The sequence below is a fragment of the Legionella qingyii genome, from assembly GCF_003990155.1.
Lineage (GTDB): Bacteria > Pseudomonadota > Gammaproteobacteria > Legionellales > Legionellaceae > Legionella > Legionella qingyii.
The window spans coordinates 1-57671 of sequence record NZ_RZGX01000012.1; the positions used below are offsets into that span (position 1 = coordinate 1).

Here is a 57671-nt window from a genome sequence, read left to right on the forward strand (position 1 = left end):
ATATCCCGGTAAATTTAGGATACAATCTTTCTTGGGCATTTTAATCTTCCTTTTGACCGTCAAATCAATGGGTTAGTCTAGACTAACTTGATTAAAATGCCCCCTTTTTTGGGGTAGAGCCCTTTTGCTCCGGATGTGTCATTCAAGCCAAATTTGCGTATTCTACTTAATAATTTCTTAAGTTTTCTACAATAAATTACCCGCCTCTTGAAGTCGCATACATAAATAAGATTTGTTTCTTATTTGATAGAATAACATTTAATCGGGAACCAGGTATGAAATCCAAATTTGAACGTTCAGAAATACTTAATGATCTAATCAGTTTTATCAATGCACCAAATTATATTACTCATTACAAATTATTCACTTCTCTAAGAAGTGATAGCGCTAATATTGAAGTCAATAAAAAAAACATTGCTTATTATCTTGGGACACATGAAGTCTCGCCTGAAATACAGCTTACCATTCAATTAATGTACTGCAAAATAAGCCTTTGTCAGCGAAATAACTTAATTCATAATATTGAAAAAATTATGAGTTTAGTTAATGAAATAAACCCTGATAGTGCAAAACATCTAGACCTGCTATTTGAAGATTTAAGCTTCGCCATCATGTCTGCTCCTAATGATTATCAAGTTCAACTTCCGGCTCAATGGCAATCTCTCATTCCTAATTATGAGAGAAAGTCAAATTTACAAAGAGCAATATACTGTATTGGTCATGCTTTACGTGCACAGCAGAACAACACCACTGCCTGGCTAGTTTTAGGGCAGTTATTTATCCAAAAAAATGCTAATTGTTTCGATTTGCCATATTTCATAAATATCTTCGAAAAGAGTAATATAAGTTTCAAACCATACGCTTATGCGAATTTCTGTTTTCAGCAAGTATTAGAAGGTAAATCGGCTGAGTCTCATAAACAGCTTGCACAATCTTTTATGCAATTAATTAAAATTACTTCAGATAATGCCGCAGCTAATCAACATCAATTTTTTACAGTGAATCCTGCTCCTCAAGGGATTCCAACTGAACTATCAGCAACGCCAGTTGAGCAAATTGAAGAGCAACATAAGATAATAAAGAAATTTGAAGATCGCTTGGCACTGGCATATTTACAGCGTTCTAGCTTTAAAAAAAATCAAAATCAGCTAATTAATTTTCTCTTTGCTAAAGACTCTAATCTAACAATTAAAGAGTTAAAGTCGGCAATTACTAATGCTGATTGCCTGATTGAACTTATTAATAAACTCTTACCCAAAATATTGCGTCTACCATTCATTTACGCGTTGTTTAATCATCCTGAAATTCAGATGAGCCGAAATTCCTCTACTAGGCCTAGTGATGAAGTATTTTTAAAGAAAATCATTAAAAGCGTAGATGATTTCGAAGCTATTATTAAAACCTTACCAGAGGATAAAAGTTCTTATAAAACACAGGAACGACTGAGGAAATATATAAAGATATCAAAGCATATAAAAAATCTTTATGATCTTGCGCGTGAAACTCCTGACAATCCAGTTTCCCTGAAAAACCAACGTTCTTTATTAACAACCAGAGGTTCATCTCCCCCCCAAGTTAATCGATATCCAGGTACTTTGTTTCATAGAAGATCATCCATATGTGAGGCTATAGTTATTGAAACAGATACAAATCAGGAGAGTTTAAAAAGATCATTTGCACCTAGTGATGAGCCGGAGGTAAATGAACCTGCTAACAAAAGACAAAAATTTTAGGGAGCCTGTTTCTGAACAATAAGCTCAGTAATGCAAATAGAGAATTTCATTACTGGCTTAATGGAGCAAAACGAATTACAACTCTTTAACTAGCCCATAGTCCAACGGAACGAATATTTTCGTACAGGACTTGATGAGATCAAAATGAATAAATCGCGTTATACCGAAACACAAATTGTCAAAAATCTAAAAGAAGTTGAAACGAGTCGATTGGCTAATCAAATATATGGTGAATGAATAATAACAGACGTGCTCAACTGATTATCTGTGCAAATCGCTTTAACTTGTATTATATTTAGAATAAGTCTATTTAGGTCGAATTGTTGGTGGAATCATGAAAGTAATCGCCCCTGCTTTAGCTCTATCCTTATCTTGTATTGTATGCACAGTCAATTCTGAACCGAACAATACTCAAACGAATAACGCCCAACCTAAAATTGAAGATTATAAATTAATGGTGAATGGACAGCCTTTTATAATCAAAGGGATGGCCTATGCACCTGAACCCAAGGGCTTTCCTGGTAATAAAATTTCTGGAAAATCCGAGTATGGTTGGGAATATAAAAATGGAGCCTGGCTATGTATGCCAGCGAATCAATATGACCCCAATGATTGGAAATCACCTTGTGATGATGATGATTTTTTTGGAACACTGAAGATTGAGAGTGCTGCGAATGCAACCTATAACAGAGAATTACAGAGTAAGTGGGCCCGTGAACTAGATCAGATGCAAAACATAGGAGTCAATACTCTAAGATTGTATAATATCAATTCGGTAGGAAAAGATCATATTACATTTTTAGACGAAGTTTCAAAAAGGAACATGTATGTCATTTATCCCATTTTAACCGATCACCTTTCAAAGCAAGCAAATTATGACAAAACCAAAATTGTCAATTCGATTAAAGAAGTTTGTGGTAATAAAGCAATTCTAGCATTTACTGCAGGAAATGAATTGCCTGTATTTGAAGATAAAGCAACTCTGGCTCGGGTTAATGAAGTAGTGGATTTAATACACCAAAATTGTCCGGGAAGTTTAGTGACCTATGCAATGGCCGATGATCCTTCAAAATGGGCTGTGTCTAAGGAAGGTGGAACCAGTGAATTAGTAGAAAAAATTCCGAATGTAGATTTTATTACAGTAAATGCTGGTTACCGAGGCGACCCTTCAACAAATGCGTCTCATGGATACAATGAGCTATTTTTTAATCAAATAAAATTAACCACCGAAAAGTACAATAAGCCATTTTTGATAGGAGAAGTAGGTAAGCATTTGAATGATAAATATGGCCCCACATGGTTTAATGCAGTTTTGAAAATCATTTTGAACCGCTCTGCCGAAGCACATAATTTAGGTGCCGTCTTTTTTGAATACAATGATGAACCCATTAAAAAGTCTGCAGCAGGAACTTCAAATGATATTACTATGGGCATAACTAAAGCAGGAGTATTACAGCCTGGTACTGAGTCAACTGTACAAGATCCTACCAATGAGCTGAAAACTGACTTTCAAATGTTTACTGGATCGGATTGCAACTTCCTTAAATGCAATAGTCAATAACTCATCGCTAAAGTGAGGGGAGCTAAAAAAATTATGCTTTTATATGATTTTCATTTGTCCATCTCATTTCAAAAGGCAGCCATGCTAAAAACAAGAATTTCAAAAAAATAATGTACAATTGGCTGCCTTGAACCAGAAATTTTACAAAACAGACAATTTATCTAAAAGTTCGCTCATTCATTCACTTTAAGAATTAATAAAACACCTTTTTACATTATTTTATTCAATCATTTTATTGATCAAATAATAACCACAAGTTCTATACTTTAAGAATATACTGAAATCAAGAATGGAGTTCTGTCATGTATTCCAAATATGATAAACTCATTTACATCAATTTGACCCAAGATCAAATAACGGCAAATATTGACACACTCATAATTCATGAAACACCCGCTATTCTTGTGAAAATTCCAAATGGAAGTGATCTTAAAATTTTGCAAGGTCCTGAGTTCTTTCCCGGACCGATTACAAACCAAACTAAAATATATTTTTCGGCTCATGGAAGAGAAGAGTTACAAGATCTTGTTCTTGATAGACAAAAAGGCGATCCGAATCTTTACAATCTAGATGATGTTGCTACTTATTTTGGAAAACTCCTAACAAATCCAAATTTTAAAAATCCTGATATAACACCTCGATTGACACTGGTGATGTGTGTATGTGAAGGATTGGGTTTTGCCAAAAACTTACAAAAAAAATTACTTGCCGACTATGATTTATATATTGATGTGATTGCTAATAAAAATGTATTACACGAGCAATTTATAAAGCCTTCCCATGAACGCATGGTGTATCTTAACCATAGAGAAACATCCGTCAAAGGTGTGGGTAGAGAATATAAACGACCACATAGTAAGGTGTTATTGACCATTGATAGAGGAGGTTCACAACAGGAAATTGATGCTTATGAATTGAAATGGATAGAAAATGTCCTCAATGGGATTCATCAACAAGTAGCAACATTTAATAAATGGGCTAATTTTGAAAATCCAGAAAATTTTAGCATTTTAGAAGGGCTTATTACCTTTTGCAAGGATGTTGATGCCCTTGTTTCGTTATCCATAGGTAAAGATATTCATTTGACTGCTAATAACCTCTTGGCATTGTTACAAAGTTGTCAGAAAACTTCTGCCGATCCGCTGTATGTACAAGCAATGAAATTTGAAATGTTTCAGTTCGTGACAAAAAATCTTATTAATGAAGGAGTAAGATATATTAATCCAAATATGGAGATGCAAGAATATTTAAATGCTCTTGCGGAACTTGAATCACAGCAGAATAAAATGATTCGAGATGAAGCAGCTCCTAATCTATTTCAAGCACAAAAAGCTATTTATTCTGGATTACTAGCAGAAGCTTCGGAATATGGTATAGAGTCGGTATTAGATAAACTTGAACAAGCAATGCAAAGTGAAACGCTCGGAATGCGCCCTTCCTAACATCGAGAAAGTAAGCCATTCTTGGTGAAGTATAATGCAATGAATGTGATTTATTTTAAATTAGAAGATAACTCAATGGTTAAAATTCATAAGTTCGTTCTAATGAAAAACTACTTTCAATTTTGATATCCAGTGTATGAATTTGCTATGGAACGTAAAATCAACATGACCATGAATATAGAATAAATTTGAAAATTAATTAGGGTCGTGGCAAACAATGAAATAAGATACTCTCAGGCTATATTGATAAAAAATATTCAAAATGATTTACACGATACAGAACGAACGAAATATAGATTTTACTTATAATTACAAACAACCTGACGAATATCATTTCAGTCTTGATTCAATTCATCTTGCAAAATTTGTAGCAACACAATTGCAATACCATACCGATCTTGGTTCATTAAGAGTATTAGACCTCTGCGCAGGATGCGGGGTCATTGGGTTTGAATTATCATGGCATCTTCAAGAAATCCGGCAGATTGATTTTATTGAGATTCAAGATATTTACACTGAATATTTTTATCATAACTTGGCTCACATCAATCGGCCTGAATTGAAATTTCGTTGGTATCTTTTAAATTATGATGAACTACATCACAAAAAATGGGAAGGGAAATTTGATTTGATTATTAGTAATCCACCCTATTTCCAACCAGGCCATGGAATGCTTTCCCCTTCCACATTTAAAAATCGTTGTAGATTTTATTTAGATAGCTCTTTTCAGAGTTATATTCGAGCGCTAGAAAATTCGCTTGCTAACAAAGGTAACGCTTATTTTTTATTGCGCTCATTAAAACATCATGGGCTTGATTTATTTTCTGATACAGAAAAAATCCTACAGGAAACCTCAGTAACAGCAAAAAAAATATCGCATTTCCGTGGTTCAGATATTATTTTATTAGAAAAACTAAAATAAAGTTTAGTCAGTCTAAGTTGGGCCGTGCCCACTAGGCTGGTTTCTAAGTTAACTGGCTAAATCGATTAATGTTTCGGTTTATTCTCTTCTACAGCAGGGTTTGTCGCCTCATATGCTTCTCTATTCGTTTGCGATAGATGCAATCCATCGGTAAAATCCAAATAACCCGCAATGTGCAGGGCCAAATCTTTGGGTAGCGCATATTGCTTAAACAATCCCATAAGAGCATTTGGCGTTAAATTATTTACTTTTTCTTCTTCCTTAGTTAGAAAATCTTTTATTTCCTGACTTAGCGCTATATCAATCGGTTTCGCGGTATAGCCTTGACTAAAATCTCGATAAACAGAATTTAGGTGAATGTAAAAGGGAAGTTTTAATAGTGCCCTTTTTTGTATCTTAAACAAGGATCCAAAAAGTTGCTTAATTTGATCTAAATTACCTGCTTCAATCGACTCAACATAGCCTTCAACGGTAGTTTTATTAAGTTTAAAGAGTTCAGTAAATATTGGTAAGCTTATAAGTTCACCTTTGGAATAACTATAAGTAACTTCATCCACAAAATATTTACCTGCATTTAACGTAATAATTTCGGCAAGAGATTTTGGAATTTCAATTACTGGCCTGCTGCCCAATAAATATGGAAGTGGTTTTTCGCAAAAACCACTTTTTTTAATATAAATACCAAAATCAAGATTAGTTGACTTAGTGATTTTGACAGTCATAATCCAAGGATATTGGCCATTTTCTTTACCAAGTGAAAAAATGAACGTTCCAACGTCTTTATCTTTTAAAGCAGTTTTGATTTGCTCTTCATTAAGGTCTAACTGTTTCCATGTCAGCGATAATAAAGAATATCCTGGTAGTTTAGCTTTTTCTTTTACGGCCTCAATTTGATTAAATGGAATCCAATAGCACAACGTAAGACGATTAACCATCGTGTGCAAATCTTTAAAGGTACCCTGGTGATTTTGCAATATAAGACTACTGCCATCGGCAGGATTTTTAGTTACTAAAAGATGGGAGACCTTTATTTGATTATCTTTCCCTCTAACAACGAAGCTCAATGCAGCAATTGCATCTTTTTGACTAGAGGGACGCAATATAAAAGTTCTAAAAGGCATATTTCTGAGTCGCTTTTCAGCTTCAGTTCGATCAATGTCATAATAACATGAGGGATAGACCAAGTCAGATTTCTCGCGCATAAAAAATATCAGATGTATTTGTTTTATGTAGTATATTATTCGATTTATTGCAAATCAAATTGAGTCATTGGTGATCAAATTACAGGGTGATTTAAAGTTTCCAAGAAATACAATATGAAAAAATAACACGTGATGGATTTTATCGATAATTTGCAAGGTGTTCCGATTCAAGAGGAATAAGGCATTTGGGATCAATTAAATCAGTGTCTTTCAATGAAGGTTACTTCGAAAATAACTGATTTATTTGAAGTTTTAAAAGCCCCATCAGAACGAACTGACAGAGCTTTTTAAAAGTTACTAGAGTCTGTTGACATTGCATTTAATTCCGCCTACCTATTTTTATTGCGCCTTTAGTGGATTCCGCGCATAAAGCACGGAACGTAGGCTAATGAAAAAATTGTCAACAAACCCTAACGGTCTTACGCCATCGCTGCGGCTTTCTTTTCTTTCTCTTTGGCAATAACTGCTTCAGCTACATTGTTTGGACAAGGAGCATAGTGAGAGAATTCCATTGAGAATTGACCACGACCAGAGGTAAGAGTACGCAATGTACTGATGTAACCAAACATTTCTGAAAGAGGAACATCGGCCTTAATGCGGACACCAGCAGCACTGGGCTCTTGGCCTGAGATCATACCACGACGACGGTTCAAGTCACCAATCACATTACCAACATCCTCTTCTGTGCTATAAACGTCAACCTTCATGATGGGTTCAAGCAATTGTGGACCAGCTTTTGGTATCGATTGACGAAAAGCACCTTTCGCTGCGATTTCGAATGCGATGGCTGAAGAGTCAACGGCATGGTAAGCACCATCGGTGAGGTTAACTACAACATCCAATACAGGGAAACCAGCTAAAGTACCTGAATCCATCATTGAACGGAACCCTTTCTCGATTGCAGGGAAGAATTCTTTGGGAACGTTTCCACCCACAACGGATGTGATGAAAGTGAATCCAGTATTTGGCTCGCCTGGTGAGATAGTATAATCAATTTTACCATATTGACCAGCACCACCTGACTGCTTCTTGTGAGTATAGCTGTCTTGAATCGATTTGGTTATCGTTTCACGGTAAGCAACCTGTGGTTGGCCTACTATCAACTCAACATCGTAGGTACGCTTCAGAATATCCACTTTAATATCAAGGTGTAATTCCCCCATACCACGGAGAATGGTTTCACCTGAGTCTTGATCAGTTTCCACTCTAAACGTTGGATCTTCTGCAACCATCTTACCAATAGCAATAGCCATTTTTTCGGTAGCGCCTTTATCTTTTGGTGTGACCGCAATAGAGATAACTGGCTCAGGGAAAACCATCGCTTCGAGTGTGCACTCATGATTCGGATCGCAAAGAGTATGGCCAGTTCGAACGTTTTTCATGCCTACAATCGCGATAATGTCACCTGCTTCAGCACTTTGTAATTCATGACGCTCATTCGCCTGCATCTCAACCATACGACCAACCCGTTCAGTTTTACCGGTAAAGGAGTTGAGAATCGTATCCCCTTTATTTAGTCTTCCTGAATAGATACGTACGAACGTTAGAGCACCAAAACGGTCATCCATAATTTTAAATGCCAAGGCGCGGAATGGCTCATCAGGAGAAACGATAGCGTATTGGCCATTTGGCTCACCTTCAGCATTGGTCAAAGGTTGTGGATTAACTTCATGTGGAGCAGGCAAATAGTCAACAACTGCATCCAATAATAGCTGCATCCCTTTGTTTTTAAAGGCCGAACCGCAATAAGTTGGGAAGAAGGCTAATTCAAGCGTACCTTTACGGATACAACGCTTAATTTCTTCTATTGAAGGTTCCTCACCTTCTAAATAAGCCATCAACAACTCATCATCCATTTCAAGTGCCGATTCAATTAATTGCGCACGATACGTTTCAACATCGTCCTTCATATCGGCTGGTACGTCTGTAACTTTGTAATTTTCTGGCTGGCCAGACTCATCCCAAACATAGGCTTGACGAGTTAATAAATCGACCACACCTACGAAGCTGTCTTCAAAGCCAATTGGCAAAGTCATGATTAAAGGATGTGCACCTAATACTTTTTTAATTTGCTCAGTTACTCTCAAGAAGTTCGCGCCGATACGGTCAAGTTTGTTTACGAAAATCAAACGAGATACTTTTGAGTTGTTCGCATAGCGCCAGTTAGTTTCTGACTGAGGTTCAACGCCGCCAGAACCACAGAATACGCCGATACCGCCATCGAGTACTTTCAGTGAACGATATACTTCTACAGTGAAGTCAACGTGTCCTGGGGTATCGATTACGTTGAAGCGATGACCTTTCCAGAAGCAGCTGACTGCTGCTGACTGGATGGTAATACCGCGCTCGGCTTCTTGTTCCATGAAATCGGTTGTTGATTCACCATCGTGAACCTCACCTATTTTGTGTATTCTACCAGTGAGCTTAAGAATACGCTCGGTAGTGGTGGTTTTTCCGGCATCTACGTGGGCGAAGATACCAATATTTCTATAAAGGTTTAAATCAGTCATAGCGCTCTTATAAAGTTAATGGATAAAAATTTGTCACATATTGTACAGTATTTTAACCGGATTTGCAGCAAAAACTTGTTCCATTAATCATTTTTTTATGATTATTTCGCGCTAATTCTGTTGATGTATCTCTGTATTTAGATGATTTGAGTGTATTTTATGCGCTATAGTATAAACAATACATAATTGAAGAGAGTACCATGGTAGACGTCATTAATCTTAATAAAAAGAGAAAGGCTAAAATTCGTTTGGAAAAAGAAAAAAGAGCTTCTCAAAATCGCATTAAATTTGGAGGGACAAAAAAGGAAAAGCAGATAGAGAAACAGGAAAATGAACGTAATGAACGACTTCTGGATGGTCACAAGTTGGAAAAAGAGGAGAAACAATAAAATTGTTTGCCTATCTAAGATTGTTCACACCGAAACCAGGAACTCTCTGCTTTACTCCATTCTAAATAGTGCCCTTTTACTTCCTGAAATTGAATTAAAGCCCCTTTAAAAATGGCTGCCTCCTCAGCACTCAGGCGTGATAGGAGTTCTTCTGTATCAACATTGGGTGTTACCATTTCATCACTTGAAATATAGTGTGGAAATTCCAAGATTTTCTCCATTTCTTTTTCTGCTCGTAAATACTCATCTATTAGCTCTTTTACGGAGTAACCTGGAATTATGTTTGAATTAAGAATTAAAACAGGTAAAAAATTTTCACGCATTAATAAAAATTGGGATAAAAGCATGGAATATGTACGGCCTACCCCGTCTTGAAAAGGATGGTGTAATACCGTATGTTTTAAATATGTAAATATTGCGGTCAACTTATCTTGTTTTGTTTTCGCATGTTCTAATGCGTCTTCTAATTGTTGAATATGCTCGGAACAAACTGCATGTAAAAATTTACTGGAATCACTCTCATTTTTTTCTTCAGAAATATAGGAAATAACAGCGCCTTCTTTTAAATTGTCCCATATTTTATTCGCAACTAAATGAGTATCCTCAGTCAGAAAATTTGAAATGTATTCTTTACTCTCCTTATTTTGTATCAAAAAAACCAAACCAGACTCCCCCATTTTTTCCTCTACTGATTTTAGGTATTCAATCGTTTCGATTAATCCCTCGAGTGAATCAGTGTTAATATTCATTTGCCATGAGGCACCAATACTGCGAAATTCACCTGGAGTTTGAGCTAACATGTTCTTTACCCCCGAAGTGCAGGTTTTATGTAGCTCTTTAATAAAATCCAGTGTAAAGAGTCGATCTGATAATATATTTTCTACAACGAGGCTAAATCCTTTGGCAACATTTAATAAATAGCCAGGTTCATTATCTTCAAATCCTAACCAGCCTTGATGCTTATTAAAAAGTGAAGTAACACGCTCACTTTTTCTATCTTGGGCATGAAATATATTGTTTAGTACAGTTAAAGCTTCGTGGTCACCCAATTGTTCTGCAAGCTGGTATACTTGTCCTATAGTGACATCTTTTACAAGTTTTTCAATTTCAGAAACCGGGATATTTTGGGCTTGCTCCTCGGATGCCCCATTCATTTTTGCATATAATACTCGATATAACCCCTGTCTAAAATCATATCGCGCTCGTTCCACAAAAAACCGCCAAAATTCATTTTCTGGAAAATGTTTAAAAAAATGTTCTAGAGCGCTTTCTTTAAAAGTCTTGGAGTCTTTTTTCCTAAAAAACTTATGGAGCATGATGGCCAATCATTTAAATGAAATTAAGGTAATTATAGAGCATTTTGGTGTCATTTAGCGTAATGTATGACCTTCCTATAATAAAGATGACTCTAACACTGAAATTCAATCTGCTCAATAACAGATCACTTACTATTAGTAAACTATAATTATTGAAAAGATATTTATCACTCCAGCCATGATATAAATTGGTATAGGAAATATTATGAGTTTTAGCAATGATACCGAGTTAGGCTCACAATCTGAGCAGTTAATAGCTCAGATTGGCTTTTATACACCCATATCCTCAAGCAATTCTGATACAAATCAAAAAGAGATAGATAGTCATTTTGTAGTCGATCGTCTTTCAGGAGAAAGTGTAGCAAAACTTTATGAAGGAATTATCGAATATAAGTTAAAATATGCACAAGAAGTTGAGAAATATAAGAGAGACCATGGAATCACCAGTGATGAGGATAAAGAAGAAACCAATGATCGTACGTTCTTTAGAAAACAATTTATAAAATTGGTTGCAGAACAAAATGCTTCAAAAGATGGTAAATATCGCGGAGATCCTACAGTTCGGGAAACAAATCCTGAAAAGGCAACTATTTCAATGCATAGTTTTCTCGGTAAAGAAGGTACTGAGTTGTATAAACTGGCCTTGGAAGAGGAAATGAATAGCAATGAATACATGAATGCAGTTTTTCGATCCTCTACCACCCATTTTGAAGGAGAGAAATGGAAGCAACGCCCAGTTGTTATTGTTGCAGGACCTTCAGGTAGTGGTAAATCATTTGCTGCTAAAGCAGCTGTGGAGAAATCAACAGAACTTCTTCCTAAACAAGAGGGTGATAAATCTGGAAATGATGTGGTATCTGTTGACGGTGGTGTCATTCGCGAAGTCTCTCAAATGAGAAAATTAGTAATTCAGGCTGCAAATAATAAAGGGTATACGGGTATTTCAGATTTACACTCAAAAAGCAGTATCTTGGAGGATGTAAAAGATAGAATGCGAGAGGCTGTTTTCGTAACAGTATCACCTGATAGTGGTCTACCATTACTTGGTGTAGTCATTCCTGAAACGTTCTCATCTAATCTTAATCCAGCAAGAGGTCCAAAATTACTTAGCGACATTGAAAAATTACCCAATTCAAAACCAATATTTTGTCGAGTAGACGGTGAAGATTCTACTTTATTTCCAAAAGTTGTTACTTATATGGGAACAAGAAGAGCCTTGAAAACATCTGATTTTCCCCAAACTGATGATCCAAAGCAGCCACCATCTCTTGATTTGAATAATACGAAAATTCCTGAATCGAAAGCCTATGGTAAAAAAGGATTTGGTTTCGGACAATTTGGATCAAAATCAGCGGAAAAATGGTTTAAAAAACATAGCCGAGACAATTTAACGATGATTATTACTAATGATCTAGTTCTTAAAAAAGAAAATCCTGAAGGTTCTCATAATTGGATTGATGCAAATCCCAATGATAAAGGGACCGTTTTAGTTTCAAAGCGGGTGTTCGATTCATGGAAAAAAGGACACGAAATCTTTAATCCTGGGGATCCAAAAGCCGTGCCATTACATGATTTTATTGAACATTTTAAGTTTGGCTCCCTAATAAAAACTTCTGCAGAGATCGATTTAGCCATAGCAAAAAAAGAAATTGAAATACGAAGATCGATAGTTGCTTATGATCTGGAAAAAGCCGTAGTTAAATATGGAGCTCAGCATTATGCAGTAGCAAAATTAAAAGAAAAACTAGACCATCTAGATATTATTTTGAAGAATATTGAGATTGTTGGTACAAAGGATAAAGAAAGTGTAGATCAGTTGCAACAACAAATAATTAGTGCAATTGATGAAATGAAAGAAAATCAGGAGTTTGCATATTTTAGCAAAACGAAAAAGGCATTAAAACATGCAGTTAAAGCATTAGGTAAATTATCTGATGAATTAAATGATGCTGAGAAAACTAGCCAACTTCAACAAGGTTACAGAGATAAATTGCAGGAGCTTAGATCGACATCTCCTAATGCGGAAAAGGAGCTTACCATTACCGAGCCAAGTATTCGTAAAAATGCAAATCCTTAATCAGTACATCTCATAGAAGAGTATTCATTTAACTGGCCACCAGGCAATTCTCGTTTAAAGAAATTTAAAAATATCGCCGATACAGCTTTAAATAAGTCCCATCATTTTCTAATTCAATAAGATATTTGTTAACTGTACCAATGAGATCCTCATGATTTGTATTGGCCATAATCCCATATCCTGTTCCCATTGGAGCACCAACTGCTCTAAGTTGATCACTGCTATTAGCAACCCAATATTCAACTATGTCACTATCGAACAAGGCTACATCGACGTCACCGTTATTGAGTGCCTGTAACACGTCATCTACAGTATTATATTCCTGTACCTGAGCTGTATCACCAAATTGCGATGCGACCCAAGCCTTGAAAATAGTTCCCTTTTCTATTCCAACAGTTTTACCCTGAATATCATTAATTGCTTTAACTGAACTCGATACCTTGGTTACATATTGCCCACCACCGATAAGGTAAGGCATACTAAAAAGAACGCTTTTCTCTCTATCCGGGGTAATCGCTATTGCGCCTATGGCTAAGTCAATTTGGCCATTTTCTACTTCATTAAATAAGTCCTTGAAAGTAATATTAGTGAAGTGACAGTCCAATTGCGCACGTTGACATATTTCCTTCATGAGATCGATTTCAAAACCATAAAATTGGGTTTTATCTTTTAATGGGATTTTAAAAGGTGGGCCAGAATCTGATGTACCAATGAGAACTGGCTGCGCAAACAAATGCAAAGAGCATAAGAAGCAAGCTAGAAATAATTTTAGGCGCATAAGACTTCCTTATCCATTTACTTTTTATTTTAGACCAATTTTAACTCATCTAAATTTTGAACAAGAACGGTATTTTCTTCTGAGTCCATATAACTCATCGTTTTATTTAAATTTTGATCTCCAACGCTATTAAGGGTTCATATAATTTGAGTACAATTGTCATAGAGTACTCCAGTTATTTGAAGTAAAAACTAATTTTCATGGGCTATAATTTGATCAAATAGTAGAGATATTGCCATGACTCAGTTTTCTAAAATGAAAATGCATACAGGTTGGTTAGCTAATGCATATCATCCTTTTTTCGATGAATCTCCAATTTATAGTTGGGGTTACATGTATTATGATTTAAATGGAAACTATTTCCAAATCATGTCTGAGCAACATTTATTAACAGATTTTTTTCATAATGAGCTCTACGCAACACAAATACTAAGAGATATTGAAATATTAGATTATGAATATTATGTCTCAAACGTTTCCGGCGATAATTTCCTAGATGATGAACTGAAAGGAGTTGTGACCGCGCGAGGATATACTTTTTTTTATGATTTTATAAAAAGAAATAATACTCCTACTCAATTTTCTACAGAAATCATTACTCTTGCCTCTACTTCAGATCCAATTAAATCAAACAATTTCATATTAAATAATTTAGGTATTTTAGATAAAGTTTGTGAAGATATCGCGAATAAATGTCGTAAGCTATTAAGTAAAGAAAATTTATTAATCTTGCCAAAAGACTTCACGATGAAAGTGAATGAAACATTTGCAAATAAAAAGGACCCTCCTCTAAATTTACACAATAAAATCTTAAATTATGCAAATAAATCACAAACGATATCTGAATTTTTTGATAAGACCTTTGATTTCACGCAGTTGCCATTTAGTTTTTTAGCATGTAAGAACCTTACTCATAAAGAGAAAGAAATTATTTATTTATATTATTATGGTTTCAGCTTACCTCGTATAGCAAGCATACTGGAAATTTCAAAACGTACGGTTGACAAGAATTTGGAACATATCAGAAATAAACTCCAATGTGAGAATAGCAGTCAAATTATTCCTGCCTTATTAAGATTTGATAAATCGATTATGTCTGCCACAAAGAAGTCATAGGATTAATTTTTCGCAGAATAGTTTTTAAAATTTCTAAACCCATATGTTTTAGATAGGTCCAGAGATGTGGAACAAAATTTAAGGAAAATAAGAGCTATTCCTAGACGTTCAGTTTAATCATCCCACTCACAGAATGGCTTATCCACAAGTCCATGGGCCAGTAGAGTTTTCATTGTTTCGGATAGATCTGCGGACCATGTGGGTAAGGTATGTTACAGAGATCTCATGCTTTTTTACTATATCCAAATTATTTATAAGCTGCTGTGAAGTATCAGAAGGACTGTTGTGGTCTTCGGAAATAAATTGAGCGCTCTGATCGATGTTTAAGATTTCGCATTGCTCATTTTAATCCTAAATAAGATTAACCATATTACAGCAAATAAATTAGAAAAAGGCCCCTATTTCTATTCGTCAAACTATAATTTTATTATTGGAGAAGAATTCCGCATCTAATGGAGATAAGATGAAAATTTCCCGGAATATGATGAATAAGGCCATTGAGGCTAAAATTATCACAGAAAAACAAGCCAATGATTTAATTGAGTTCATAAAAAAACTACCCGAACAAAGCCCAGGATTTAATTTAACGAATGTTCTTTATTATTTTGGTGGACTGATAGCTATAGGTGCCATGACATTATTCATGAATTTGGGATGGGAAATGTATGGTGGCTGGGGGATCTTATTTCTCTCAGTGTCCTATTCCATTCTAGGCATCGCACTTACTCATAAGTTACATGATACTGGATATAAAATTCCGGCTGGAATATGTGCCACCTTTGTAATCTGCCTTACTCCCCTGGCTATATATGGACTTCAACAAGGAATGGGTTGGTGGCCACCAGATAATACGGTGTATCATGACTATCATGTCTATGTTAAATGGAACTGGATCTTCATGGAGCTAGGGACACTTATCATAGGAATAATAATGGCCTGGATCTATCGTTATCCATTTATGATTATGCCCATTGCAGTTACTCTTTGGTACATGTCTATGGATCTTACCTCTATGATTGCTCCTGATACTTATACCTATGAGCTAAGTGCTATGGTTTCTATGTATTTTGGAATAATTACCGTATTAATTGCTTTTTGGGTAGATGTCCGCTCAAGTCATTCAGCAGATTATGGCTTCTGGCTTTATATATTTGGAGTTATGGCTTTTTGGGGAGGATTGAGCGCACAACATTCAGACAGTGAGCTATCTAAATTTATATACTTATGCATCAATCTATTAATGATCTTGATTGGAGTCATTTTAAATAGAAAAGTATTTGTACTATTTGGTGCTTTAGGTTCTTGTTGTTACTTAGGATATTTAGCATTTCGGGTATTTAATCTCAGTTACCTATTCCCTGTCGTTTTGACGGCTATTGGCTTTGCTATTATTTATTTAGGTATCATTTGGCAAAAAAATGAAGCGCAGATAACGCATAAAATCCGCTCGATACTACCCAAACCGTTACAGGATTTATTACAGTCTAGAGATCAAATGGAATAAGCGGACTATTTCTTTAATGATAGATAATCCTTCTGTTTCAATTTATTTGTTAAAACCAAATAATGTCTATAATTAATACATGGTGTCATAAAAAATACGCACTCTATTTTAATCAATTTCGATTTTTGAAGTATTTTTTATTTATCCGGAGTGTTGGTATGAGTATTGGGAAACAGTTCCTCGGCTTTTTTAAAAGCAAACCACAAGTTCTTAGTAAATTAGCATCAACAATAGATCATAATGTACCCTATTATAGAATTCATGGTACTTTTCCTGATAATGGTTTACCAATGAGAGGTAATTTTGACAGAGTAACTATTGAGGCACTTGCCAATTACATCTCAGGAAACAAACCACTTATTACGTATGGAGGAACTGTTGATCTCGATGTTTTATTCACAGGCTTTCTAAAAGACAAAAAAATTGAAAATGGAATGAATGGGCTCATCGTAGGAGTAGCAGAAAGAGTGATAGAGTTGTCTTCTTTATATGAGCCACTGGTTGATCACTTTACAGATTTAAATCCAGAAGCCACACCTAAGAAAGTTGCTAATTTTGTAAAAAAACATGAAGCAATTATCGAGTCTTTACCCGAAGAACGTATTATTGCTTATATAACTGATTTAAAGGATTTTCTAGAAGGAGAGATTGTAAAAAACCATTTTGCCAATGTGAATTCCCAATTACCGCCTACGGTTACAATACATGAGTTACAAGATTCAGACTTTATTCGTGATTTATGGGAGGATGTTATGGCCTGTAAAGATACATTAAAAAATGAATATTAAATAACAGCTCAACTTGTCTAGAATTTATTACGCATTTCTTATTCATATAATCTAAACACCATAAAGTAATTTTTTTTACCAATAGGTCTATTTTATAGACATTTAATTTATTTAATATAAAATCATTGTGTCTATATATTAATCGACACAAACACGAAAAGGGTTTTATATGAAATTTGAAAATTCTACATTTGAAGAGCGCTTCAATGATTATTGGAATAGTAATGTTGTCACGCTAGATATTGCTATTCGCAGCTGCTCATTAGGCCTTAATTTATTTGAAATACGCTCCAGTGCTCTCCAATTAATTGAAACCTACCAACGGCATATTTTGAATATTTTATCAAATTTAACGCGTCAGATTTATTTATTCGATGATAAAGAATATGTCCAGAAATACATAAAAAATACCGTTGATCAAGCGATTGAAGACCTTTCTTTTTATAAAAACATATTCCCTGAATATAAAGAAATTCCCGCTGAATTTTTAACAGCCCTTATCAATGCTTCATCCTCAGAATCAGAAAATATCGCATCGAACAGTTTTTTCTAAAATGTATTTGAAATCTCGTGATAAGCGTTATTCATTCACATTAATTTGCCTGTATCTATACTAGTAAATACAGGCTATACCCTATTTTTATAATTCTGCAGAATATGTTCTTTGAGGTAGTTCTTGATCATATGTTTTTATATGGTGATGAAGTCTACTCGTCTTATCCGTATCAAAGAAATAGGGAGAGTAAGTCAATTCTTCTCGTGGAGATTTTTTAACAAAACAAAAAAATGTTGCCTTTGCTACATCGGTTACTGAGCGAATTTCTTCTTTAATTAAAGTAAGTCCCAGTTGTTTTGCGATCACATCAAGAATATTTTTTGAGAGATAATGAGATTGATATTCTAATTTAAATTTTATAAGAGCCTTCATTGCTGCTTCAGGACTGGAAATTTGTTTTTTATCAATGCTATATCTTAGATTTAATAAAATATGAGAGAGGTCCAAGATATCATCATCAAAGCAGTTCGCATGCTCTGATAAAAAGAGAACTCCACCGGGTTCCAAAATTTGACTTGCTTGTTTTAAACTCTCAAATTGTGCTTGAAAACCAGGAAAATGATGTAATGAATGATTATACATAACAATTGCAAATTTTTTCTCTTTAAGAGCGCCTAATAAATCGTTCCCATCATAAATATAATGGTTGCTAATTTGTGCCATGTAATCATTTTTACTTTTTTTATCACTGCTATTTTCCCCGCCCCAATCGATTTCAGATTGGATATCAATTGCATTTCCTTCCATCCCTAGATGTTTGCTTACCAAATAAGTCATTGCGCAATCACCTGCACCTATATCAAGAAGAGCTTTTCCTTTTAACTTCGCTCTGTTTTGTGGAGATAAACCAGTAGTGATAATTCGGGCAATATTTGCAGATTTAGACTCCTGATATTCTTTATCAGTCATTGGAAAACCCATTTTATTCTGCATACCAACCGTGAGGTACCATTGATATATTACTTGCGCGATTTCCGTATCGGGAATATCTATAGGATATGCGTAAAGTGTTTTCATTAAATCGAATACTGCTTTTTGATCTATATCTGCAAACGCATATAAGAAAACATTTTTTGCTTCGTTCCTACGAGCTGAGGATTTTAATAATTTAATTATTTGGTTAGGCTTTAATACTTGTGGATCATTTTGATCTGAAGATTGTATTTTTGTGTCTGACGTAAGGACGCTTGTTTCTTGATTTAAAGATTGGGAAAGTAGGGAAATTATAGGCATCATATTATGTAATTAAATACGGAGTTTGTGCGAATTATATGTTAACTATTCATCCTTTTAAATCATTTTGTTTTATGATTTTACATTTTACATGATGATAGAACTCAATAAATAATAATATTGATGGTAAATACTTTTTTACTGTATCCTGCTTTTTGGGCATTAGCTGGGATGCAATTATGAAGGAACCTTTCCATATTTCCAATTCGCTAGAATTATTGTTTAGTTGTTTGTTTTTATTAATCATTCTTCTAGCAACATGGAATATATTCCAAAAAGAACATACGATACTTAGAAATTTCCCTATCATCGGCTATATACGTTATATCGCTGAATCATTAGGAGTCTATTTAAGGCAATATTTTTATGCCCGAGACCGTGAAGAATTACCTTTTAATCGCACCGAGCGAACCTGGGTGTATGAAGCAAGCAAAAATACCGACACAACTATAGGATTTGGTACGACTCGGGACCGAAGGCCCTTGAATACAATTTATTTTGTTGACTCACCTTTCCCTGTTCTTAAACGAGATGTAGTTAAAGCACACGCAGTTACAATTGGACAACATTGTAAATTTCCCTATACAACGAATTCGTTAATCAATATTTCGGCAATGAGTCATGGGTCGATTTCACAAAATGCTATTCTTGCTTTATCTCATGGAGCAAAGAATGCGGGCTGCTGGCTCAATACTGGAGAAGGTGGATTATCACCCTATCATTTAGCAGGAGGATGTGATTTGGTTGCTCAGATAGGTACAGCAAAATATGGATACCAAGATGAGCATGGCAATTTGTCTGATGAGAAATTAATAAGAGCAGCAGCACATCCTCAAGTTAAAATGTTTGAAATTAAACTAAGCCAAGGAGCTAAACCAGGAAAGGGCGGATTATTACCTGCAATCAAGGTAACCAAAGAAATTGCTAAAATTAGAGGCATTCCATCCCATGAAGATTCCATTAGCCCGAATCGTTTTCCTGAAATTTCAAACTCGTTTGAATTGCTCAATCTAATTCATTATGTTCGAGAGGTAACCGGTAAGCCCACTGGATTTAAAGTAGTTCTAGGAAATTACCAGTGGTTAGACGAATTATGTCAGGAAATCATCGAACGTGGTGTAGAGTATGCGCCAGATTTTATTACCCTTGATGGTGCTGAAGGTGGAACAGGGGCCGCTCCGTTAACTCTGGCAGACTATATGGGTCTAACCTTAACAGAAAGCCTCCCTGTTCTTGTTGATAAATTAGTAGAATATAATTTACGGGATCGAATCAAAATCATAGCCTCTGGCAAACTAATTACTCCAGGAATGGTAGCTTGGGCTCTCTGTGTTGGAGCGGACTTCGTTAATTCTGCGCGTGGATTTATGTTTGCGCTTGGTTGTGTACAAGCTATGAGATGCCATAAAAACACCTGCCCAACGGGGATTACAACCCATAACAGATGGTTGGTAAGAGGCTTAAATCCCAAAAGTAAGGCTGTCCGTGTTTATCATTATGTAAAAAATTTAACTTATGAAGTGGGCGTTATCTGCCATTCCTGTGGAGTAGAAGATCCCAGGGAATTAAGACGACATCATGCCCGCATTGTTTCAGAACATGGTACATCTGTCTCTTTAGCAGATGTCTATCCTCCAAAGAAAAAAGGAACGAACATTGATAACAAGAAGAAGGATAAAAAAGAATAGCCTGGGTAAAGCAAAGCCCAGGTTCCTATCTTCATAGATTAGGCCGAAATATCCTTTTGCGCTCTTTCTACCGATAAATAAACGCTGATTATAGTAATCACAGCCAAAATAATGAGATAGACAGAAACAGGCCAAGTATTTCCATGCGCCCATTCTACTAAACCAGTAGCAATCAAGGGAGCTAATCCTCCAGAAAATGCAGCGGATAAATGATAAGCGATAGCTGTTCCACTATAACGAATACGTGTTTTAAAAAGTTCTGAATAATATGCTCCCTGAGCGCCATGCATCATCGCATGAGGAATACACATTCCAAAAATTACAGCAAAAAATATCAATGCTGGATTTTTTGTTTGCAATAACCAAAAAAATGGAAATGCAAATAAAGCCATCGATAAAGCACCTGTAATGTAAACTGGACGCCGACCAATTCGGTCCGAAAGTGAACCAAAATACGGAATCAAAAATGTTTCAAAAATAGCCCCAATCATTACTGCGTAGAGAAGAATTGTTTTGGATAAATGTAATTCAAGCGTTCCATAACTTAATATAAAAACAGTTAAAACATAAAATGAAGCACTTTCAATTAAGCGTGCCCCGATTGCCAAAAGAAAATTTCTAAATTGAGAACGTAGCATTTCTAATGCAGGGATCTTAGGCGGATGTTTATGATTTGTTGCCGCCACAAAAATTTTGCTCTCCATAATCTGCAAACGAATATAAAGACCAACAAGAACAACAATAAAACTAAGTAGAAAAGGAACGCGCCAACCCCAAGATAAAAATTGCTCCTTAGGAAGTGCAGAAAATACAAGAAATATTGCTATGGAAATCACTAATCCAAAGGGAGCTCCAGAGTTTGGCCAGCTTGAATAAAACCCTCTTTCCTTTTCTCGGCTCACCTCAGCAGACATCACAACAGCTCCAGCCCACTCACCACCAACTGCAATTCCTTGGATACATCGTAAAATGACCAATAAAAATGGCGCAAATATCCCGATCATTTCATAGGTTGGAAGTAATCCAATTAAGAATGTAGAGCCCCCCATCAAACATAAAGTAAAAACAAGCATTTTCTTTCTGCTTACCCTGTCACCAAAATGACCAAATATTAGCCCTCCAAGTGGCCTGGCAAAAAAACCGACCGCATAAGTCGCATAGGCAGCCATAATACCAGCTACTGGGCTAATTTTAGGGAAAAAAAGAATGTTAAAAAATAAAGCGGATGCAGTCCCAAAAAGATAGAAATCATACCATTCGATTGTTGTTCCAATAAAACTGGCAAGAGAAACTCTTCTGGAAGCTTTGGACTTGGGATCTTGTCGTATTATTGTCATAATTCCTTATATTAACAATAGATTAGTTCACTCACATCCTATATGAATTATAGAAAGAAAGCGAATAAATTACTGTTAACAACATAAAGTATCGTTGTATCTATCACTACAAATTGTGCAATTTCAAAAATCATTCAAATCGCACTTATTACATTCTTTCGGGATATTTTGCTACACTAAAATCACAGATTGGATTTAGGAATTTTTAAAACAGTAAATCTAAGTAAGGTAAAATAAGGAAATTCCATATGAACTATTTAGAGCTTATTCTAAAAACTCTAAATAAATTTGCGCAAAATTTTATTGCGCTAATTCCCAATATCATTATTGCAATTATTTTTGCAATAATGACTTATTTTGCTGCCAAATTAATTAGTCGTCTTGTAAGTTCGTTTTTACCTAGAATAGCAATTCGCGCTAACTTAGTAACAATTTTCCATAAATTAACCATTATCATTGTATGGTTTATAGGAATATTAATTATATCAGCGATCTTAATTCCATCAGTTACTACAGCAAATATTTTAGCCACTTTAGGATTAACCTCTGTTGCAATTGGCTTGGCATTCAAAAATGTTTTTGAAAATTTTTTTACAGGCATTTTGATCTTGCTCAGAGAACCTTTTAGCATTGGCGATTTTATTGAGGTCGGATCGCAGCATGGCGAGGCTCAAGGTTACGTTCATCGTATTTCTGTTCAAAATACTCATTTGCGTAAAACAGACGGTTCACGAGTATTCATCCCCAACTCTACAATGTATACCAGTATAGTACGGGTGTTTACTGATGAATCACTCAGACGTGAAAAAATTGTTTGCAGCATTGATTTTAATACTGATATAGAAAAAGCTCGCTCAGTCATTAAAGAAGCGATGAAACAGTGCAAAACTGTTTCTAAAGATAAGTATATTCAAGTCTATGTGGTTTCTTTTTCTTCTAATGGCATTGACTTTGCAATATATTGGTGGACAAATCCCGAACCCAGCCAGCAACGTCGTTCACTTGATGAAGTACTCACAACAATTAAAAAAGCACTTGATAACGAAAAAATTCCGATGACCTATTCCACTCAAGTAAGTTTTGTTGAACCTTTGATGATTCATAATAAAGAAAAAATTGATAACCAAGACCATAAAAATGATAAGTAAGTCCTCACATAATTCCTCCTTCAGATCGGGATCATATAGGTAAAGTATAATAATTGTTCTAAATAATAGAGCAACGCTTGAGTCATTAACCGCTCAGAATAAAATCAATACTGTACTGATTCAATTAAAAAGAATAGAATCGTTTTGTCATATTATTTTACTGATCTGTACATTCGGATATTTCAAAATGAGCCAGCTTTTAGATCTTTCACTTCTAAAAAAAAATCGTGATTTCAGGCTTCTTTATTTGGGGCAATTCATTTCATTTATCGGTACCATGATCAGCAATGTTGCGCTGCCTTATCAAATTTATCAAATTACCCAATCGACCTTCGCCGTCGGATTATTAAGTTTAGCCCAGTTATTACCCCTATTAATCACCGCATTAATTGGTGGTGTATTTGCTGATCGATACAATCGACGAGGATTATTGATTATCAGTGAGTTACTTCTTGCCGTAGGATGCTGCCTGCTTGCACTTAACTCATATCAAACGACTCCTTCTCTGAGTCTCATTTTTATCGTTTCAGCTTCTATGTCAGCCATTACCGGATTACATCGGCCTGCATTTGATAGCATTATACAACAAATTGTTAGCCGTAATGATTACAAAAAGGTAGGAGCACTAGCTACATTCAAATTCAGTTTTTGTATGATTATTGCCCCCGCTCTTTCTGGGCTTATTATTGCTCACTATGGCATTGTTATCACGTTCTTAATTGATCTAATGACCTTTTTTATGTCATTAATCGCTTTAATCAGAATCCATTCAATACCCAGGCCTGTTATGCAGGAGCATCCTTCTATTCTATCTTCTCTAAAACAAGGAATTTCCTTTGCCTTTAATCGGCAGGAATTAATGGGGAGCTATATTATTGATTTTATCGCCATGGTTTTTGCATGGCCTAATTCTTTACTTCCTGCCATAGCCCAATCTTTGGGGGGAGCTAAAACTTTAGGTTTACTCTATTCTGCACCCGCTGTTGGGGCATTGATTGTTTCATTTATCAGTGGCTGGACTGCAAAAATAAATTATGATGGAAGAGCCATTGCCGTTGCCGCAGCATTATGGGGTGCTGCCATCATTGGGTTTGGCTTATCAAACTCACTTTGGCTTGTGCTGTTTTTCTTAGCACTTTCTGGAGCTTTTGATGCTATAAGTGGGATATTTCGAACTACATTGTGGAATAATACCATTCCAACAGAATATCGTGGTAGATTAGCTGGTATTGAAATGATCAGTTATTTAAGCGGACCTAAATTAGGTGATACACGTGCTGGATTTATCGCCTCCAGTGCTAGCATCCCCACTGCATTGATATCAGGTGGCTTGTTATGCATTATAGGAGTAACCGTCTGTTGTTTGGCCTTTCCAAGATTTTGGCATTATCGTTCACATCAAACAAATGCCATGGATGGTTCTGGTGGGCCTGAGAACGGCGCTGGTCATTAAATAGATCCGCAAACCAATCAGAATAATATTTATGAATTATAAATTGAACTTCATAAATCTCGCTTTACAAACTCAGTAAAAAGTTAATTGATACAATATTAGTAAGAAAGTTTGGAACCCCGAAACGTCGAATGTATTGATTCATATAGCCGATTTCAGTGGTGGCTATGGGATTTATTTTGTAGCCCAAACCGATAAAAAATCGGTTTTGATCAAATCCCCTACTGTTTGTACCCACAAAATTATTCTTATGAAAAAACAGTTCATCACTAGTGACAAAATTAAAATGGGTATATCGTTTGATCGGGACCGAAATTTTAATAAGTTCTCTGATTCGATAAGCTATTTTAGGATTATTTTCTAAAAATCGCTGTTCTGTGCGTGTTCGACTGGTAAAAGTCAAATATCGATTGGTTTTAGTCCATAAAAGTTGCTGCCAAATTCGATTTTCCTCAAATGGATTAGTGGTAAAAGGGATGCCTGTATATACCCATGCGTACCCAAGCCATATGCTTAGATTATCTGTTAACGCATAACCTAATCCAGGGCGTAATAATGTCTGGGTGAAACGGCTACTATCATCACCAAAACGCTGTTGCCCTTCTAACCAATACCGTACCCTCCCTATTATTTTATCGTTGCTATGAGTTTTTCCAATGGCTGTAAGATTAAACCAAGATTGCAAATCACGCTCGAGCGAACATTCAGCATTTTTAGGCCAAATAAATATCCCTAGTAAAAAAAAGAATAATAAAGTTACCCTTTGCATGAGTATTTTTCTTAATTATAAAAAGAGCTATATTAGTAGGTGTTTCTCAGATTGAAAAGCGTCTTAGTAAATTAAGTTGGGCCTGCACTACATGAAGAGAACAAAAAAAATTTTTGAATATCAATTGATTGCGTTTAAATAAATACAATAATTGAGACATGTAAAGTTCCAGGAGCGGTCTTTATGAGTCTCAATTACAATTTAAGCTGGATATTTCAACCAAATAGGCATAACCTTATTCAGATATACCATAAACTTCCATAAACCTACCTGAGACTCCACGTTTCCATAGGCATCAGCTTTAGTTTCTGGATATGCAATACCTAAGCCAAATAGCCCTGGACCAATAATTCCAACGTAGGGATTGTGGTGTGAATATTCATAATCGCCAATAACAATACTTTTACGCTGCTCAAAACCTACTGCATAAATTACTTGATCACATTCAGGTAAAAAGCGTGCAATATTAGGTTCACTGACATTGTAACGAACCAAATTAGGAGGTAAAACACCATCGATGTGTTCCCGAGCCCAGGCAGCACTCTGTCCTTTAAGACCAGTATTATCAAAAAGAATCCAGTCATCCATTTCAATCGCATAACAGCAAGGTGAACGATAAAAATTAATGATCTTTTTGACCTCAAGCTCTACAAGATGCTTTAAAATGATAATTGCAGAATGAGATGATCCAAATACACCATACGTCTCATCACGGCGAATAACTGAGGAGAGTTTTTCCTTATCAATTGCTATATCAAAGGGAATTACACTAACCCCTGGATAATTTAACGCTGAAGGCAATGCGCCTGTAGCCAAAATTACATTTTTAGCCTGGTATGTTTGTGAATCGGAGCACAAAGACCATAACCTATTTGATAAAAACATATTATGGATTGTTGTTTTTACTGCTTGGACTTTTCGTAAAAAATGCTCTGTAATCCACTGCAAGGGCTCAGCCATGTAACTCAAGGTACATGTTTCCTCTACAGGTAGATGATTTAATTGAAAATCAGGAGCCTCTTGATAACGAAAAGATTGGACTGCCGATAAAAAATCTTTAAAGTATTTGACCTTAGTATTACTCGAAACATTACGCCAGTACAGACCAAAATCTCCGGCTTTAAAATGAGGATCACACCATAAAATATGTTCTGGCGAAACGCCACTATCCAATAATTTTCCCACTGCGGCAATCCCAGAAGGCCCCGCACCAATTACCGCCCATTGAAATGTTTTTTTATTCATATAATTTATTCTTGATCACATGTATTTATCGACACACAAGTACCTGTACTACAATCATCTATAGTTTGACATAAAGGATCATAATAACCTTCATCAGGCCCCCCAATAACTTCATCAGTGTTATCATTCAAATCATTATCGTAACAAATGCCATCATCCCAGGTGTTCACATTTACACTCCCCCCATACCATCCATTATTATAATAGTTATTGTAATTTTCATTATAGTGATATCCAGGATTCGGGGGAGACACACTATGGTAGCTCCCTCATTCATGGCCTTCAAAAGCAAAAACCGAAGTACTTATCAGGAAACTTAAGGCAGACATAAAAGTACATGCACGGAGTTTCATTTTTGTCCTTAAGAGTTAAGCACCGGATTTTAATAAAGTATAGTACTCGAAATAGAAGTAAGCGCAATAAAATTTCATGACAATAAAAATATGTTTTTTGAATGCTTATGATACACTTAAGCAATTATTTGATCTTATATGGAGGTATTATGATTTATGTAACAATTCCCTCTGGAATGGTTTTTAAAAAGATTGCGGTTCAACAAAATAACTCTAATGAAACAGAACAAATCAGTGATTGTTTTGTAACCCCTGAAGAAGGAACTATAATAGATCTGCAAAATTTAGTTAAAGAAGCCTTACGAACCAATTCGCGCCGTAAAAATTGTATCAATTTAAAAGACATTACTATCTATCTAAATAAACCACCAGCTACCAGTGAGCTTTTTTTAGCATATACTCCCAATCATAACGGAAAGCACCCAACTGAAATTGAACCTAAAGTGATCACTGGAAGAGAAGCACATCAATATGATCCCAAACAATACACGAGATATGGCTCGTTTTGGTATCAACAAATTCATTTATCCGCTGATAGACAATCAGAAATCGAAGAGAAAATGTCAGAACAAAAAGCCAATCGTAGACACATCGGCTATAGCCCTTTGTCAACCTGACCTCTTATATTCCGAAAATGAGATATAGAGAAAATCAAAACGATTTGCCCGGGTTACTCTACCCCGAGCAAATCAATTTCGTCTAGTTGGAAAAAGACAAATCTTCCTCTTCGCTCAAATCCAGTGAACTAATAAAATCTTGATCCAATTTCAACCTCGGATTAGACAAGAGTTTTAATAATGCGCTTTTTTCATCCTGTTCAAACTCATTTATTAAATTTATTAACATACCCTTACCAATTTTCTCTTCATATTTGCTGCCATAATTAAAATATTCGCTTCTGAAAAAATCAGAGCATAATCTGAGTAAAACAGATGCTTTATTAAAATCTTTATTCACAAGACAATATATGAAAATATCCTGATTATTTTTATCGATATAACTTAATATCTCTTCAGGATTGAACTGTTTTTTTTCTGCTATATGGCCCATTAGCAGTTTAAAGTCACTTAAAGCAAGAACATCAATTGCTTTATGTAGAAACGTTCTATCTTCTCTATCGTGAACCAGGATATTTGCTTGTGAATCAATCAGAATACACAAAACATCCAAATATGCGCGTTTTTGGTTTTTCGTCTCTGAGGCAGCATAACCAGCGAGTGCAAAAAATAAAGCACAATTTCCCGAATGGTTTTGTTGTTGATCTATGTTCGCATGATTTGTAACCAACCATTTCACATTTTCTACTTGCCCCAGATAACTGGCCAACATTAATGCGGTAAATGAATCGGCATGATTAAAGTCCAGTACCTTCCCCCGCAAATTTGTTTTTAGAAAAGGAAGATTAATATCATCTTGAATAATCTTTTTTTGATCCAGGGATAATTGTTTTCCAGAAAGAATTACTTCACCAATTTTTGTGACATACAAACTATCGTTTTCTTTTAGGTTTAATAGCGTAAGAGCTTTTTGCATTACAAAGAGTCGATATACTCTTGAATTGGAGTCAAGCACTTCCTGGGCAGATTGCCAGTTATCCTCTGGACTAAGAAAAAAATACTCCTTAGAAGCTCGTTCATCGTAGCAATTATAATCCACCAGCAATTGTTTTCCTTTGGGGATATCTTTTGTCGCAATTACTTTGACACATTTTATGCCATTTACTACATCTTCTCGAAATTCAACATTGGCTTGAGTATCAGAAAAATTGATGTATCGCGTAAAATTCCCTTTATCTTTACCATCAATTACTCTATGCCCCAATGTCATTGCATAACTCCAATCTGCACCTGAAGTTTGATTTACATATGTTTTAAATAAAGTTGTTGTCGGATACAGTTCCCCAGTATATTCGCCCAAACATGTGCCGGCTGGAATATCGACATAAGCATATAATCCTTGGCCCCCAAACTCTTTTAATAAATTAACTGGCATTACTTTAACAAGTTCGGGTTGGTCTACAGAAGAAGAAAGATAATTCTCAGCTTCCATGTTTTTAATACCAAGGCTTTTTATTAATTTCTTTAATTTTCTCAAGTTACTCTCATCTAGTTTTGAATTTTTTGCAAAGAATGAATTCACGTGTACTTGAGTCAATTTGAATTTAACCTGAAATGCGGCCGCTGCTCTCTGTTTTTGTTTTCTTAAAATTGTAGTTTTCAATTTTTTAGGCATGGTCAAATCCTGATTAAAAAATCAAATAGTTTACAGCGTGATCATATTAAATTCTAGTTACTCGAAATTAATACTTATTTAAAGAACAAAATTACCAGGATTCACACCCAAGAAATTTACTGTTCAAGAAATCTGACACAAATCAGGATTCGGTGACATATATAATCGGTTGTGCTAATATGACGTTCGTTCCAAATCGCACGATACATGCAGCACTTGTTTAGCCTACACTATAGATATTGGAACAAAATATATTGAACAATCAAATAACACTTTTGGATTCACACTCTATGGCAGTTACTATAAAAACCCCGGACGAAATCGAAAAAATGCGCATTGCAGGCAAGCTTGCTGCAGAAGTTCTTGAGATGATAGGTCCTCATGTTCAAGAAGGTATCACTACCGAAGAACTTAATACCATTTGTCATGATTATATTGTGAATACACAAAAAGCTATTCCTGCCCCTTTGAATTACAATGGCTTTCCTAAATCCATTTGCACTTCTGTTAACCATGTAGTATGTCACGGAATCCCTGGAAAAAAAGTTTTAAAAGATGGGGATATCATTAATATTGACGTTACTGTTATTAAAAACGACTATCATGGTGATACCAGTAAAATGTTCATTATTGGCACCCCATCAGTCAAGGCAAAGCATGTAGTCCAGGTGGCTCATGAGTGTTTGTTTATTGGAATTGAAATGGTGAAACCTGGAGTTCATTTAGGTGATATTGGTCACGCCATTCAACAACATGCAGAAAAAAATCGTTGCTCTGTTGTCCGCGATTATTGCGGTCATGGGATAGGACGTATCTTCCATGAAGATCCTCAAGTATTACACTATGGATTACCTGGAACAGGAATGAAATTGGAACCAGGTATGACCTTCACCATAGAACCTATGATCAATGTTGGGAAGTATCACACTCGATTATTGCCTGATCAATGGACTGTAGTCACCAAAGATCATAGTCTTTCAGCCCAATGGGAACATACCTTATTGGTAACCGATAATGGTGTAGAAATTTTGACTTTGCGCGATGAAGAACGAAAGTAACCACACAAGAACTCATCCCTTTTGCCAGGCACAAGATGCAGAGAAAAAAGGGATGCCCCAAGAGTTACAACATCTTAAAAATGCACTAAAACAATTTAAAGAAAAACTACGCGAAGAATTCGATTATAAAACCAATATCACCACAATCATTCGTAAGCTAGTTAGCTTCATCGATGAGCTGGTCATTAGTTTATTTACTAAAAATCAACTGGATCATGACGTTTTTTGCCTACTTGCACTTGGAAGTTATGGACGAAGAGAACTACTACTCTATTCAGATGTAGATATATTATTGCTGCATTCTGATAAGGTTTCTAAATCACAATTAAATCGTGCACAAAATTTTATCCAGGATTGCTGGGATGTTGGCTTAAATCTCAGCCATCAAATTACAAGTGTTTCTTCGTGTGCCGAACTTGCTAGCCAAGACGTCACTGTTATTTCTAGCCTCATGGATATGTTTTTATTATGCGGTCGTGGCCCATTAATGGAGGAATTAATTTATCAAATACATCCTCTACACATGTGGATCAGCCAAGATTTCTTTTTAGCTAAACTTCAAGAACAAAAAAAACGTGATGCCAAATATGGTGAGACAGCTTATAACTTGGAGCCTAATGTTAAATATGGCCCTGGTGGTCTTCGTGATTTGCAGATCCTGCTCAGCATTGGTAAACGACATTTTAATATAAAAAAATTAGCTGATGGCATCAATTATGGATTCATTACTGACAAAGAATATGAAAAGCTTACATATTGCCAACATTTCCTCTGGCGTGTGCGTTTTGCTTTACATGTACTAGCTGAAAAAGCGGAAGAACGCTTATCCTTCGATTATCAAATCAAATTGGCTCAGTTTTTTGGCTATAAAGATAAACCTCATTCATTAGCCATAGAACAATTCATGAAAGACTACTTTAAAGTAATTAAACGCAACAGAGAACTCAATGAGATGTTACTACAATGGTTTGATGAAACCATAGCTCACTCTCCCAAGCAAAAATTGTTTCCTCTAGATCATGAATTTCAACTATCCAATAATTATATTGAAGTAAGAAACACGCGTGTGTTCATCCATCATCCACAAGCGCTACTAAAATTATTTCTATGGATAGCAAAACGGCCTGATATTGAAGGAGTCAGAGCGAATACTATTCGGTTAATCAGAGAATCACTCTATCTGATGAATAAACGTTTTAAAGCATCCTCAGAAACAACAGAATTGTTTATGAGTATTCTTAAAGTAGAGGATGGACCTTATAAAGCATTGCATCGAATGAGCCGATACGGTGTGCTCACTCATTATCTAGAATGTTTTGCTCTAGTCACCGGACAAATGCAGTATGATTTATTTCATGTTTATACTGTGGATCAGCACACATTATTTGTCATTCGCAACCTGTCTCGTTTCAAAGAAAAAAGCTATGCAGAGCAATTCCCTCTCTGCGTACAAATTATGTCTCATTTAAACAAACCCGAACTACTTTACCTGAGCGCATTATTTCATGATATTGCCAAAGGAAGAGGCGGCGATCATTCAGAACTAGGTTCAATTGAAGCAGCATCTTTTGCACAAAACCACAAGCTAGAAAAGGAAGATAGTGATTTACTGGTTTGGCTTGTACGCAATCATCTTGTTATGTCACAAACAGCACAAAGACAAGATATTTATGATCCCAATACCATAAAGAACTTTTGCCAAATTCTGCCGCACCCCCGCTATCTGGATTACCTATATTTGCTTACGGTTGCTGACATTTGTGGGACTAACCCTACTCTCTGGAACTCATGGAAAGACTCTTTACTTAAAGAGTTGTATCGTGCTGCAAAACATATGCTACATCGAGAACAAGAGTTGACCGATGAAACTGCTCTCATCAAAGCACGGAAAAAGCATGCTTTATCCATATTAAATACCGAAGGATTCGCATCAAAAGCGATTGAAGATTTATGGGAACAATTCAAAGACAGATATTTTTTACATGAATCTCCCGAGGTCATCGCGCGTCATACAAAAGCGATTCTTGCTTGCACAAAATTCCCTTTAGTCATGATTATGCCACACCACAGTCAAGGTGGAACCGAGGTTTTTATTTATATGCCTCACCGAGATGATCGATTTGCTATTGCAACTACTGTTTTAAGTAATCACAACGTCACTATTCAGGAAGCGATGATTCTTACCTGTGATAATCAATATGATTTAGACACCTATATTATTTTAGATGAGCAAAATCAGGCATTTTTTGATAAGCAACGATCTCATGATATTCAACAGGCTTTATGCACCCATTTAGCACAAACGAATCAATTACCTGTTGTTGTTCGAAAAAGACTCTCGCGCGCCTTGGCGCACTTTACCGTCAAAACTCAAATTCATTACTATGATGAGCCATCATATAATCAAACTCGCCTATTTCTAGTCACCGGAGATAGACCTGGTTTACTTGCAACAATAGGCAGAGTATTTTCAACATTAAATATTCACTTGCATAACGCAAAAATTGTAACTGCAGGGGAACGCGCAGAAGATACTTTTTATATTACTAATCAACAAAATCAGTCGTTAAATAATGATGAAAAGGAAGTTTTAAAACAAAAACTCATTCAAGAACTCCTAATTACTTCAAAGTGAAAGTACTATCTGTAACCCTTCCGCCAATTATCTAGGCAACTCTCGAACAGAGGCATCAGGCATTCACTTTACTGAATATCATATAAAGAACCTTATAGTTCTGAGCATTCAATACATTGAATTAATGTTGTATGAACTTCCATAAAAAAATATCACATCAATGTTTAATTTTAATTACCTGTAAAAATAATGAATTTAATGCAATTTAAATCCGCATATTTAATCTTTATTTAATCTTTTTATACTAAAATTATACATATTCAATATGAATTCAATCTCTATTTTATAAATTGGTGTGAACTATGCAGGAAAAAAATGACCGATTAAATCCTGAAAGAGTAAATCTTCTTATTTCATATATAGAAAAAAATGTAGGAAAAAATAATACAACTGTTAATGAACATTTGTTTTATATCAAATCATTATTAAAACAAAGTCTACCTTTAGAAGGTGAAGAAATTAATATTGCTAAAATTCATGAGGCAATTCATTACATTGAAACCATGAAAATTAAAGTGCCACATTCAATATTTTCTGAAAAACTGGTTACAATGGCAGATCTGATGCGAAATAGAGGTGAGGTAATTCTTCCTGCATATGAAAGAAAGCAAAAACCCATTAACTTAAGGCATCCAATTGACGCTGTTTCAGCAAGTGCTGAAAATCAATTTGGATCGCTCCATAATGCTTTAGTTGCATTAATTATGCCTCATTATCAATTTTTAAATGAAGAAAAGCTACGTAAAACAACTAAAAAACCTTCGATTGCATGGAATTATGACTATCCCCTGGATGATAGTAATGAAATAATGAATCAAGCAATAGGAGAATGGCAAGCAAATTACATTAAAAGAAATTCTGATGCAACGAAAGCTTATAGAGACTTCACAAGATCTACCAGTATTCGAGGCCTCACTGCAACAACAAATAAAGAGGTAGAGGATTTATTGGATTATTTGATTGCGGGAAGTGATTACCCTCAAGATTGCGGAAATAATATACGACAATGGTTACAAGCGAATGGCGGACAAGATATAAATCGTTTTTTAGATACATTAATGCTCAGTGGTGAGTTTACACCAGAAGAAACCACCTCTTTACTTAATACTAAAGGTATTGAGCAAGTCTGGTGCATTGAAAATGGAAAAGTTGTTTTCTTATATTCACCAATTGTTTATTCTCTCTGCATGGAAAGAGGGATAATGATCAATGATGGCACAGGCAAATTAACTGCCACCCAAAATCCTGAGCATATAAAAGACAATAAAACTGGCAACTATAGGGTATTACCTATCATGGATGTTAAAGCTAAAATTGAATTGAACGCCGTTGGAGATGAAGTAATTCCATCAATTACCAAATTAAGTGTAACCAGTTATAGTTCTGATTTAGTAAAACCTGAGCCAAAAGTATTGGATAATACAAACTCAATAATGTAAAATTTATTTCTAATCTTTTAAAATATGGACATTTCATGAATGATTTGCCCCGCGAAATAATTGTGCATATATTGAATTTTCTAGATGTCAATTCATTGCTTCAGATAAGTTATGTATCACATTTTTACCATACTCTGTCTGATGATTGCTTAAAATGGATTAAACTTTGTCTTACTGATCCAATATGTCAACCTCTTTTACAATCTGCGATGTTAAAAGAAGAATTATTGAATCTCAAAATCGATGCAAAATCTTTATATCAAAGTATCCAAGTCAATGATGTGAACAAAATTCGAGAACTGTTATTTACCAAAGACATCAGGGAATTTGTCTTATATGCTCCTTTTTACGAAAGGAATGTCCCCCAATTTTTTCCTCGTGCAGGAGATAATAAAAGAAACCTGTACCTCACTGAAGATGCAGCAAAAAAAAACACACCCAATGCAGCAAAGGTTAAACATTGGCTAAAAGTAGGAATCGCAGTTGAAAAAGATAAATTTGAAGCACTTTACAGTAATCATAAATTACAATCTCAACAGGCAGCCTTACCTATGCCAATTATTGCCAAATAGTTAATACAAACTAAACTATTATCCAGGCTCACTCTTATCTTTCCAAACTCTTGATTACTTTGTCGATATGCTGCCCGTGTTTATCGACACATTTGGAAAAAATCAGTGAGTAGAAGAGCACATTCCGCTTGCATTATTCCCTCATCAATTTGAACTTTATGATTTAAAGGGTAACCCTGTAATAAGTTATAAACCGATCCTGCGGCTCCTGCTTTAAAATCTCGGGTTGCAAAAACCAGCCGTTTAATCCGTGCGTGTACAATTAGTCCCGCACACATGGCACAAGGCTCAAGGGTAACATAGAGTGTCGTATCTAATAAACGATGATTTTTTAACTGTTGTGATGCATGTCTGATTGCACAAACCTCTGCATGGTCTGATGGGTCGTGACTGTTTTGGATGGAATTTCGCCCTAAACTTAACAACTGATTGTCTTTGCTCACTAATACAGCACCAACAGGAACTTCCCCCTCAGCTTGGGCGAGAATTGCTTGCTCGTAAGCTTTTTGCATCCAATAGTGATCGTTCATTATTAAATTAAAGAAAATAAATTTTAAAATATATAACCAAGATCTAGCATATTAAGAAAATTAAGAAAAAAGCTGTCGTTCCCTCGAAGGAGGGAACGACCCTAAAAACGGAAAAGGTGATTTTTTTCACCTGAAAAAATTATTCCCACTCAATAGTAGCTGGTGGTTTTCCTGAAATATCATATGTTACACGAGATACACCATCTACCTCATTGATAATTCGATTGGATACATGACCCAGGAATTCCCAAGGTAATTGAGACCAATGTGCTGTCATAAAATCAACCGTCTCTACAGCACGAAGACAAATCACATAATCATATTTACGCCCATCTCCCATCACGCCAACACTTTTGACTGGTAAAAATACCGCAAAAGCTTGACTGACTTTATGATAAAGATCAGCTTTTCTGAGTTCCTCAATAAAGATAGCATCAGCTTGACGTAAAATATCTGCATATTCCTTTTTAACTTCTGCTAAAATCCGCACCCCTAGCCCGGGTCCAGGAAATGGGTGACGATAGACCATATCATGGGGCAAGCCTAACTCAAGCCCTACCTTACGAACCTCGTCTTTAAATAATTCACGAATAGGTTCTAATAAACTCAAGTTCAATGTTTCTGGCAACCCCCCCACATTATGATGAGATTTAATTACTACCGAAGCACCGTTTGTGCTCGTCGCGGCCGATTCAATAACATCAGGATAAATCGTTCCTTGCGCCAGCCAGGCCACACCAGGAATTTTTAGTGCTTCTTCATCAAATACTTCAATAAAGGTGCGCCCAATAATTTTTCTTTTTTCTTCAGGACAAGTTACCCCTTTGAGTGCATTAAAAAATTTATCTTCGGCATGGACTGAAATAACTTCAACCCCCATGTGCTTGCCAAACATTTCCATGACTTCATTTGCTTCATTAAAACGTAACAAGCCAGTATCTACAAAAACACAAACCAATTGTTTGCCAATTGCTTTATGTAATAAAGCCGCAACAACGGAAGAATCTACGCCGCCGGACAAACCAAGTAAAACCTTCTCAGACCCCACCCGGGCACGTATTTCATTGATTGTTTCATCAATAATAAGCGTAGAGGTCCAATTAGTCGAAGCCTTGCAAATATCCACAACAAAACGATGTAGAATACGCATTCCTTGCAGTGTATGTGTGACCTCAGGATGAAATTGCACTCCATACATTTGTCGATTTTCATCAGCCATCCCAGCAATTGGAGCGTTTCGCGTTTCACAAATCACCTTAAAACCGAGTGGTAATTTTGTTACCTTATCGCCGTGACTCATCCAGACATCTAATAATGCATTCCCGTCAGTATTGAGTCTGTCTTCAATTTGTGAAAACAATTTACTGTGACCATGCAACTTTAACTCAGCATAGCCAAACTCTCTAATCGAAGATGACTGTACTTCACCGCCTAACTGCACCGCCATAGTTTGCATTCCGTAGCAAATACCTAAAATAGGCAACCCCGCAGTAAACAACCATTGAGGTGCACGTGGGTTCTCATCATGAGTTACAGTTGATGGGCCACCGGACAAAATGACGCCGCAAGGATTAAGTGCAGTAAATTGTTCTTGTGTAATATTGAAGGGATGAATTTCACAATAAACACCTAATTCGCGTACTCGTCGCGCAATTAATTGTGTGTATTGGGAACCAAAATCAAGGATTAGCAAAGGATGTTGTTTTAAATCACTCATTATTAATTATCCACCTGGTAGTTTGGTGCCTGTTTTGTAATACTGACATCATGAACATGTGACTCCCTCATTCCGGCATTAGTCACTTGTACGAATTCTGCCTTAGTTTGTAATTGCTCGATATTTTCACATCCTGTATACCCCATACAAGAACGCAAACCACCTAACAATTGATGAATAATTGTTTGCGCCGATCCTTTATAAGGAACGCGTCCTTCAATTCCCTCGGGAACCAATTTTTCAGAACCTAATGATGCATCTTGGAAATAACGGTCGCTAGAACCTTGTGACGAAGCCATAGCTCCAATTGACCCCATGCCTCGATAGCTCTTATAAGTTCTTCCTTGATATAATTCAATTTCACCCGGCGACTCTTCTGTTCCGGCAAACATACTTCCAAGCATTACAGTATCTGCGCCAGCAGCAAGTGCTTTACCAACATCACCAGAGAAACGTATGCCACCATCAGCGATTACTGGAATTTTTCCTTTAAGTTCTTGCGCCACATTTGCAATAGCTGTAATTTGCGGGACACCAACACCAGTCACAATTCGAGTAGTACAAATAGATCCAGGACCTATACCCACTTTTACCGCGTCTGCACCTGCAGCATATAAATCACGAGCCGCCGCAGCTGTAGCTATATTTCCTCCAATCACTTGTACTTCTGGATAGTGCTTTTTAATCCATTTCACGCGATCAAGTACACCTTGTGAGTGTCCGTGCGCTGTATCAACAACAAGCACATCAACACCGGCTTCAATTAATGATTCAATGCGTTCATCAGTACCTTCTCCCACGCCAACGGCTGCACCAACACGTAGCTGTTCTGCAGCATCTTTGCAAGCAAAAGGATTTTCCTTAGCTTTTTGTATGTCTTTAACTGTAATCAATCCACGTAATTGAAATGCGTCATTAACAACAAGCAGTTTTTCAATGCGGTGCTTATGCAGTAAGCTACGCACCTCTTCACGACTTGCGCCTTCTTTGACGGTTACCAATTTTGTCTTGGGAGTCATTACTTGTTCTACACTCAAAGATAAATTAGTTTCAAAACGAATATCTCGACTGGTTACAATGCCAACTAAATTCTCACCGTCAACTACAGGAACACCAGAGAAATTATATTTGGCCATTACATCAAGTAATTCTTTAACTGTGATATTAGGAGTCACAGTAATGGGATCCCGAACCATACCACTTTCAAATTTCTTCACTTTTCGGACTTCTTCTGCCTGTGCCGTAATTGTCATATTTTTATGAATAATACCAATACCACCCTCTTGTGCCAGGGCAATGGCCAAACGAGCTTCGGTTACAGTATCCATTGCTGAGGATACAAGAGGAATATTCAGGTTAATAGCACGAGTCAACTTTGTTCTTAAGGACACATCTTTAGGAAGAATTAAAGAGTGTGCAGGAACAAGAAGGACATCATCGAAGGTTAATGATTGCTGCACAATAGAAAGAGCCATTTTATTCTCACTAGAGGAGTTAAATTAACCGAATAGTTTACTATAAATTCTGGACAAATTAAACAGATAATTTACAATAACACAACATTTCATATTAGAATTATAGAACTCGTTGAGGTTTTCTCCTAAAACTCCCTCTATATTTTCATTTACATTAATTCACTTGATATTGTTTTAATGTATTTTAAAACATCATAATATCAATAATATGCTAAAAACGATTACAAATTTCTTCGGCTCGCCCCATTGTTTTTGGAATATGTTTTTACACTGATTACTGTTGCACTACTTGAATTATTTATCAATAAACGTGTACACTGTTGGTTAATTATTGTGTTGAATCAAAAAAAACAGGAAGGGTTCAGCGTTGGCTAAAATAATCGTGATTACATCAGGTAAAGGCGGAGTAGGAAAAACTACTTCTTCTGCAGCTATTTCTTCGGGCCTTGCACTCTTAGGACATAAAACTGTCGTTATTGACTTTGATATTGGTTTAAGAAACCTTGATATTATCATGGGTTGTGAACGTCGGGTAGTTTATGATTTTATAAATGTTATAAATGGCGAAGCAAACCTGAATCAGGCTTTAATTAAAGACAAGCGAATTGCAAACCTTTATATACTTCCTGCATCGCAAACCCGAGATAAAGATGCGTTAACCATTGAAGGGGTTGAAAGAATACTTAATGATCTTTCAAAAGAATTTGACTTTATTATTTGTGACTCCCCTGCTGGAATAGAAACTGGTGCATTAATGGCCATGTATTTTGCTGATCATGCAATAGTTGTAACAAATCCAGAAGTTTCTTCTGTACGTGACTCTGATCGAATTTTAGGAATACTTGCTAGTAAGACTAAAAGAGCAATTGAGAATAAAACACCAGTTCAAGAACATTTATTATTAACACGCTATGACCCAGAGCGCGTCGAGCGTGGTGATATGCTTTCTGTTACAGACGTGAAAGAAATATTGGCCATTCCATTAATTGGCGTTATTCCAGAATCAAAATCAGTACTTAAAGCTTCAAATACAGGTACACCAGTAGTTCTTGACGAAACAAGTGACGCAGGTATTGCTTATCAAGATGCAATTGCTCGCTTTCTCGGTGAAGAAAGACCAATGCGCTTCATAAGTAATGATCGTAAGGGATTATTGCGTCGCTTATTCAGCAAAAACAAGGAGGAAGTGACGGTATGAGTATTTTCAATTACTTACGTAGAAGAAGTGCTACAGCATCTGTTGCTAAAGAACGTTTGCAGATAATAATTTCTCATGAACGCTCTCAACGTAATACACCTGACTATCTACCCAAGCTCCAGGAAGAAATCCTCGCTGTTATTGCTAAATACGTGCATGTCACGCGTGATAAGGTGAGTGTGAACCTAGAGCGGATGGGAGATAACTCGGTGCTTGAACTAAACATCACTATGCCAGATGATGTTAAGGAAACCGTTTAGGCTTTCTTTGCAAACTTATATTGAACTATGAGATTTTGTTCGGAAGTCCTTCGTCGAAAAATATTCTATTGAAAATCAATTTAATTTTTTTCTTTTAAAATTATTTAAATTTTTGGATAGTTATCACATCTAAAGGCTGTATTAAAAATAGGTACATTTTAGTGTGTCTCCGTAAGGAATATTTTGATAAAGACGGTGATAACCAGTGACGAACGGGTGTTGGCAGCGCCCAGCAATTATTGCCGATTCATGTTGCATATGAATACTGTAGTGACACACCCTTTTTCCCGTGCCTGATTTTGAAAACAACCCAAGTCGGCAAAAGAATTTCATACTCAGTTTAAGAATAACGAGAAAGAGGCTTTGTTTCGCTAGGGTTCTAAGTTGGGTATTGATTTTGCAATGTATGAGGTATCGATGCACCACGCAGTGACCGGGCAGATGGGCAGTAGATTCGACAAGGGAGTGGGCTACGTTTGATTTAAATGCCATAAAGGTGTTGTGTGAAGTCAGAACAAAAGATTACTATGCGCTAGAAAATGCTCTCAAGCCATGTAACTTATCTGAAAACCAGTACAAGAAGTAATATTCATTGAGTTGCATCAACCTCATAAAGTTAGTTTGCATTGAGGCGTCTGCTCCTTAAAACACGGGTTCCTTGTGTAATTTGCAAATGTGCTACTTTATTATGGTCTAATTTTTACCAATTAAAATAACGAGTTTGACGCATGCGACAAGTGATTGTTGTAAAAAATTGGGGCCACTGATGGCCCCAGATTACAATTGTCATGAATTCAGCAAAATAATTTATATTTTCTTCGCCGCAATCAAGAGTTAAATCATCTCTGACTCAATATCGTCCTTATTAACTAAAGTTTTTTTTCCCTTGACAGATTTTATTGCTTGAGGACGGCGTAGTTCATCATCACTAAAATCATCTACCTTAATTACATCTTGTCTCGCCAACTCTGCTTCTTTTAATTGTTTGGCCTCTATCTCAGTTAATAATCCACAAGCTAAAGCTTCGTTGATTTGTTCAAGCAAGGTAAGTGATTTTAAAACATTATCTTTGACTGCTCGCATTACTTTTCTTTCTAACTCCTCAACAGCACAAATCTTATGGAACGCTTCCTCCATACGACCTAAAGGACAATTCTCTCCAGACTTACTATAAACCAACCGAGTTACACGCGTACGAGTCTCTCCTGGTTCAATGAGAATTCTAGCCAATTTATGCCCCAGTTGGTCATTTGGTTTGTTTCTTCGATTACCTAGTGGTTTGATAATCAAGCGTAAAGCGATTCGCGCCCAACGAGCTGGAAAATTCACAATAACACCGTGCATTGCTGTCTCACATTCGTACAATAATTGCTGACAACTCCACTCAACCAAAGGTAAATCTGCTTTGGGCTCACCGTCTTCATGAAAGCGTTTCAAGACTGCTGAAGTCAAATATAATAAACTCAGCATATCTCCCAGACGTGAAGATAATTTCTCTTTACGCTTTAAGTCACCACCTAGAACAGTCATTGAAAAATCAGCAAGGAATGCTAAATTAGCGCTGTATTTATGAACGAGTTGGTAGTAACGCTTCACACTACTCACTGGTGCTTTCGACAGATGTGCGTCAGTCCATGCAAAAATGACTGATTTGGTAAAGTTGGCAAGAATAAATCCGGCGTGGGCAAAAAATGCGTTATCAAATTCAACCAGATCATTATGTCTAATACTTTCAAGCTCTTTGAATACATAAGGATGGCAGCGAATTGCTCCTTGACCAAAAATAATTAAACTTCGAGTTAATATGTTTGCCCCTTCAACAGTAATTGCAATAGGAGATCCTTGATAACCTCTACCTAAATAATTGTTAGGGCCAAGGCAAATACCCTTTCCGCCATGAATATCCATGGAATCACATGAGACTTGTCTTGCACGTTCAGTTGTGTGGTATTTTAATATGGCACCCACTACAGAAGGCTTGGCTCCATTATCAATGGCAGCAGCAGCCATTGTTAAAGCAGCATCAATAATATAAGTATTCGCTGCAATTCTGGCCAAAGGTTCCTCAATCCCTTCAAATTTACCAATTGGCTGATTAAATTGTTTGCGAATGCGTGCATAAGCTCCAGACGCTAAAGCAGCGGCTTGTGATCCCCCATTCGCGCTCGAAGGTAAAGAAATTGCTCTCCCAGCACTCAAACATTCCATTAGCATGCGCCAACCACAGCCGGCCATAGCCACACCGCCGATGAGATAATCCATAGGAATAAATACATCTTTACCTTGAGTTGGGCCATTTAAAAATCCGGTATTTAAAGGAAAATGGCGACGACCTTTTTTAACACCCGGGGTATTTGCAGGTATCAACGCACAACTAATTCCTACATCTTCACCTTTACCTAATAAATTATCCGGGTCAAATAGTCTGAATGCTAAGCCTATTACTGTAGCTGCGGGACATAAAGTAATATAACGTTTATCCCAATTTAACAGGATACCTAATACTTTTTCACCATTCACTTCTTGATGACATACTATACCTTTATCTGGTATTGATGCTGCATCAGAGCCAGCGTTAGGGCCAGTTAAAGCAAAACAAGGAATTTCACGTCCATCAGCCAATCGTGGCAAATAATAATTTTTTTGCTCTTCTGTTCCATATTTAAGTAATAGCTCACCTGGGCCCAGTGAATTAGGTACAGAAATCGTTGTAGCCGCTGTTATTGAACGACCGTAGATTTTCACTAAAATCGACATCTGTGCTGTAGCGGAGAATTCAAGACCACCATAACGCTTCGGAATAATCATGCCTAAGAATCGATTTTCTTTGATAAATTGCCAGATTTCTTGAGGCAAATCGGTAAGATTGTGAGTGACATCCCAATCATCGATCATGGAGCATAAAGTATTTACGGGGCCGTCAAGGAAAGCTTGTTCCTCATCCGTCAAACGAACAATGGGGGCATTCCTCAGCAGGGAAAAATCGGGAGCGCCGCTGAATAAATCACCTTCCCAACTTACGGTACCTGCTTCCAGAGCTTCTCGCTCAGTTGCAGACATAGCGGGCATAGCCTTACTTACAGCTTTAAAAAAATATTTGGATAATAACATTCGTCTTAAAGGCTTTATTGCACCAGCAATTAAAATCACCTCAATCAAAACAAGTATTATTTGAGTCAGCAATCCCGGAGAACCATAAGCAAAGACGAGAGCACTAAATAGAGCAAAGCTAATAGCCCATACAGAAATTGCGGCCTGCCTGGTTAGCAATATCCCTGCAGCTCCAATGATCATGAGCGTTAAAATAGCATGTAGCACATTATTCTCCTTAATTATTTCGGGTCTTCTGACCCCTAGTACTATCTCAGTTTAAACCAGACACAATTTTTATAATCTGTTTTGCCACAACATCCGGGTGTTCCATGGGAAATAAATGAGTCCCATTGGTCTTAATGCTCGTTACATTGAAATATTTTTTCATGTAGCGCACATCCATTTTACCAACCACAGTACTTTTGTCACCATAAATTAATGCCGCTGGAATTAATAACTTACCTTCATAGTTTGGAATGACATGTGGAATGGTTCGATAAATTTGATATTCAATATGCCTGTCAAAGCGCAAATAATAACCATCATCTTTATACTCTAAACCGTAGGTTATGTAATCATTTAAACACTCATCCGTAAAGGTCTTAAATAAATCTCGAGTCTTTAAATAGTTCATTAATTGATCATGATCTTTCCAATACATCCGACGGCCTCGCGTTCTAAATGCCGGTGTAATTCGATCAATAATACCAAGAGCTTTTGCCAAACGAACCATACTTGATTTAAAAGGACCAATTAAAGGTGAATCCAGCATAATTACTGTTTTAAATAATTCAGGTTGTTCTATCGCCGCCAATAAGCTTAAAACACCGCCTAAAGAGTGTCCAACTGCAATAACAGGGCGATCGGCTTGCTTTTTAATACTGTTTATTACTTCTGATATCAGATTACGCCAGTTTTCACCAACTGGGAATAAAGGGTCATGACCAATTTTGTCAATGTAACAATAATCAAATTCTTTCTCGAGATGATTTAGCATTTGCTTATAACATAAAGCGGGAAAGCCATTTCCATGCGCAAAATGAATCAACTCTTTCATAATCTCACCAATTGTCTATACCCATATAAAAGTTCTAATTGTTATATTCGAAACCAATTTTGCTTCAATGCAAAATTGGTTTAACAACTATTTTCATCTTATAAACGAGCAACTCTTCTACTTTCTGCGCGCAGAGAATGCAGTGAAAAACTGTAATATATGACAAGTAATGCAGATAAAATGAAGCCTGAACCTGGGAAAAGAAAATTAAAAATTAACAAAATGAACAACAGTAATAACATAGGAGTTGCAGCAACAGCCAAAAGTCGGCATGATTGAGCAAATGTTACATTAAAAGAAAAAAATACGTTCGCAAAAACTTGCCCTAGAAATCCTAAGACAAGAAAAATAACTAAAAACATGGAAAAAAACATTGCTACAACCATAGGGTAAATCAGTAGTTCCGAGAAATATTTCAAATTCTGTATTGAACTGCTTTCCGCATACTTTTTACCATCAAACACTACATTGGTTCCTTTATCAAAGGATTGCACTATAGGTGCGCCTTTGCTTGGCTGTGATTGAGGCATATTAAACACTGTCAGGCTAGGTACTTTCAAAGAAATTTTATTTTTGTTAATCAAAATCGCAAGATAAGGGTAATCCGCAGTAAAATCATTGATTTTGTCTGTAGTATCAATAATCACAACTACTTGTCCTTTATCGTTCTTGACGAAATATGGCATAGGCTTGTTAAGAAAGACTTCACCATTTTGTATATAAAAAACAGGAATTTTTGATAAAGGATCAGTAATTTGTTCTTTAAAAGATTGGTCTAAACTGAAGCTTATTCTTAAGGCAAATGGGATGGAAAATACGGCAATAGCCAATAAGAAATAAAAAATACCAAGTCCCTTCCAACGTTTTCCAACATCTATATAAAGAAGTCGTGAATAGAAAGACATATATAATGCAGACCAATAGCGATAAATCGGGGTATCAATTGGCTTTAGTTTGTTTTTTTCTTTACTCACTCCATTCTCCAATACGTTTTCCAGATTTACTATCAAAAAGATGTAATTTAATTGTAGGTAGCTCCACCCAGAATTGTCCACTTGCTATGGGTTGATCCGCTGTAATGCGCAAATTAAGAGATCGACCATTTTTGATGCATTTTGCGCGAATGAGCTTGTCTGCCCCCATATCATCTACAAACTCAACATCAATTGGGATCGCTTTTGGATTATTTTCGGAGCAAAGCAAAACATGCTCAGCTCGAATCGCCAAAACCAATTCATCTTTATCTTCAAGATTTTGTACTAGCTCTGAAACAGGATAATGAATTCCATAATCTGTATGCACACTGTGGCTTGATTTATCGTAGATACCAGATATTAAGTTCATAGGATATTGTCCTGTAAATCCTGCAACGAATAAAGTTGCTGGCTTTTGATACAGCTCCTGAGGAGTACCTATCTGCTCAACAATGCCCTGATTAAGTACCAAAACACGTTCCGCCATGGTCATGGCTTCCGTTTGATCATGTGTTACGTATAAACTGGTAGTTTTTAGTTGTTGGTGTAATCGACGAATTTCATGGCGCATTTCTGTACGTAATTTTGCATCAAGATTCGATAAGGGTTCATCAAATAAAAAAACAGCTGGAGAACGCACCATCGCCCTACCCATGGAAACTCTTTGCCTTTGTCCTCCAGAAAGTGCCTGAGGTTTGCGTTCTAAATATGGAGTTAACTGCAATAATTGCGCCGCCTCATGTACTCGTTGCTTAATGTCTGCTTTTTTAAAACGCCTCATTTTTAATCCATACGCCATATTTTCAAATACGGTCATATGAGGATAAAGAGCATAGTTTTGAAAAACCATAGCCATATCCCTTTTTGCTGCAGGTATCTCATTAACACATTGATTATTAATTAATATGGAACCAGAACTTATATCATCCAGACCTGCAATTAAACGTAGTAATGTAGTTTTTCCACATCCAGAAGGACCAACAATCACCATAAATTCGCCTTTTTTAATGCTAACGTTTATGTTATCCAGAATCGTTGTTGGTCCAACATTCTTCGAAACTTCAATGAGACTGACTGTTGCCATGCTTACTTTAACCCTTTTTCAAACCAGCGCTGCATTAACATCACCACCATACAAGGTGGAATCAAAGCAATCAATGCAACAGCCATAATGTAATGCCATTGTGGAACTTGATCGGCCACTCCCGCTAAATATCGAATACCCATAACCACAGTAGCCATTTTTGTTTCAGTAGTAATCACTAATGGCCAGAGATATTGATTCCAACCGTACACAAACAAAATAACGAATAATGATGCAATTTGAGTTTTGGATAATGGCAATACAATATCAAAAAAGAACCGTACAGCCCCTGCTCCATCCAATTTTGCCGCATCAACAAGTTCAGGAGGTATGGTTTTGAAAAATTGACGAAACAAAAAAGTTCCTGTTGCAGACACAAATAAAGGTAATGTTAATCCAGTAAATGAGTTTAATAATCCAAAAGAGGCAACCACCTGAAATGTAGGAACAATCCTTACTTCTATGGGCAACATCATGGTAGTAAAGATCATGGCAAAACATAATTTTTTAAAAGGAAAATCAAAATAAACCAAAGCAAATGCAGAGCCTAAGGCAAAAATAATCTTTCCCAAGGCGATGGCCATGGCCATAAAAAAACTGTTCAACAACATTGAGGTAATAGGTTCCCCACCTGTAACAGCCAAACCTTCAGTCATCACTGCCTTCAAGTTTTTAAAAAATAAAGAACCTGGAACTATAGGGATATGAGATTGCATCATAACGCTGCCTTCGTTACTGGCAGCAACAAATGCCAAATAAACAGGCAACAACATCAAAATAACAAAAAAACATAAAAATCCATGCGATAAAATACGAGCTACATATGATTTCATGCGTAATGAACCTTTTTTTCGAGGTATTTAAATTGAACTAAAGAAACAATGATGACAATAAGCATTAGTAATACCGATTGAGCTGATGAACTTCCCAAATCCATTCCTTCAAACCCATCCTGATATACTTTATAAATTAAATTAGTCGTACTATTACCAGGACCACCATGTGTCATCACTTGAATAATGCCAAAAGTATCAAAAAAACCATACATCAAATTCATAATGAGCAGGAAAAAAGTTGTTGGTGATAAAAGTGGAAAAATAATTTGCCAAAAGCGTTGCCATCCAGAAGCACCATCGATTATTGCTGCATCAATTAAAGACGAAGGAACCGCTTTAAGTGCAGCAAGATAAAATAAAAAATTATAACTGAATTGCTGCCAACTGGCAGTAAGAATAACCACAGCAAATGCCTGATTTACGTTATTAACATAATCAAAATTAATCCCTAATGACTGCAAAATATGGGTCATCCATCCTAAAGTAGGATGGCATAAAAAACGCCATAAAATAGCTGCTACTGCAGGGGCTACAGCATAAGGCCATATTAATAAAGATTTATAAACCCCTTGCGTCCTACCTCTATTATTCACTAATATGGCCATAAAGAGCCCTAAGCTCATCGTGAAAAAGGTCACACTAAAAGCGATAATAAAAGTTACCCATATTGCCTTGCTGTAACTCGGATCTAAAAAAAGATCCACAAAATTGGAAAATCCTGCAAATTTTTTATGAAGGCCAAAAGCATCCGTATAAAAAAAAGATTGCAACAATGCATTACATGCAGGCCAAATAAAAAACATCAGGGTAACAACAAGTTGTGGAACTATAAAAAGCCAAGCAGAAAGACGTTGGTGATTGAATTTAGCCATTGCCCAATATATCAGAGGGACTGTATAAGCATTATATAGGTATGGATGTTTAAGTAAAGTAGTAAAATAGCCTGGTGAAATCCAGGCATGCTCGTTACTGAAACTCCTGGGTTCCGCTATGAGGCATCCAGGTTGCAATTAATCGTTAATCAAGGAACATATTTTGCGCTACGTACATATAGAAAATCCAGGCCCCCACAATCGATTGATCATTGAAAACGGCCCTAAGCCTGAATGCAGTAAGTCGCAAATTTTAGTGCATGTTAAAGCAACCGCCCTCAATCGAGCGGATATAATGCAACGTTATGGTAAATACCCCCCTCCCCCAGGAGAAACTGAAGTACTTGGATTGGAAGTCGCTGGCGAAGTAGTTGCGGTCGGTACGAATGTAACTCAATTTAAACTTGGGGATAAGGTTTATGGGTTAGTTGGTAGTGGTGCATATGCTGAGTATTGTCCTGTTGAAGCCTCATTAGCTCAGCACATTCCTGATACCTGGAATTATACGCTTGCCGCAGCACTTCCTGAATCCTTGACAACCGTTTATGCCACTTTGTTTGATCTAGGGAAACTTAAATCAGGACAAACCTTACTAATTCATGGTGCAGGAAGTGGTATCTCCTCACTGGCAATTCAAATGGCAAAATTAAGCCATGCACACGTAATCACTACGGTAGGAAGTGATGATAAAGTGGCAAAAGCAAGCAAACTCGGTGCAGATCAAGTCATCAATTACCGTAAGCAAGATTTTGAAGACCTAATTGAAGATCATAGTGTTGATTTAATCGTTGATTTTGTAGGTGGTGATTATTTTGATAAGCATCTGCACTTATTAAAGCCTAAAAGCAAACTCATCCAGATCGCGTGCCTCAAAGGAAGTAGGGTGGAATGCAATCTTGCTCTGATTATGCGTAAAAGATTACAAATTATTGGCTTTGTACTCCGCTCCCAATCTCTTGAAGAAAAAATCAAATTGTGGGACGAGGTGCATAAAACGTGGATAGAGGACCTCAGGGCAAAAAAATTAACCCCCATAATTGATTCGGAGTTTAAACTGGAACAAATTGAAGGAGCGCACCAACATATGCAATCTGGTGCCCATTTCGGCAAAATTGTTGTGCATGTCGATTGATTTTTTGAGCCAATAACTTGCAATACTGCAGGTGTAACCTGCGTGAAGCGAAGTGGAACTCGAGTTTTCTGATAAAAGGTTATCCCGAGTTCCACTTCATTCACCCAGGCTGCAATCTGAATCCCTTGCGCTGTTATTTACTTAGATTCTTAGCGTCCAAACGAAGGGCACGATTTAGTAATTGCTCATAGATCGGTTCATTCGGAGTAAGCTGCAGCACAATCGTTGCAGTAATGCATGCCATCATCACTGGAAAAATTAAATAATAATTATGCGTCATTTCCACTACCAATACTGCTCCGGTTATTGGAGAGCGTGTAGATGAAGCAAAAAGTGCTGCCATTCCGGCAATTGCAAACATGCCAGGCTGGGTTAAAAAATCAATATGTAACATTTCTAAAATATGGAATATCGCCAAACCAAGAAGTGTTCCTATAGCAAGAATAGGAGCAAAAATTCCTCCTGGAACAGAGGTTCCATAGCACGCCATCGTTCCTATAAATCGTACTACTAAAAGAAAACATAACAGGCCAAATCCAGGTGACATGGTTAAAGCCTGGTGAATAATATGCATTCCTCCACCTACTGCAGCTGGATGGTATACAGCTATATAACCAATCAAAAACCCTACGATTAGGACGTAATATGATTTTTGTCTTGAAGTGAGTTTATCCAGTAGTGTTAGAGTTTTTATTAAAGAAAGATTAAATAAAAGTCCCACAAACCCTACCACAATGCCAAATAGGGCAAACAACCATAAAGAATCAAGATGAGGAAACTCAAATACATTCATTGGAATCGTTGGTTGAGGACCAATGATCAAATCAAGAATAACTGTCGCTGTAATGCAACAAATAACGACCATACTGAAACTTGTAAAAGAATAATTAAACTGATTGCGCATTTCTTCCATGACAAAAATGACTCCTGCTAAAGGCGCATTAAATGCAACAGCTAAACCCGCAGCAGCACCTGAAGCAATCAAACTATCCCTTCTACGTCGGGTCAGGTTAAATAAACCTCCGAGCATTTCCCCCAAACTACCACCAATGTGAATTGTAGGCCCTTCTCGCCCCAAAATCATTTGCGCAGAAAGTGCTAAAATTCCAAAAACGAATTTTATGGGTAATAACCGGTGCCAAACTATTGTTTTTAAATGAAGTAAGGTACCCTCAATTTCGGGGACGCCACTGCCAGATGCTTGAGGAGCATAGTGCTTTACCGCAAAATAGGCTGCATAAACCATAACCATAGAGACCAACCCTGAAATCAATCCGGCTGGCCATCCATGGAGACTAAGAAACTGAAAAAAATTATGCAACAGATTACCAAGCACATCAATTGATAAGCGAAATGTTGACCCGACAAGACCAACCACAATACCCAAAACAAAAGATACAGCATAAAGCATTAATATCTTATTGCGCATTGTTTTAAACCATCCCCATCAAGTTATTAATAATTTTTAAACCTGCTTGGTTAACTAAAGACAATATGGTTTCAGGATGAAATTGAACTGCATGAATTGGTAATTGCTGATGGGAAATAGCCATCACCACACCGTCATCACTCATTGCAGTAACCTTTAGTTCTTTTGGCATTGCATTAAAGCGCGCATAAAGGGAGTGATATCTCCCTGCTTTAAAACTGGCTCCCAAGCCAGAAAATAATTCTGGGTTATCGATCACATTGATGATTGAGGGTTTACCATGCATAGGATACTTTAGAATATCCAGAACGCCACCAAAATGCTCAACAATTCCTTGCAAGCCCAAACAAACTCCAAACAAAGGAGTATCAAGAGAAAGAACGGTTGCAATTGTCTGGGATAAATTGAAATCGCTTGGTTTGCCAGGACCTGGAGATAAAACAACAAGATCATATTTTTGATTTTGTAAATACTGCAAGGCTTTATCAAAACGAACTGTACTTACTTCCGCCCCAGTTTGACGGAGATAATTTGCCAAAGTATGCACAAAAGAATCTTGGTGATCTATAAGTAATACATGCTTTCCTTTTCCGGTTAATGGTAAATGTACTGTCTTGTGCTGGGCAATCATTTCACGCTTTTGCAGCATATCTAAAAAAGCAGATGCTTTTAAACGTGTTTCTTGTTCTTCAGATTCAGGAACTGAATCATAAAGCAAAGTGGCTCCTACTCGAATTTCGGCAACTCCTGTTTCAATACGCACAGTTCTTAAAACCAGGCCTGTATTTAAATTTCCATCAAAACCAAACCAGCCTACGGCACCGGCATACCATTTACGAGGGGATTTTTCATGTTCTTCAATAAAATTAAGGGCCCAAATTTTAGGAGCACCAGTTACAGTAACGACCCACATATGAGTTAAAAAAGCATCCACAGCATCGAAGTTTTCTCTTAAGATGCCTTCAACATGATCTACGGTATGAATCACTCGCGAATACATTTCAATTTGTCTGCGACCTATTACATTTACGGAGCCTGCTTCACAAATACGCGATTTATCATTTCTATCCACATCAGTACACATGGTTAATTCAGATTCTTCTTTTTTTGAATCCAATAAGATCTGAATGTTCTCCGCATCTTCAATCGCATCGACACCACGTTTAATCGTCCCGGAAATTGGGCAAGTTTCTACTCTTTTTCCTTGGACCCGTACATACATTTCGGGAGAGGCACCAACCAAATATTCGCCATCGCCTAAATTAATGAAAAAACCATAAGGTGAGGGATTTAATTGACGCATTTGTTTGAATAAAGCCGAGGGCTGGTCCTCATAATGAGTGTAAAAAGTCTGACTCGGAACAACTTCGAACAAATCACCACAAGCAAAACGTTCCTTAGCTTTATTTACAACCTGTGCATATTCTCCGGGTAAATGATCACATACTTTTTCAGGTTTATTGGAGGATTGGTATGCCGCATATACCCCTTCTCTCTTAAATGATTTTGTTGTTTGACCTTGAAATTGAAAATCATAACGCCTAAGAAATGCTTCTTCTTTGCGATGGTTCACAACATAAATTTCATCAGGTAAATAAAGAACCATATCTCGTTGAGATAGTTCTCTTTTTTTATGTTTTGATAAATCTTCAAATTGAAAAATTAAATCAAAACCAAAAGCACCATATAATCCTAAATAAGACTCATCTTCCAGTTTAAAAAAGGCCAGTATCAGACGGATTACAGTAAATACAGAGGGCTGATGGCTACGGTCTTCTTCGCTAAAGACTTCACTAGACGCTTTAATTTTGATTTGCAGCAATGCATCATTTTGCGACACGATCTCTAAAAACTTTTCACGTTCCAATAATGGAATAATGAACGTTAAGAGAATTTTACCGCGTTGGTTTAAAGCATCAATTTGAATTAAATTTTGCCTGCAAATAAAAGCCAAAGGCGGGTTATAAAAACCGATATCCCAACATGTATAACGTCCAGGATATTCAAAGCTTGAGGCAAATAAAGCTCCTCTTTGTGAATCTAAATGCTCAAGAAGATTCTCTATACCTTGTTGATAGTCCAGGGTAATTTGAGAACACTCAACTTCAACGCCCCCTTGGGTTTTGTAATGCAACATGAATGACTAACTCAATAGAATAATATGGTGTACATGTCATTCTACTTTAAAAATAGTGTTCTGCAAGAATCTCATAGCCTTAGCACACAGCGTATCCTTATGAAAATCTCCTCTTCCACTTGTGAAAGAGAGGTTGGGGTGAGTGTACTCCTTCATCCGCCCTGAAGGGCACCTTCTCCCCCAGGGGAGAAGGGAACAATAATGGATACACTATACCCATGATACAAAGCACCGGATTACGCCCTACAATCCTTTATTATTAATAATCTCTTCAAGCGAACAATTTTTATCAATTGCAGCCTGAACCCACAAACCCACCTGATGATGCGCATCCCTAAAAGGCACTCCTTGCAATACCAAAGATTCCAATATTGCAGTGGCATTCAAATAACCGCTATTGGCTTTTTGTTCCATCAACTTAGTATTGAATTGAACGCTCCTCAGGAAGGGAGTAATAATTTCTAAACAAACAGCCAATGTATTTACTGTATCAAACAAGCATTCTTTGTCTTCTTGCATGTCTTTGTTGTACGCAAGGGGTAACCCTTTCATGACTGTTAAAATTCCCATTAAATGCCCAAAAACCCGACCACTTTTACCTCTGATTAACTCCAAGACATCGGGATTTTTCTTATTAGGCATCAAAGATGAGCCAGTCGCAAAAGAATCATCAAGTGTAATAAAACCAAACTCTTGTGTGGCCCAAAGAATTAAATCCTCAGCTAAACGGGACAAATGCATCATAATAATTGAAGCAGCAGCACAAAATTCAATGATAAAATCTCGATCACTGACTGCATCCAAAGTATTCTCAATCACCCCATTAAAACCCAGAGTTTCTGCAACCCACATACGGTCCAGGGGCAAAGAACTTCCTGCCAAAGCTCCAGCACCTAAAGGGGAGCGATTCATTCGTGTCTGCCAATCATGCAAACGCTCTAAATCACGTTGAAACATTGCTAAATAAGCAGTAAAAAATTTCCCTAAATAAATAGGCTGAGCTTGTTGCAAATGCGTATACCCTGGAAGTTTATCATCTGCATGGAGTCTGGCGAGCTCTTCCAACGCCTGATTTAAATTTTGTAAAAGGGTATTAATCTGCATACCAGCATCACGAGAATATAATCTTAAATCCAGAGCAACTTGATCGTTACGGCTACGGCCGGTATGCAGTTTTTTACCGACTTCGCCAATTTTAGCAATCAGTAATTGTTCCACAAACATATGAATATCTTCACAAGATGCATCAAACTCATGAACTCCTTTTTCGATTTCATGGCTTATTTCTTCCAATCCCTTACAAATCAAATCAGCTTCGCTGTCGGAAATAATCCCTTGGCGGGCAAGCATTTTTGCATGCGCTTGACTCCCCACTATATCATGGGCATAGAGTACCTTATCAAAAGCAAGAGAAGCATTAAAATGCACCACTCTAGGATCGAGTTCTTTCTTAAACCGCCCTCCCCAGGTTTTATGCGCCATTATTTATCTCCTTTATGTACCTTGCCATAAACTTGTGCTGATAAAGAAAATAAATTTATAAATCCTTCAGCATCCTTTTGGTTATAAACTCCATCCTCTTCAAAGGTAGCCAAAGCCGGATCATGCAAACTATATGGAGACTGCATTCCATGAGGTATTATATTCCCTTTAAATAACTGGACACTCACAGTTCCAGTCATATGCTCTTGAGTCACATCAATCAACGCGTCCAAAGCATTCTTGGCTTGAGAAAACCATCGTCCCTCATAAACAAGGTTGGCATAAGTTTGTTGTAACGATTGTTTTAAATGCAAAGTCGCTCGATCAAGACATAAACTTTCGAGCATCTGATGTGCTTTATAAAGAACTGCGGCTGCAGGTGCCTCATATATGCCCCTGATTTTCATTCCAACTAATCGGTTTTCAACAATATCAGCAACTCCAATTCCATGAGTGCCTGCAATTTTATTCAGTTCTTTAAGTAACTCTACTGAATTCATTTTTTTTGCATTTAGAGCAACAGGTACGCCGTGGTCAAATTCAATGCTCACTAATTCTGAATGGTTTGGTGATTGCTCCAAAGATGTAGTCATCAGCAATAAATCATCAGGTTGAGGCTGTGCTGGATCTTCTAAAACGCCTCCTTCATGTGAAATATACCAAAGATTATGATCACGAGAATAAGGTGATTTAGGTGTCACTGGTACCTCAATTCCATGCAATTTAGCATATTCAATCGCCTCTTGTCGGGACTTAATCTTCCACGATCTCCATGGTGCGATAATTTTAAGTTCAGGAGCTAAAGCTTTTACTGTGTATTCAAAACGAACCTGATCATTACCTTTTCCAGTAGCCCCATGAGCAATAGCATCTGCTTTTTCCAGCATTGCAATTTCAACCAATTTTTTTGCGATTAAAGGTCTTGAAATCGTGCCTAAAACATATTGATTTTCATAAAGAGCCCCAGCTTTGACTAATCGCCATAAATAGTCACTCACAAATTCATCTTGAACATTCATAACATAGGCTTTTGAGGCACCACTTTTTATAGCTTTCTCTTTAATTGCCTCTAAATCTTCATTTTGTCCTAAATCACAAACCATGGCGATGATTTCAGCTTGCTGGTAATGCTCTTTAAGCCATGGAATCATTACTGATGTATCCAGGCCACCCGAATAGGCGAGGACAATTTTTTTAATCGATTCAGTCATGGGTTACTCCTGATAGTATTGTTTTAAATGTAAAATAGGTTCAGCCAATTCCTTAGGTATTACATCTGCAACGAGCTGCCCCCCTTTTAGAACAACCATGCGATCTGATATTTTACTGAGGAAATCAAGATCATGAGACGCAATAACCATTGTAACTCCTAGAGACTTTACTGAGTTTAATAAGCAGCTCACTTCATCAATTGTTGCCAGATCAAGGCCCGATGTTGGTTCATCACAAAGTAATAAATTAGGCTTCATCATTAAACTTCGCGCTAAAGCAACGCGTTGTTTTTGTCCACCAGATAACTGATGAGGATAAGCAGATGCTTTATTACTTATCCCTAAGCTCATCAGTAACGCATGCGCCTGTTCTTCATGATTTACTGTTTTGTTTTGTAAACGAGGTGCGTACACCAAATTTTGCATCACAGTCATGTGTGGAAAAAGCTGAAAATCCTGAAACATAAAACCACTGTTGCCGACAACCTCAATCGAACCTGAATCCAAAGTTTCTAGTTGTTGTATACAACGCAACAGTGTGGATTTTCCGCTTCCTGACGGTCCTGCTAAACCCAGCACCGTATTTGCTTGTACTTTTATACTAATATCATTTAATACAGGTAGAGAACCAAAATATTTACTGGCTTGGTTAATTGCTAGCATAAAGCCCCCTTTGTTCCACTTTCTTGCCCAGGAACTCAATCAAGAGAACCATACCGTAGTAAAAACATCCTGCAATACACAAAGGAACAAAATAGGTAAACTGCTCTGCGGCAACCGATTGTGCCCTGCGCATCAAATCCATTCCCCCTATAGTCGCAATCAATGCAGTTTCTTTCAGCAAGGCAATCATTTCATTAATGAATGCAGGAAAAATATTTTTAACTACTTGAGGTAAAACAATATCTTTCCACAAATAAAAGCCGGGGATTTGTAAGGTTTTTGCTGCTTCAAATTGGCCTTTAGGTAAATGTTCAATTCCTGATCTCAGAATTTCTGCAATATATGCCGAACTGTTCAAGCCAAAAGTTAAAAGTCCAGCCACTAAAATATTTGCTTTGATGCCGATTAATGCAGGTACAGCAAAATAGATAAAACTAAGTTGCAAAATTACTGGAGTCCCTCTCATTACTGAAATAAATCCATTTATTATAGGCTTCATAATCCCTTGATATCGCAATAAAGCCAATAAGGTACCTAATAAAGTCCCTATCAATAAACCACCAAGTAACAGTATTAATGTAACTAGGGTTCCCTCACCAATATAGAGGACATTTTGTTTTAACTCTTCCATTTTGTGTCCTCCAGCCATTTCTTCTTGAGTGAGTCCAGCTCACCACTTTGTTCCAACTCGTGTAACGCATGGTTTATTTTTTGAGTTAATTTAGAATTCTTTTTTAGTGCCAGACCATAGCCATCTGCTGATTTAGCTATAACAGCAAAGGATAACCCAGGATTTTTCTTGCTAAATACAGCTCCCTGAACGCCATCAACCAGAACCAAATCAACATGGCCGGCTTTGAGAGCAGCAATTGTTTGATTATTATTATCCATTACTAAAAGATTGGTGTTTGGCATATTCTTTTTTAACCAAATTTCCATCGTACTGCCTAATTGCACTGCAATTTTCTTATTAGCTAGTTGCGTCACATCATTAATCGGCTTTGTGTCAGGAAAAACAGCAGCCATGCTTTCGAAATAATAAGGTTCAGTAAAATCAAAATTCTTTTTTCTCTGATCTGTGATGGTAATCGTAGAAATTGCTGCATCAACTTGCCCCGAGCTTAAAGCCGGTAAAATACTGCTGAATTGCATGGTGTCAAAGAATGCTTTCTTTCCAAGTTTTTTTGCAATCAAGCGCGCAAGATCAATATCAAAGCCTTTGATTTCACCATGATCATTGTATTCAAATGGTGGATATTCCGCTGCTACGGCAAAATGAATATATTGAATATTATCATCTGATACCTTGGCATAGCAAAGAGAAATAAACAAAGCAAGACCCGCTAAAAAAATAAAAAATATATGTTTCATGTGAATATAAATCCAGTTTTTATGCGTTATTCAAATTTACCAACCGCAACTTGCCCTGTCAAGATATTTTGAATATAATTTCACTTTAGATGGT

47 protein-coding genes are annotated in these 57671 nt (G+C 36.6%); 21 read left to right on the plus strand and 26 right to left on the minus strand.

The window, feature by feature from the left end; genetic code table 11:
* Positions 1-275 precede the first annotated feature (275 nt).
* From ELY20_RS09825 to ELY20_RS09840, 4 genes are all read left to right on the plus strand, one after another.
* Positions 276-1733 (plus strand): hypothetical protein, encoded by a 1458-nt coding sequence (locus ELY20_RS09825; protein WP_110142112.1) that lies wholly within the window; start codon positions 276-278, stop codon positions 1731-1733.
* A 334-nt stretch (positions 1734-2067) separates the two neighbouring features.
* Positions 2068-3294, plus strand: a complete 1227-nt coding sequence (locus ELY20_RS09830; RefSeq protein WP_110142113.1) for a glycoside hydrolase 5 family protein — start codon at positions 2068-2070, stop codon at positions 3292-3294.
* A gap of 302 nt (positions 3295-3596) precedes the next feature.
* Positions 3597-4736, plus strand: a complete 1140-nt coding sequence (locus ELY20_RS09835) for a hypothetical protein (RefSeq protein ID WP_110142114.1) — start codon at positions 3597-3599, stop codon at positions 4734-4736.
* A 262-nt stretch (positions 4737-4998) separates the two neighbouring features.
* A complete protein-coding gene (locus tag ELY20_RS09840) occupies positions 4999-5658 on the plus strand; it encodes a methyltransferase (RefSeq protein ID WP_110142115.1) in 660 nt (219 codons plus the stop codon).
* Between the two features lie 65 nt (positions 5659-5723).
* Here the strand turns inward: ELY20_RS09840 and ELY20_RS09845 are convergent, their stop codons facing one another.
* Entirely contained in the window at positions 5724-6860 is a 1137-nt protein-coding gene (locus tag ELY20_RS09845) for an SH2 domain-containing protein (RefSeq protein WP_110142116.1), read from the minus strand.
* A 419-nt stretch (positions 6861-7279) separates the two neighbouring features.
* Positions 7280-9370: an elongation factor G gene (fusA, locus tag ELY20_RS09850; protein ID WP_110142117.1), complete on the minus strand. Its 2091-nt coding sequence runs from the start codon at positions 9368-9370 to the stop codon at positions 7280-7282.
* Between the two features lie 200 nt (positions 9371-9570).
* Between fusA and ELY20_RS09855 the strand changes: the two genes are divergently transcribed.
* Positions 9571-9759 (plus strand): DUF4169 family protein, encoded by a 189-nt coding sequence (locus ELY20_RS09855; RefSeq protein WP_110142118.1) that lies wholly within the window; start codon positions 9571-9573, stop codon positions 9757-9759.
* Between the two features lie 14 nt (positions 9760-9773).
* Here the strand turns inward: ELY20_RS09855 and ELY20_RS09860 are convergent, their stop codons facing one another.
* Entirely contained in the window at positions 9774-11075 is a 1302-nt protein-coding gene (locus ELY20_RS09860) for a Fic family protein (RefSeq protein ID WP_110142119.1), read from the minus strand.
* A 205-nt stretch (positions 11076-11280) separates the two neighbouring features.
* Here ELY20_RS09860 and ELY20_RS09865 point away from each other — a divergent pair, with 205 nt between their 5' ends.
* Positions 11281-13152: a hypothetical protein gene (locus ELY20_RS09865; RefSeq protein WP_199739227.1), complete on the plus strand. Its 1872-nt coding sequence runs from the start codon at positions 11281-11283 to the stop codon at positions 13150-13152.
* Between the two features lie 64 nt (positions 13153-13216).
* Here ELY20_RS09865 and ELY20_RS09870 read toward each other — a convergent pair whose 3' ends face one another.
* On the minus strand, positions 13217-13864 hold the full coding sequence (locus ELY20_RS09870) for a transporter substrate-binding domain-containing protein (RefSeq protein ID WP_407656326.1): 648 nt from the start codon (positions 13862-13864) through the stop codon (positions 13217-13219).
* Positions 13865-14167: 303 nt separating this feature from the next.
* Between ELY20_RS09870 and ELY20_RS09875 the strand changes: the two genes are divergently transcribed.
* The 4 genes from ELY20_RS09875 to ELY20_RS09890 all read left to right on the plus strand — a co-directional run bounded on the left by ELY20_RS09875 (position 14168) and on the right by ELY20_RS09890 (position 17891).
* Positions 14168-15046 carry a helix-turn-helix transcriptional regulator gene (locus ELY20_RS09875; RefSeq protein ID WP_110142121.1) on the plus strand — a complete coding sequence of 293 codons (879 nt, stop codon included), beginning with the start codon at positions 14168-14170 and terminating at the stop codon, positions 15044-15046.
* A gap of 463 nt (positions 15047-15509) precedes the next feature.
* Positions 15510-16550: a DUF2157 domain-containing protein gene (locus tag ELY20_RS09880; RefSeq protein WP_110142122.1), complete on the plus strand. Its 1041-nt coding sequence runs from the start codon at positions 15510-15512 to the stop codon at positions 16548-16550.
* Positions 16551-16708: 158 nt separating this feature from the next.
* Positions 16709-17338 carry a hypothetical protein gene (locus tag ELY20_RS09885; protein WP_110142123.1) on the plus strand — a complete coding sequence of 210 codons (630 nt, stop codon included), beginning with the start codon at positions 16709-16711 and terminating at the stop codon, positions 17336-17338.
* 169 nt (positions 17339-17507) lie between these two features.
* Positions 17508-17891, plus strand: a complete 384-nt coding sequence (locus ELY20_RS09890) for a hypothetical protein (protein ID WP_110142124.1) — start codon at positions 17508-17510, stop codon at positions 17889-17891.
* Between the two features lie 87 nt (positions 17892-17978).
* On the opposite strand, the gene ELY20_RS09895 is transcribed toward ELY20_RS09890, so the two are convergent.
* Positions 17979-19130, minus strand: a complete 1152-nt coding sequence (locus tag ELY20_RS09895; protein WP_199742193.1) for a class I SAM-dependent methyltransferase — start codon at positions 19128-19130, stop codon at positions 17979-17981.
* Between the two features lie 176 nt (positions 19131-19306).
* On the opposite strand from ELY20_RS09895, the gene ELY20_RS09900 reads away from it, so the two are divergent.
* Positions 19307-20815, plus strand: a complete 1509-nt coding sequence (locus tag ELY20_RS09900; protein WP_110142126.1) for an FMN-binding glutamate synthase family protein — start codon at positions 19307-19309, stop codon at positions 20813-20815.
* Between the two features lie 38 nt (positions 20816-20853).
* Here ELY20_RS09900 and ELY20_RS09905 read toward each other — a convergent pair whose 3' ends face one another.
* Complete coding sequence (locus ELY20_RS09905; RefSeq protein WP_110142127.1) at positions 20854-22152, minus strand: MFS transporter; 1299 nt, start codon at positions 22150-22152, stop codon at positions 20854-20856.
* 248 nt (positions 22153-22400) lie between these two features.
* On the opposite strand from ELY20_RS09905, the gene ELY20_RS09910 reads away from it, so the two are divergent.
* Entirely contained in the window at positions 22401-23300 is a 900-nt protein-coding gene (locus ELY20_RS09910) for a mechanosensitive ion channel family protein (RefSeq protein WP_110142128.1), read from the plus strand.
* 187 nt (positions 23301-23487) lie between these two features.
* Entirely contained in the window at positions 23488-24753 is a 1266-nt protein-coding gene (locus ELY20_RS09915) for an MFS transporter (protein ID WP_110142129.1), read from the plus strand.
* 64 nt (positions 24754-24817) lie between these two features.
* On the opposite strand, the gene ELY20_RS09920 is transcribed toward ELY20_RS09915, so the two are convergent.
* From ELY20_RS09920 to ELY20_RS16995, 3 genes are all read right to left on the minus strand, one after another.
* A complete protein-coding gene (locus ELY20_RS09920; RefSeq protein ID WP_110142130.1) occupies positions 24818-25522 on the minus strand; it encodes a DUF2490 domain-containing protein in 705 nt (234 codons plus the stop codon).
* A gap of 201 nt (positions 25523-25723) precedes the next feature.
* Entirely contained in the window at positions 25724-26767 is a 1044-nt protein-coding gene (locus ELY20_RS09925) for an FAD-dependent oxidoreductase (protein WP_110142131.1), read from the minus strand.
* Between the two features lie 5 nt (positions 26768-26772).
* Positions 26773-26937, minus strand: a complete 165-nt coding sequence (locus ELY20_RS16995; protein WP_233590561.1) for a hypothetical protein — start codon at positions 26935-26937, stop codon at positions 26773-26775.
* 332 nt (positions 26938-27269) lie between these two features.
* On the opposite strand from ELY20_RS16995, the gene ELY20_RS09935 reads away from it, so the two are divergent.
* Entirely contained in the window at positions 27270-27737 is a 468-nt protein-coding gene (locus ELY20_RS09935) for a permease (RefSeq protein WP_110142132.1), read from the plus strand.
* An 82-nt stretch (positions 27738-27819) separates the two neighbouring features.
* Here ELY20_RS09935 and ankI read toward each other — a convergent pair whose 3' ends face one another.
* Positions 27820-29352, minus strand: a complete 1533-nt coding sequence (gene ankI / locus ELY20_RS09940; protein ID WP_110142133.1) for a Dot/Icm T4SS effector AnkI/LegAS4 — start codon at positions 29350-29352, stop codon at positions 27820-27822.
* 290 nt (positions 29353-29642) lie between these two features.
* Between ankI and map the strand changes: the two genes are divergently transcribed.
* From map to ELY20_RS09960, 4 genes are all read left to right on the plus strand, one after another.
* On the plus strand, positions 29643-30410 hold the full coding sequence (map, locus tag ELY20_RS09945; RefSeq protein WP_110142134.1) for a type I methionyl aminopeptidase: 768 nt from the start codon (positions 29643-29645) through the stop codon (positions 30408-30410).
* Positions 30411-30462: 52 nt separating this feature from the next.
* Positions 30463-33045 (plus strand): [protein-PII] uridylyltransferase, encoded by a 2583-nt coding sequence (gene glnD, locus ELY20_RS09950; RefSeq protein WP_199739229.1) that lies wholly within the window; start codon positions 30463-30465, stop codon positions 33043-33045.
* Positions 33046-33347: 302 nt separating this feature from the next.
* Positions 33348-34484 (plus strand): hypothetical protein, encoded by a 1137-nt coding sequence (locus ELY20_RS09955; protein ID WP_110142136.1) that lies wholly within the window; start codon positions 33348-33350, stop codon positions 34482-34484.
* Positions 34485-34519: 35 nt separating this feature from the next.
* Positions 34520-35056 (plus strand): F-box-like domain-containing protein, encoded by a 537-nt coding sequence (locus ELY20_RS09960; RefSeq protein ID WP_110142137.1) that lies wholly within the window; start codon positions 34520-34522, stop codon positions 35054-35056.
* 80 nt (positions 35057-35136) lie between these two features.
* Here ELY20_RS09960 and tadA read toward each other — a convergent pair whose 3' ends face one another.
* The 3 genes from tadA to guaB all read right to left on the minus strand — a co-directional run bounded on the left by tadA (position 35137) and on the right by guaB (position 38778).
* Positions 35137-35586, minus strand: a complete 450-nt coding sequence (gene tadA / locus ELY20_RS09965) for a tRNA adenosine(34) deaminase TadA (protein WP_110142138.1) — start codon at positions 35584-35586, stop codon at positions 35137-35139.
* A gap of 139 nt (positions 35587-35725) precedes the next feature.
* On the minus strand, positions 35726-37303 hold the full coding sequence (gene guaA, locus ELY20_RS09970) for a glutamine-hydrolyzing GMP synthase (protein ID WP_110142139.1): 1578 nt from the start codon (positions 37301-37303) through the stop codon (positions 35726-35728).
* 2 nt (positions 37304-37305) lie between these two features.
* Entirely contained in the window at positions 37306-38778 is a 1473-nt protein-coding gene (gene guaB / locus ELY20_RS09975) for an IMP dehydrogenase (protein ID WP_110142140.1), read from the minus strand.
* A 367-nt stretch (positions 38779-39145) separates the two neighbouring features.
* Between guaB and minD the strand changes: the two genes are divergently transcribed.
* The gene (gene minD, locus ELY20_RS09980) at positions 39146-39976 is read left to right on the plus strand and encodes a septum site-determining protein MinD (RefSeq protein ID WP_110142141.1); all 831 of its coding nucleotides are present in this window, start codon (positions 39146-39148) and stop codon (positions 39974-39976) included.
* Positions 39973-40236, plus strand: coding sequence for a cell division topological specificity factor MinE (minE, locus tag ELY20_RS09985; protein WP_110142142.1), 264 nt, complete (start codon positions 39973-39975; stop codon positions 40234-40236). The genes minD and minE overlap by 4 nt, the downstream gene beginning before the upstream one ends.
* An 834-nt stretch (positions 40237-41070) precedes the next feature.
* Here minE and ELY20_RS09990 read toward each other — a convergent pair.
* The 6 genes from ELY20_RS09990 to ELY20_RS10015 form a co-directional block, all read right to left on the minus strand.
* Complete coding sequence (locus ELY20_RS09990) at positions 41071-43530, minus strand: acyl-CoA dehydrogenase (RefSeq protein WP_407656327.1); 2460 nt, start codon at positions 43528-43530, stop codon at positions 41071-41073.
* Positions 43531-43600: 70 nt separating this feature from the next.
* The gene (locus tag ELY20_RS09995) at positions 43601-44386 is read right to left on the minus strand and encodes an alpha/beta fold hydrolase (RefSeq protein ID WP_110142144.1); all 786 of its coding nucleotides are present in this window, start codon (positions 44384-44386) and stop codon (positions 43601-43603) included.
* A gap of 98 nt (positions 44387-44484) precedes the next feature.
* Complete coding sequence (locus tag ELY20_RS10000; RefSeq protein ID WP_110142145.1) at positions 44485-45360, minus strand: DUF1189 family protein; 876 nt, start codon at positions 45358-45360, stop codon at positions 44485-44487.
* On the minus strand, positions 45353-46444 hold the full coding sequence (locus tag ELY20_RS10005; protein WP_110142146.1) for an ABC transporter ATP-binding protein: 1092 nt from the start codon (positions 46442-46444) through the stop codon (positions 45353-45355). The genes ELY20_RS10000 and ELY20_RS10005 overlap by 8 nt, the downstream gene beginning before the upstream one ends.
* A 2-nt stretch (positions 46445-46446) precedes the next feature.
* Positions 46447-47277, minus strand: a complete 831-nt coding sequence (ugpE, locus tag ELY20_RS10010) for a sn-glycerol-3-phosphate ABC transporter permease UgpE (RefSeq protein ID WP_110142147.1) — start codon at positions 47275-47277, stop codon at positions 46447-46449.
* Positions 47274-48152 (minus strand): ABC transporter permease subunit, encoded by an 879-nt coding sequence (locus ELY20_RS10015; RefSeq protein ID WP_110142213.1) that lies wholly within the window; start codon positions 48150-48152, stop codon positions 47274-47276. Before ELY20_RS10015 ends, ugpE begins: the two co-directional genes overlap by 4 nt.
* Positions 48153-48315: 163 nt before the next feature.
* On the opposite strand from ELY20_RS10015, the gene ELY20_RS10020 reads away from it, so the two are divergent.
* Positions 48316-49284, plus strand: coding sequence for an NAD(P)H-quinone oxidoreductase (locus ELY20_RS10020; RefSeq protein WP_110142148.1), 969 nt, complete (start codon positions 48316-48318; stop codon positions 49282-49284).
* A 133-nt stretch (positions 49285-49417) separates the two neighbouring features.
* Here ELY20_RS10020 and clcA read toward each other — a convergent pair whose 3' ends face one another.
* The 7 genes from clcA to ELY20_RS10055 all read right to left on the minus strand — a co-directional run bounded on the left by clcA (position 49418) and on the right by ELY20_RS10055 (position 57577).
* Positions 49418-50713: a H(+)/Cl(-) exchange transporter ClcA gene (clcA, locus tag ELY20_RS10025; RefSeq protein ID WP_110142149.1), complete on the minus strand. Its 1296-nt coding sequence runs from the start codon at positions 50711-50713 to the stop codon at positions 49418-49420.
* Positions 50714-50717: 4 nt separating this feature from the next.
* A complete protein-coding gene (locus tag ELY20_RS10030) occupies positions 50718-52850 on the minus strand; it encodes an anthranilate synthase component I (RefSeq protein ID WP_110142150.1) in 2133 nt (710 codons plus the stop codon).
* A gap of 243 nt (positions 52851-53093) precedes the next feature.
* On the minus strand, positions 53094-54332 hold the full coding sequence (argH, locus tag ELY20_RS10035) for an argininosuccinate lyase (protein ID WP_110142151.1): 1239 nt from the start codon (positions 54330-54332) through the stop codon (positions 53094-53096).
* Positions 54332-55543, minus strand: a complete 1212-nt coding sequence (locus ELY20_RS10040) for an argininosuccinate synthase (RefSeq protein ID WP_110142152.1) — start codon at positions 55541-55543, stop codon at positions 54332-54334. The genes argH and ELY20_RS10040 overlap by 1 nt, the downstream gene beginning before the upstream one ends.
* 3 nt (positions 55544-55546) lie before the next feature.
* The gene (locus tag ELY20_RS10045; protein WP_110142153.1) at positions 55547-56206 is read right to left on the minus strand and encodes an amino acid ABC transporter ATP-binding protein; all 660 of its coding nucleotides are present in this window, start codon (positions 56204-56206) and stop codon (positions 55547-55549) included.
* Positions 56193-56837, minus strand: coding sequence for an amino acid ABC transporter permease (locus ELY20_RS10050; RefSeq protein WP_110142154.1), 645 nt, complete (start codon positions 56835-56837; stop codon positions 56193-56195). Before ELY20_RS10050 ends, ELY20_RS10045 begins: the two co-directional genes overlap by 14 nt.
* On the minus strand, positions 56825-57577 hold the full coding sequence (locus ELY20_RS10055) for a substrate-binding periplasmic protein (protein ID WP_110142155.1): 753 nt from the start codon (positions 57575-57577) through the stop codon (positions 56825-56827). Before ELY20_RS10055 ends, ELY20_RS10050 begins: the two co-directional genes overlap by 13 nt.
* Positions 57578-57671: the final 94 nt, after the last annotated feature.

What these genes read in the sequence shown, in the direction of transcription:
- ELY20_RS09925 (WP_110142131.1), bottom strand. Translation starts at nt 26,767, where the DNA reads ATGAATAAAAAAACATTTCAATGGGCGGTAATTGGTGCGGGGCCTTCT.
- ugpE (WP_110142147.1), bottom strand. Translation starts at nt 47,277, where the DNA reads ATGAAATCATATGTAGCTCGTATTTTATCGCATGGATTTTTATGTTTT.
- map (WP_110142134.1), top strand. Translation starts at nt 29,643, where the DNA reads ATGGCAGTTACTATAAAAACCCCGGACGAAATCGAAAAAATGCGCATT.
- ELY20_RS09905 (WP_110142127.1), bottom strand. Translation starts at nt 22,152, where the DNA reads ATGACAATAATACGACAAGATCCCAAGTCCAAAGCTTCCAGAAGAGTT.
- ELY20_RS09885 (WP_110142123.1), top strand. Translation starts at nt 16,709, where the DNA reads ATGAGTATTGGGAAACAGTTCCTCGGCTTTTTTAAAAGCAAACCACAA.
- guaB (WP_110142140.1), bottom strand. Translation starts at nt 38,778, where the DNA reads ATGGCTCTTTCTATTGTGCAGCAATCATTAACCTTCGATGATGTCCTT.
- ELY20_RS09845 (WP_110142116.1), bottom strand. Translation starts at nt 6,860, where the DNA reads ATGCGCGAGAAATCTGACTTGGTCTATCCCTCATGTTATTATGACATT.
- argH (WP_110142151.1), bottom strand. Translation starts at nt 54,332, where the DNA reads ATGGCGCATAAAACCTGGGGAGGGCGGTTTAAGAAAGAACTCGATCCT.
- ELY20_RS09935 (WP_110142132.1), top strand. Translation starts at nt 27,270, where the DNA reads ATGATTTATGTAACAATTCCCTCTGGAATGGTTTTTAAAAAGATTGCG.
- ELY20_RS10055 (WP_110142155.1), bottom strand. Translation starts at nt 57,577, where the DNA reads ATGAAACATATATTTTTTATTTTTTTAGCGGGTCTTGCTTTGTTTATT.
- ELY20_RS09880 (WP_110142122.1), top strand. Translation starts at nt 15,510, where the DNA reads ATGAAAATTTCCCGGAATATGATGAATAAGGCCATTGAGGCTAAAATT.
- tadA (WP_110142138.1), bottom strand. Translation starts at nt 35,586, where the DNA reads ATGAACGATCACTATTGGATGCAAAAAGCTTACGAGCAAGCAATTCTC.
- ELY20_RS09990 (WP_407656327.1), bottom strand. Translation starts at nt 43,530, where the DNA reads ATGATCATTGGAGCTGCAGGGATATTGCTAACCAGGCAGGCCGCAATT.
- ELY20_RS09955 (WP_110142136.1), top strand. Translation starts at nt 33,348, where the DNA reads ATGCAGGAAAAAAATGACCGATTAAATCCTGAAAGAGTAAATCTTCTT.
- ELY20_RS10030 (WP_110142150.1), bottom strand. Translation starts at nt 52,850, where the DNA reads ATGTTGCATTACAAAACCCAAGGGGGCGTTGAAGTTGAGTGTTCTCAA.
- fusA (WP_110142117.1), bottom strand. Translation starts at nt 9,370, where the DNA reads ATGACTGATTTAAACCTTTATAGAAATATTGGTATCTTCGCCCACGTA.
- ELY20_RS09960 (WP_110142137.1), top strand. Translation starts at nt 34,520, where the DNA reads ATGAATGATTTGCCCCGCGAAATAATTGTGCATATATTGAATTTTCTA.
- ELY20_RS10040 (WP_110142152.1), bottom strand. Translation starts at nt 55,543, where the DNA reads ATGACTGAATCGATTAAAAAAATTGTCCTCGCCTATTCGGGTGGCCTG.
- ELY20_RS09900 (WP_110142126.1), top strand. Translation starts at nt 19,307, where the DNA reads ATGAAGGAACCTTTCCATATTTCCAATTCGCTAGAATTATTGTTTAGT.
- ELY20_RS10005 (WP_110142146.1), bottom strand. Translation starts at nt 46,444, where the DNA reads ATGGCAACAGTCAGTCTCATTGAAGTTTCGAAGAATGTTGGACCAACA.
- ELY20_RS09855 (WP_110142118.1), top strand. Translation starts at nt 9,571, where the DNA reads ATGGTAGACGTCATTAATCTTAATAAAAAGAGAAAGGCTAAAATTCGT.
- ELY20_RS09860 (WP_110142119.1), bottom strand. Translation starts at nt 11,075, where the DNA reads ATGCTCCATAAGTTTTTTAGGAAAAAAGACTCCAAGACTTTTAAAGAA.
- ELY20_RS09840 (WP_110142115.1), top strand. Translation starts at nt 4,999, where the DNA reads ATGATTTACACGATACAGAACGAACGAAATATAGATTTTACTTATAAT.
- ELY20_RS09875 (WP_110142121.1), top strand. Translation starts at nt 14,168, where the DNA reads ATGACTCAGTTTTCTAAAATGAAAATGCATACAGGTTGGTTAGCTAAT.
- ELY20_RS09825 (WP_110142112.1), top strand. Translation starts at nt 276, where the DNA reads ATGAAATCCAAATTTGAACGTTCAGAAATACTTAATGATCTAATCAGT.
- ELY20_RS09835 (WP_110142114.1), top strand. Translation starts at nt 3,597, where the DNA reads ATGTATTCCAAATATGATAAACTCATTTACATCAATTTGACCCAAGAT.
- ELY20_RS10015 (WP_110142213.1), bottom strand. Translation starts at nt 48,152, where the DNA reads ATGGCTAAATTCAATCACCAACGTCTTTCTGCTTGGCTTTTTATAGTT.
- ELY20_RS09890 (WP_110142124.1), top strand. Translation starts at nt 17,508, where the DNA reads ATGAAATTTGAAAATTCTACATTTGAAGAGCGCTTCAATGATTATTGG.
- ELY20_RS09830 (WP_110142113.1), top strand. Translation starts at nt 2,068, where the DNA reads ATGAAAGTAATCGCCCCTGCTTTAGCTCTATCCTTATCTTGTATTGTA.
- ELY20_RS09995 (WP_110142144.1), bottom strand. Translation starts at nt 44,386, where the DNA reads ATGAAAGAGTTGATTCATTTTGCGCATGGAAATGGCTTTCCCGCTTTA.
- ankI (WP_110142133.1), bottom strand. Translation starts at nt 29,352, where the DNA reads ATGCCTAAAAAATTGAAAACTACAATTTTAAGAAAACAAAAACAGAGA.
- ELY20_RS09895 (WP_199742193.1), bottom strand. Translation starts at nt 19,130, where the DNA reads ATGATGCCTATAATTTCCCTACTTTCCCAATCTTTAAATCAAGAAACA.
- ELY20_RS09915 (WP_110142129.1), top strand. Translation starts at nt 23,488, where the DNA reads ATGAGCCAGCTTTTAGATCTTTCACTTCTAAAAAAAAATCGTGATTTC.
- ELY20_RS10050 (WP_110142154.1), bottom strand. Translation starts at nt 56,837, where the DNA reads ATGGAAGAGTTAAAACAAAATGTCCTCTATATTGGTGAGGGAACCCTA.
- glnD (WP_199739229.1), top strand. Translation starts at nt 30,463, where the DNA reads ATGCCCCAAGAGTTACAACATCTTAAAAATGCACTAAAACAATTTAAA.
- minE (WP_110142142.1), top strand. Translation starts at nt 39,973, where the DNA reads ATGAGTATTTTCAATTACTTACGTAGAAGAAGTGCTACAGCATCTGTT.
- ELY20_RS09865 (WP_199739227.1), top strand. Translation starts at nt 11,281, where the DNA reads ATGAGTTTTAGCAATGATACCGAGTTAGGCTCACAATCTGAGCAGTTA.
- ELY20_RS09920 (WP_110142130.1), bottom strand. Translation starts at nt 25,522, where the DNA reads ATGCAAAGGGTAACTTTATTATTCTTTTTTTTACTAGGGATATTTATT.
- ELY20_RS09910 (WP_110142128.1), top strand. Translation starts at nt 22,401, where the DNA reads ATGAACTATTTAGAGCTTATTCTAAAAACTCTAAATAAATTTGCGCAA.
- clcA (WP_110142149.1), bottom strand. Translation starts at nt 50,713, where the DNA reads ATGCGCAATAAGATATTAATGCTTTATGCTGTATCTTTTGTTTTGGGT.
- ELY20_RS10045 (WP_110142153.1), bottom strand. Translation starts at nt 56,206, where the DNA reads ATGCTAGCAATTAACCAAGCCAGTAAATATTTTGGTTCTCTACCTGTA.
- guaA (WP_110142139.1), bottom strand. Translation starts at nt 37,303, where the DNA reads ATGAGTGATTTAAAACAACATCCTTTGCTAATCCTTGATTTTGGTTCC.